Origin of the sequence: [Actinomadura] parvosata subsp. kistnae, assembly GCF_900323885.1 — a bacterium.
Lineage (GTDB): Bacteria > Actinomycetota > Actinomycetes > Streptosporangiales > Streptosporangiaceae > Nonomuraea > Nonomuraea composti.
Genome location: NZ_OOHJ01000022.1, coordinates 1,876,541 through 1,922,293 on the forward strand (window position 1 = coordinate 1,876,541; position 45,753 = coordinate 1,922,293).

The following is a 45,753-nucleotide window of genomic DNA, read 5'->3' on the forward strand; positions in this document are numbered from 1 at the left end:
CTGGGGATCCATGCCGTCGTACTTGCCCATGGGCCGCTCCCGGACGTATCGCCGCTCCGGGCCTCACCGTATTCATGGCCCGGGCGGCATCGCACCCGGCATAAGCAGCGGGTATACGTCAGTCGTCGGTGGCGAGGTAGCCGATGATGCCGCGCAGCTTCTCGACGGGGATGGCGCCGCGCCGCAGGAGGCGGGGCACGGCGGTGGTGAGGTCGAGGATGGTGGAGGGGGTGTTGTCGGTGGTCTTGCCGCCGTCGAGGTAGACCTCGACGGAGTCGCCGAGCTGCTCCTCGGCTTCGGCGGCGGTGGTGGCGGCGGGCGCGCCGGAGCGGTTGGCGCTGGAGACGGCCATGGGGCCGGTCTCCTTGAGCAGGTCGAGGGCGACGGGGTGGAGCGGCATGCGGACGGCCACCGTGCCCTTGGTGTCGCCCAGGTCCCACGAAAGGGCCCTGTTGGCCTTGCAGACGAGCGTGAGCGGCCCCGGCCAGAACGCGTCTATCAGGTCTTGCCCGTAGGGCCCCAGGTCGTCCACGAGCGCTGTGGCGGCTCTGACGGTGCCCACGAGGACGGGCGGCGGCGTGTCGCGGCCGCGGCCCTTGGCGTCGAGCAGCGCCTTGACGGCGTCGGGGGTGAAGGCGTCGGCGCCGATGCCGTAGACCGTGTCGGTCGGCAGCACCACGAGGTCTCCGCGGCGCACGGCCGCGGCGGCCTCCATCAGGGCAACGGTGCGCTGATCGGGATCGGAGCAGTCAAAGCGTCGTGCCACGGCCTCATCCTAGTCCTGGCCCAGCCGGGCCGTGACGAAGCGGTCTCTTCTGGTGAGGTCTTGCCGCAGGCGTACGTCGCGCCAGCCGTTGTCCTCGGGGAAGGTCAGGTAGACGGCCCTGCCCTGCTCATCGGCGTGCTCGACGGCCACCCAGCCGCCGGGCCGCAGCAGGCGGCGGGCCGTGCGCTCGACGGCGCGCACCTCGCCGAGCCCGTCGTCACCGGAGCCGTACAGGGCTCTGGAGGGGTCGTAGTCGCGCACCTCGGGGTCGCGCGGGATCGCGCCCGGCGGGATGTACGGCGGGTTGGAGATGACCAGGTCGACCTTGCCGTTGAGCTCGGGCAGCGCTTCGGCGAGGTCTTCGGGGTGCAGGTGGGTGCGGCCCTGGCCGAGCTCGGAGATGTTGCGCTTGGCCCAGGTGTAGGCCGCCGGGTCGACCTCCACGGCGTGCACCTCGGCCAGCGCCACCTCCTGGGCGATGGACAGCGCGATCGCGCCGGAGCCGGTGCCGAGGTCGACGACGAGCGGCGCGTTGACGTCCATCTCGCGCAGGGTCTCGATGGCCCAGCCGGCCATCACCTCGGTCTCGGGGCGCGGCACGAACACGCCGGGCCCGACCGCCAGCTCAAGGTAGCGGAAGTAGGCGTGGCCGGTGATGTGCTGCAGCGGCTCGCGGGCCTCGCGCCGGGCGACGCCCTCCCAGAACAACGCGTCGAACTCGGAGTCCTTGACGGTGTGGAGCTCGCTCCTGCGCACGCCGTGGACGAACGCCGCTATCTCCTCCGCGTCGGTGCGTGGCGAAGGGACGCCTGCCTCGGCGAGCCGGGCGGTGGCGAGCGCGATCTCGTCCAGCAGAAATGTCATGAGTGTTGTGCGAGCTTCTCCGCCATTTCGGCGTCGATGAGGGCCTGGGTGACGGCGTTCAGCTCGCCGTCGAGAACCTGGTCGAGGTTATACGCCTTGAAGCCGACGCGGTGGTCGGAGATGCGGTTTTCCGGGAAGTTGTAGGTGCGGACGCGTTCGGAGCGGTCGACGGTGCGGACCTGCGACTTGCGTTCGGCCTGGGCGGCGGCCTCGGCCTCCTCCTGCGCGATGGCCAGCAGCCGGGCGCGCAGGATGCGCAGGGCCGACTCCTTGTTCTGGAGCTGGCTCTTCTCGTTCTGGCACGAGACGACGACGCCGGTGGGCAGGTGGGTGATGCGCACCGCGGAGTCGGTGGTGTTGACGCTCTGGCCGCCGGGGCCGCTGGAGCGGTAGACGTCGATGCGCAGGTCGTTGGGGTCGATCTGGACGTCGACCTCCTCCGCCTCCGGGTAGACGAGCACGCCCGCGGCGCTGGTGTGGATGCGGCCCTGCGACTCGGTGACGGGCACCCGCTGCACGCGGTGCACGCCGCCTTCGTACTTCAGCCGCGACCAGACGCCTTCGTCGCCCTTGGCCCGGATGCCGACCGTGACGTCTTTGTATCCGCCCAGGTCGGAGGGCTGGCTGTCGATGATCTCGGTCTTCCAGCCGAGCCGCTCGGCGTAGCGCAGGTACATGCGCAGCAGGTCGCCCGCGAACAGCGCGGACTCCTCGCCGCCCTCGCCCGCCTTGATCTCCATGATGATGTCCTTGTCATCGTTGGGATCGCGCGGGATGAGCAGGTGCCTGAGCTTCTCCTCGAGCTGCGGGATGCGCTCCTCGATCTCGGCGGCCTCGGCGGCGAACGCTTCGTCCTCGCCGGCCAGCTCCTTGGCGGCCGTCAGGTCGTCGCGGGCCGCTTCGAGCTCGCGGTAGGTGCCGACGATCGGGGTGAGCTGGGAGTAGCGCCGGCCGAGCGTGCGGGCCTTGTTCTGGTCGGCGTGCACGGCGGGGTCGGCGAGCTGCAGCTCCAGCTCGGAATACTCCTTGAGCAACTCGTCGAGGTTCACCGTGGGTCCTTTTTCTGAAGAGATGGCCGTTTCACCAACAACGCCGACCCAGGGCGCACCGGGGTGCGTCCGGGCCGGCGTGGGTGGAGCTACTTGCCCGTGGCCTTCTTGCCGAAGCGCTTCTCGAAGCGGGCCACCCGGCCGCCGGTGTCGAGGATCTTCTGCTTGCCCGTGTAGAACGGGTGGCAGGCCGAGCACACGTCGGCGTGGATGACGCCGTTCTTGGCGGTGCTACGGGTGGTGAACGTGTTGCCGCAGGAGCAGGAGACCTGCGTCACGTGGTAGTCGGGGTGGATGTCGCGCTTCATCGCTGTCCTTTCGGGGTGCGGCCGCCGGGTCGCCTTCACGCATGGCGTGAACCGGAACCGCAAAATGGTCAGCTACCAGTGTGCCAGATCGTGTAACCATCCAAGGCCATCGGCCATTCCCGACGGGTCACCGTCCGAGGTAGGTGAGCACCGCGAGCACGCGCCGGTGGTCCTCCGGGGCGGGGCCGAGGGCGAGCTTGGTGAAGATGCCGGAGACGTGCTTCTCCACGGCGCCCTCGGTGACGACCAGGCGGGCGGCGATGGCGGTGTTGGAGCGGCCCTCGGCCATCAGGGCCAGCACCTCGCGCTCGCGGGGCGACAGCGAGTCGAGCGGCGTGCCCCGGCGCTGGCGGCTGAGGAGCTGCACGACCACCTCGGGGTCGATGACGGTGCCGCCGGCGGCGACCTGCCGTACCGCGTCGAGGAACTCGGCGACGTCCGCCACCCGCTCCTTCAGCAGGTAGCCGACAGCGGGGCCGATGAGGTCGCCCGCGTAGCGCTCCTCGACGTACTGCGACAGCACCAGGATCGGGAAGCCGGGCCGGGCCGCGCGGACCCGCAGCGCCGCCCGCAGGCCCTCGTCGGTGTGCGTGGGCGGCATGCGCACGTCGACGATCGCCAGGTCCGGCTCGTGCTCGGCCACGGCGGCCACGAGCGCGGGCCCGTCGCCGACGGCCGCGACGGTCTCGACGCCCCCGTCCGCCAGCAGCCGGGCCAGCCCCGCACGCAGCAGTACGGAGTCCTCGGCGATGACGACGCGCATGCCCTTTCGCTACCACTCGCACGGCAGCTCTGCGCGGACGACCGTGGGCCCGCCCACGGGGCTGTGCACGACCAGCACGCCGTCGATGGTGGCCGCCCGGTCCGCCAGCCCCGCCAGGCCGCCTCCAGGGACGACGACGGCCCCGCCGATGCCGTCGTCCCACACGTCCACGACCACGCCGCGCCCGTCCCTGATCACGGTGACGGACGCCTCGGTGGCGCCGGAGTGCTTGGCCAGGTTCGTCAGCGACTCGGCCACGATGAAGTACGCGATGCTCTCCACGGCGGGCGGCGGCCGCTCGTCCAGCTCGACCGACACGTCCACCCTGATGGGCGCCCGCGCGGCCAGCCCCGACAGGGCCGCGTCGAGCCCGCGGTCGCTGAGTATCGCCGGGTGGATGCCCCTGGCCAGGTCGCGCAGCTCGGCGATGGCCGCCTTGGTGCCCGCGTGGGCCTGCGCGATGAGCTCCCTGACCGTCTCGGGGTCGCTGTCGAACTTCGACTGCGCCCGCCCCAGGTCCACCGCCACCGACAGCAGCCGCTGCTGGGCGCCGTCGTGCAGGTCGCGCTCGATCCTGCGCCGCTCGGCCTCCGCCGCGTCGATGCCGCGGGCCCTGCTGGCCCGCAGCCGCTCCTCCTCACCGCCGCCGAGCAGCACGGTGGCCAGCGTCCCGTGCAGCCACGCCATGCCCCTCGTCTGGTACGCGCTCAGCACCAGCGCCACCGCGCCGCAGCAACCGGCTATCCAGGAGGTCGTCCAGTCCTCGGCGTAGAAACCGCTGCCGCCGGACGCCTCCTGCAGCCCGTACAGGACGGGGGCCAGCAGCAGCCCGGACGTGCCCATCCACATCGCGGCCGAGAACACCGCCTCGATGGCCCCGAGCGGCAGCAGGACGAGCAGATAGCCCAGGTCCCGCCAGGTCGCCGGGTCCTTCAGCAGCCACCGCAGGTGCGCGCCCAGCCCGCGTTCGGGACGCGGCCGGTACGGGTCGGCCAGCCGGATCCCGAACGCCAGCCGCAGCACCCGCCGCTCCAGCCGGGCGCCGCCCCGCCACAGCAGCACGGTCGCGAACGCCAGCGGCACGCCGACCCAGAACAGCGCCAGCACGAGCGAGGCGGAGACCGTGACGGCCAGCACGAAGTACCACGCCAGCCCGACCACCCCGCTGACCAGCAGGTACGGCACCGCCCGCCACGTCATCGGGTCCACCAGCACGCCGAGCGGCCCCATCGGCCCCAACGGCACGCGATCCTTCAACGCCACCGTCCGCATGACGACAGCGTCCCCTGGCGGCGGCGCGGCGGGAATACGGCAGGCAACCGTCCGGGGGGTGGGGCTAGCTCCACCCCCCGGCACGCGAAAGGGGGCGGCAGGAGAACCTGCCACCCCCTTGAGCGCGGACGCTAGTCGCGGTCGTTGCTCACCGTGGTCTTCTGGACCTGGAGGAGGAACTCCGCGTTGGACTTCGTCTCCTTCATCTTCTCCAGAAGCAGCTCCAGCGCCTGCTGCATGTCGAGCGCGTGCAGGACGCGCCGCAGCTTCCAGACGATCTGCAGCTCTTCCTTGGCCATGAGGATCTCTTCCTTACGGGTGCTGGACGCGTCGACGTCCACCGCGGGGAAGATGCGCTTGTCGGCCAGGGAGCGGTTGAGCTTGAGCTCCATGTTGCCGGTGCCCTTGAACTCCTCGAAGATGACCTCGTCCATCTTCGACCCGGTCTCGACCAGAGCCGTGGCGAGGATCGTCAGCGAGCCGCCGTTCTCGATGTTGCGGGCGGCGCCGAAGAAGCGCTTGGGCGGGTAGAGCGCCGTGGAGTCGACACCACCCGACAGGATGCGCCCGGACGCCGGCGCGGCCAGGTTGTAGGCGCGGCCGAGACGGGTGATCGAGTCGAGCAGCACGACCACGTCGTGGCCCAGCTCCACCAGGCGCTTGGCGCGCTCGATGGCGAGCTCGGCGACCGTGGTGTGGTCTTCGGCGGGACGGTCGAAGGTCGAGTGGATGACCTCGCCCTTGACCGACCGCTGCATGTCGGTGACCTCTTCGGGCCGCTCGTCCACGAGCACGACCATGAGGTGGCACTCGGGGTTGTTGCGGGTGAGCGCGTTGGCGATGGCCTGCAGCACCATCGTCTTGCCGGCCTTGGGCGGGGAGACGATGAGGCCGCGCTGGCCCTTGCCGATCGGCGAGACGAGGTCGATGATCCGCGTGGTGAGGATGTTCGGCTCGGTCTCGAGGCGCAGGCGCTCCTGCGGGTAGAGCGGCGTCAGCTTGTTGAAGTCGGGCCGGTTGCGGGCCTGCTCCGGGTCCATGCCGTTGACGGTGTCGAGGCGGACCAGGGCGTTGAACTTCTCGCGGCGCTCGCCCTCGCGCGGCTGCCGGACGGCGCCGGTGATGACGTCGCCCTTGCGCAGGCCGTTGCGGCGGATCTGGGCGAGCGAGACGTAGACGTCGTTGCTGCCCGGCAGGTAGCCGCTGGTCCTGACGAAGGCGTAGTTGTCGAGGATGTCGAGGATGCCGGCGATCGGGATGAGCACGTCGTCGTCGCCGATGACCGGCTCGCCCGCCTCGAAACGCTCGCGGCCGCGGCCGCGGTTGCGCTCCCTGAAGCGGCCCCTGCGGCTGCGCCCGCCGCGGTCGTCGTCGTCGCCGCCCCGCTGGTCGCCGCGCTGGTCGGCGCGGCTGCCGGAGTCGGCGGCGATGCGGTCGCGCTCGCCGCGGCCGCCATCGCGAGAACCGTCACGACCGTCACGGCCGTCGCGGGAACCGTCGCGGACGCCGTCACGACCCCCGTCGCGGCTGCTCTCGGCGCGGCCGCCCTCACCGCGGTCGCCGCCACGGTCACTCGTGCGGTCGCCGCCACGGTCGCTGCCACGGTCACTCGTGCGGTCGCCGCGCTCGCGGCGCTCGCCGCGGCTGCGGCGCTCGCGCCGGCTCTCGCCGCGCTCGGAGCGCGACTCGCCCTGCTGCGTCTCCGACGGCGGGCCCTGCTGCTCCACGACGGTCTCCGCCGGAGCGGCGGCGACCGGCTCGGGCGCGGCGGCCACGGGCGGCGCGGAGGCCACGTCGGCCGGCTGCGGAGCGGTCTCCTCAGCGGGCTTGTCGGCGGTCTTGGTGCGGGAACGTTCCCTGCGCGTACGGGTGGGCCGCTCGGCCGCGGGCGCCGCCTCCGCCGTCGGGGCGGGCGACTCGGTCACGGCCGTGGCCGTCGGTGCGCCGTCTCCGGAACCGCCACCCTGCTTCTCCTGGATGGCCGCGATGAGCTGGCTCTTCCGCATGCGCCCGGTCCCGCTGATGCCCAGCTCAGCTGCCATCTTCTGCAGCTCGGGCAGCACCTTGGCGGACAGGCCGGTGCCGGAGCGACGCGCACGCGGCTTGGCCGCTGCGCGGGTGGGGGTGTCGCCGGACGCCGGCTCAGCGCCTGATGCGTCGGAGAGGAGTTCGGTGGTGTCGCTCAACTAAAAGGTCCTTCCCAGGGGTCGGGCGCCGGATTTGTTCTTCCGGGCGTCCCGGAGGTGCTTGCGATCCGGCGGGACAGACCGGGTCGGGGTGCACTTTGCGATCTTCGGCTGTCGATGGAGACGGCCGCCACTCTTGGGGAGGGGTTCTTCCACGCCGCCGATGGCCCTTGGCGCGTGGCTGACACCCCCCAGATTGCTGTCGCCAACCAGATGTCGATGTGATTCGAACGCGCAGATCCCCGTCGTCGCCACCTCACGTCGAGCCAACCGGGTGTGGGCCAACCGGAGGCAACGGATTCCGGGGAGACAGCCGCGCTGCTTCCGCCTCGCGACGTGAAGCATGATGCAGCGATGTGTGGCTGACAAGCACGCACCCACCAAGGGGGCATCTGGTGCGGCTATCAGCCTAACATCACCAGCGCACACGGCTATTCCCTGAAGGTCTAAAGAGGCATCAGCGTGTCTCGGGGAACTGAACGTTCGCACCAACCGGGTCGACGTCCATTAGCTGGATGTGCCAGTCATTACCCACTTCTGGCGCGATCAAATCCTGCGTATCCGAGGTCGAAAACGCAAGAACCGTGGGACCCGCTCCCGAAACGACCGCGGGCACGCCCACTGCACGGAGACGTTCTACCAGATCCGCGCTGGCCCGCATCGCAGGCGCGCGGTAGTGCTGGTGGAGGCGGTCTTCGGTGGCGGCGAGCAGGAGCCCTCGCTCCGGCCGCTGGGTCAGCGCGGCGATCAGCAACGCGGCCCTGCCGGCGTTGAAGGAGGCGTCCTTGTGGGGCACGTCCTTCGGCAGCAGCCCCCGGGCGGCCTCCGTGGACAGCCGGGTCGAAGGGACCAGGGCGACCGGACGGATGCGCTGGTCGGGAGCCAGTTTCACCATATGCGGCAGCCCGTCGTGGTCGGACCACGAAACGGTCAGCCCGCCCGCCAGGCAGGGGGCGACGTTGTCGGGATGCCCTTCCATCTCGGTGGCCAGCGCGTAGACGTCGTCGTCCGAAAGTCCTTCGGAAAGCTCGCCGGCCAGTTCGCTCTCGGCCAAAGCGCGCGCGGCGAGAATGCCCGCGCACACGGCCGCCGACGACGATCCCAGCCCCCGTGCGTGCGGGATGCGGTTGAGGCAGTGCAGGCGTATGCCTTCCGGCTGGGGAACTTTCATGCGGTCGAACGCCATGCGCATGGCCTTGACGACCAGGTGCCCCTCGCCGGTGTCCACCTCCCCCGCGCCCTCGCCCTCCACGGTGACGTGGACGCCGCGCTCCCCGGTGAGCGTGGCGCGCACCTCGTCGTGGAGGCTCAGCGCGAGCCCGAGCGCGTCGAAACCCGGCCCCAGGTTCGCCGACGTCGCGGGCACGCGAATGTCAACCGTCGTCATTCGTTCACTTTTCCCTCGTCACTCCCCGTCAGGCGAGGTTGAGCGCCGCCGCGGCGGCGTGGACGTCGATGGGGATGACCACCGGCGCCGGTGCCCCCGAAATGGCCCAGTCAGGGTCCTTCAGACCGTTGCCCGTGACCGTGCAGACGATGCGCTGCCCCGCCTCCACCATGCCCTGCGCGTGCGCCTGCAGCAAGCCCGCGACGCTGGCGGCCGACGCCAGCTCCACGAACACGCCCTCTTCCTGCGCGAGCAGCTTGTACGCGGCCGCGATCTGCCGGTCGGTCACCGCCTGGATCACGCCGCCGGAGTCGTCGCGGGCCGCGGTGGCCAGCGACCAGGAGGCGGGGTTGCCGATGCGGATGGCGGTGGCGATCGTGTGCGGGTGGGCGACCGGCGCTCCCCCGACGATCGGCGCCGCGCCGCTGGCCTGGAAGCCGAACATGCGCGGCCGCTTCGTCGACACGCCGTCCTCGGCGTACTCCTGGTAACCCATCCAGTACGCCGAGATGTTGCCGGCGTTGCCCACCGGGATGCAGTGGATGTCGGGCGCGTCGCCGAGCGCGTCGACGATCTCGAACGCCGCCGTCTTCTGCCCCTGCAGCCGGAACGGGTTGACGGAGTTGACCAGCGCGATCGGATAGCTGGACGACAGCTTGCGCGTCATCTCCAGGCAGTCGTCGAACGACCCCTCGACCTGCAGCAGCGTGGCACCGTGAACGAGCGCCTGGGCCAGCTTGCCCATGGCGATCTTCCCCCGCGGCACCAGCACGGCGCAGGTCAGCCCCGCGCGGACGGCGTAGGCGGCGGCCGACGCCGACGTGTTGCCGGTGGAGGCGCAGATGACCGCCTTGGCCCCCTCTTCGACCGCCTTGCTGATGGCCATCGTCATCCCGCGGTCCTTGAAGCTGCCCGTCGGGTTGGCCCCCTCGACCTTCAGGTAGACGTCACACCCCGTGAGGGCCGAGACGCGGTGCGCGGGCACCAGCGGCGTGCCGCCCTCGAGCAGCGTGATGACCGGCGTCTTCGCGGTGACCGGAAGACGCTCGCGGTACTCCTCGATGAGGCCACGCCACGACCTGCTCATTGATGACTCCCTACCTGCGCTGTTGGGCACCGAGTGTACGGGGTGCGCGGACCAGGCGCGGAGCCGCGTCCACGGGTCGGACTCGTCCATTGGACAGGGGCACTATTCAGGAAATGCTCAGCATCTCCCGATAAGGTCTCGGCAGGGGGTCATGACCATGAACGCGCGTCCTGCTCTGAGGCAGAACGACTATTCACCAGTGGCGGCACCGCGGCTCGGCGCCTGGTCACCCGCCCTTTCCGTGAGCGTGGTGATACCCGCGCACGGCGGGCAGGACAAGCTCGACCTGACGCTCGCCGCGCTGGCCGCGCAGACGTACCCGGCGCACCTCATGGAGGTCCTGGTCGTCGACGACGGCAGCCGGCCGCCGATCCGGCTGCCGGAGATCCGCCCGGCCGGCACCCGCCTCATCCGGGTCGAGGACGGCTGGGGCATCTCCAACGCCGTCAACACCGGCGCGAAGGCCGCCGACGGCGAGATCATCCAGCGGCTCGACTCCGACATGGTGGCCTGCCGCGAGCACATCGAGGCGCTGGCCCGCTGGCACCACGTGACCGACTACCTGGTCACGATCGGGATGAAGAAGTTCGTCGAGCCGCCGCACGTCACCCCCGAGCAGGTCTTCCGGGCGGGACACCTGGGAGAGCTGTTCGACCTCGACACCGCCGTGCCGAGCTCGACCGAGGCGACGATCGCCAAGACGGACGGGCTGCGCAAGAGCCGCAACCCGTACCACGTGTGCACGGGCCCGACCTTCGCCCTTCCCAGGGAGGTCTTCCACGCCGTGGGCGGGCTCGACCCGTCCGTGATCCGCGGCGAGGACACCGAGTTCTCCTACCGGCTGGCCATGCACGGGGTCGTCTTCGTGCCCGACATGGAGGCCCAGGCCGTGCACCTGGGGCTGCCGTCTCAGCACCGCGACCGGGAGCGGGCGGTGCGGGCCGTCGAGCCGTACCTGGCGCACCGGATCCCGCTGCGCCGGGACCTGCGCAAGGACCGGGGGCGACGGTGGCTGGTCCCGTACGTGGAGATCGTGCTCGACGTGACCGACACCAGCGAGTCGGTGGTGCGGCAGGCGGTGGCGGCGGCGCTGGATGGCAAGCTGCAGGACGTCGTGGTCACGCTCGTCGGGCCGTGGTCGCGGCTCTCACCCGAGCGGTTCGGCCTGTCCGACCCGTGCTTCGAGCTGCGGCTCATGCGCGACCTGTTCGGCAACGACGAGCGCATCCGCCTGATCGACGAGGCCGCCCCGACGCCCGCGCCGACCCCGTTCCGCTACCGGGGGCCGGTGGACGTGCCGCTGCACCGGGCCACGCTGGAGCGCATGATCGAGTCCGTCCAGAAGGACCTGACCGGCGTCCTGATCGTGGATCTGCCGGACGGGCGCACGGCGCGGCTCGAACGCACCTCGGCCCTGGGGCGGGCCTGCCTGCTCACCTCGCCCGGCGACGACCTCGACGAGGTCGTCGCGGCCACGCACGGCATCCGGCACGAGCCGCCGGACCGGTTCTGGCCCGCGCCCACGCAGCCCGAGCCGGTCACCATCCCCGCTCCACCACCCGCCGCGCCGGTGCCCCTGGCGGTAGAGCCCGCGGAGACATCGCTCCTGCGCCGCCTGAAGTCGGCCCTCCGCCCCAACTGACACCCCTGCCCCCCGGCTCACGGCCCTGCACCACCTGAAGCCGCCCCCGCCGCTCGCACCCACAGGGAGTGCGGGGCGGGGAGTTGTGTGCGCGGGGGCGTGCTCTCGCTCGGCGTGCACGCTCGCGGGCGGCGCGCCTGTCCCCCACCGCCGCGGGCCGACGGCGGACCAGCCGCCCAGACGCGCTCGCGGGTCGGCCGCGCAGGCGCGCAGGCGCGCTCGCGGGTCGCCTGCGCGGGCGGGCGCGGGTCAGCCGCGCAGGCGTTTGCGCAGGGCGCGTTTCATGGTGGTCGAGACCAGGGTGCGCAGGCCCTGCTGGGCTCGGTTGGCGGCGGCGAGCTGGCGGCGGAGGGCGCCGACCTCGCGGCGCAGCTCCACGGTGGACTTGCGCCACCGCGCGGCCTCCTCGCGCCACTTGGTGACCTGCGCCCGCAACCGTTCGGCCTCCTTGGCCAGCCGGGCGGCCTCCTCCTGCGCCTCCATCCGTGCCCGGTACGCACCCCGCCGCCCCTGCGGGACCCCGGGCTCGGTGGTGAAGCCGTAGGTCTCGCCCTCGACCCACGTGACGCCGGACACCTCGTCCACCACGTCGTCCAGGTCCTCGCCGGGGTCGGCGACGATGCGGGCCCTGGCGAAGGCGGAGGCGCGTTCGAGCCGGGCCGACACCACGCCCTCGGCGTCGGATTCGTGGAGGAGGACGTTGACGAGGCCGAGCCCGTCGTCGCGGGCCAGGTCGAGCAGCCGGGCGAGGGTGTCCTCGCCGGGGGCCCAGCCGGCGGGCAGGTGGAGCACGAAGGGGACGGCGGGGTCCACGTCGGCGGTCTCGGCCAGGCGGACCCGGCCCTCGTGCCGGTAGTGGCCGTGGACGAGCACCAGCTCCAGGTTCGGGTCGCGGAGCGGGGCGCGGGGGTCGCGGTCGAGCGTGGCCCAGGGGCCGGTGAGCAGCACCGACACGTCGGGCACGGTGCCGGCGAGCACGGCGTCCACGGTCGTGCGCACGGCGTCGTAGCCGCGCGTGCCGTCCACGACGACGGTGACGTACGGGACCTTCCACTGCCGCCCGGGATGCCCCCTGAGCCAGCGGTAGGCCGGGATGCGGTCGGCGACGAACGCGTGGCTGACCCGGTCGATGGGCTGCTTGTCGCGCATGCGCATCGTCGGCCCGAGGTGGTAGGCGCGGGCGGCGGGCTCGGGGACGAAGACGGCGCCCGCCTGCGCGAGCCGGTAGCCCATCTCGGTGTCCTGGCCGAGGATCAGCTCCTCGTCCATGGGCCCGGCGGCCTCGACGAGCCGGGCGCTGACCGAGGTGGCGCCGCCGACGTGCAGGCTGAAGGGCCGCTGCGGGTTGTCGGTGAGGCCGCCGGTGCGCTCGACCAGGTCGACGATCCAGGTGTGCGGCTCGGCCGGCTCGAAGTGTTTCTCCAGGTCGTCGGGCAGCTCGTCGGGCAGCTCGGCGGTGGTGAAGCGCAGGTAGCCGGTGACGACGAGGTACGGGGCGGCGTGGTGCCAGCGCATGTGGGCCTCGATCGCGCCGGGGGTGAGCACCACGTCGGAGTCGAGCCAGTGGATGACGTCGCCGGTGGCCCGCGCCAGGCCGGCGTTGCGGGCGGCGGCGCGGCCCGGCCGCTCGCAGCGAACAAGCTTGGCGGAGGTGCCGCCGGGCAGCCGCAGCGGCGGGGTGCTGCCGTTGTCGACGACGATGATCTCGGTCAGCTCCGCCGGGTACGTCTGCCTGGCCAGCGCCGCGAGCACCAGGTCGAGCTTGTCCTGCCCGCCGTAGGCGGGGATGACGACGCTGACCGTGAGCCGGGGCGTGAGGTGGTCGTCGGGGGCGAGCACCCGGTAGTCGTTCCCGCGCACCCTGCCGCGTACGGTCATGCGGCTTCCATCAGCAGGCTCGGGCGGAAGCCGCGCCACTGGTTCACGGCCACCTTGAGGAAGTGGGCCAGCGGGAGCTGCCAGGTGTGGTCGGCGCTGAGCCCGCGGCGCAGGACGTATCCGAGCCCGTGCGTCCGGTAGACGCGCGCGCCCGCCTTTTGCGCCGCCTTCAAGAATTCGAGATCTACCGCTCGCGGCAATCCAGGAAATCCGCCTATTTCCTGAAATTTGGCTCTCGATACCATGATCGTGCCACCGGCTACATGATCGGCCCAGACCTCGCTCGGATAACTCGCCCCGCTCGCGAACGTCGTCCGCCGCACCGTCGCCTTCAACGGCTCCAGGTAGAAGAACTCGGCCGTGGTGCCCACCACGTCGGCCGCGCTGTACGACATCGCCATGAACAGGTCGGCCAGATGGCGGGGGCCGTACCAGTCGTCGTCATCCCATTTCGCCAGATAGTCGCCGCTCGCCAGGGCCGCGGCCCGGTTCAGCACCTCGCCGAACGGCACGGCCGCGTCGGCCTCGGCCCATCGCACGGGCAGCGAGCAGGAGGCGACCGCCTCGCGTACCTGCTCGTGCCACACCCCGTGCAGGCCGAGCAGCACCTCCGCGCGGACGTCCCGCTGGCGCTCCATCTGGGCGAGGGCCTGGCCGACGAGGGCGGGCCGCTTGGTCGCCATGATGATGCTCACGTGCGGGGCGGTGACGGGGTGGGCGAGGCGGCGCAGCCGTACGCTGTGCTCCTCCCGGCGCAGGTCGGCCAGCGAGCGCGTGGTGCCGTCGGCGGCGTGGCCGAGCCAGTCGCGGTCGGTGAGCAGGGCGGCGAGGTCGTCCGGCACCCACGGCGGCGCGTGATCGGCCGTCAGCGGCACCCCGGCGGCGGCGGGCGCCATCAGCCCGTCGAGCGGCACCGGCCGGTCCGGCCACTCGATCTCCAGGCCCCGCAGCGGGCGCAGCGCGGCCACGTCGAGCGGCTGGCCGTCCACGGCCCAGCCGGTGTCGGCCCAATGCAGGCGGGCCAGCCCCTTCTCCGGCGTACGCGTGAAGCCGCAAGGGGTGACGGACATGGGTGATCCTGCTCCTTGACCGTTTCGAGAGGTGATCGGCGCCTACCTTACGCCCGTTTTACTGGCGAGTAGACGCGCATGCCAGATTCGGCAGGAGAGGTGATGCAGGTCCTGAGGCTGATGATTGGCTGGGAACCTTTGAGAACTTATGGCACGGTGGTGTCCCATGTTGATTAAGGTGTCAATACTCCCCTGATGTCCGTGAAGCCTCCGATGTCCTGCATGTTGTGACCCACGAAAGGTAAGCGCGGATGCTCTCGCCCCGCCGACTGGCGACGACCGCCGCACCCCTCGCAGCGCTGGCCCTCGGCGTGCTGGCGCTTCTCGTACTCGCCGACCTGATCACGCTCGGCGCCGCCGCGGCCGCCACGGCGTTCATGATCTCGCTGGCCGCGCTCGCCCTGCTCCTCCTCACCGTGCGCCGCATCGACGGCAAGGCGCACCGCATCGACCTGCGGATCAAGAAGCACGAGGCCGAGCTGGCCAGGACCACCGCCGCGCTGAAGACCATCGAGACCAGGCTCGACGTGCTCGTGCAGGCCGTCGAGGACTCCGCCGCGCGGCGCGCCGACGACCTCGGCGCCATCCTGGCCTCGCTCGGCGAGGACCGCGTCAACGCCATGGCCCGCGCCCGCGAGGTGGAGGAGCTGCGCGAGGAGGTCAGAGCACTGGCGAAGGGCCGCGTATGACCCGGATCAGGCACAACGACTACGGCGTGCTGCGCCCGCCCGAGCCCGGCACGTGGCGGCCCACGCTGAAGGTGTCGGTCGTCATCCCCGCCTACGCCTGCCAGGAAGCGCTCGACCGCACGGTGCCGGCGCTCGCCCGGCAGACGTACCCGGCCGAACTGGTCGAGGTGATCGTCGCCGACGACGGCAGCGAGCCGCCGCTGCACGTGCCCGGGGCGCGGGTCGTCCGGGTGGGCGACGGGTGGGGGCGCGGCGCGGCCCGGCAGGCCGGGCAGCTCGCGGCCGGCGGCGACGTGATCCACTGGCTGGACTCCGACATGATCCTCGCCGACGACCACATCGAGGCGCACATGCGCTGGCACCACCTCATCGACTACGCGGTGGTGATCGGCGAGACGAGGTTCGTGGACGCGCCGGGCGAGGAGGGCGTCCAGAGCGCGTACACCAAGAAGATCCTCGACTCCACCGACCGGCTCAGGAACGCGGGCAGCAGCCCCTACCTGCTGCACACCGGCGCCTCCACCTCCGTCCGCACGGACCTGCTGCGCGCGGCGGGCGGCGTGAACGCCGCCCTGAACATGGCCGAGGACACCGAGCTCGGCTACCGGCTGGCCCAGGCGGGCGCCGTCTTCATCCCCGACGCCGACGCCAGGGCCTGGCACCTCGGGCCCTCCACCGTGATGCTGCGCGAGAAGGAGGTGCACCGGCACAACTGGTCCTACCTGGGCGACCACCTGCCCGATCTGCGCTGGCTGCGCTCGCATCCGCGCCGCCACTGGCTGGTGCCGTACGTGCGGGTCGCGGTGAACGCCACCACGTACGAGGAGACGCGCGCCAGCGTGGACTCGGCGCTGGCCGGCACGCTCTCCGACGCGGCGGTCACCCTCGTCGGGCCCTGGGGCAAGCTGACCGGCGAGCGGCGCTCGAACCTCGACGACCCCCTCCTCGACCTGCGGCTCCTGCACAACCTGTACGCGCACGAGCCGCGCGTCGAGTTCACGGAGAGCGCACCCGGCTCGGCCGCGCCCGCGCCCTTCCTGCTCACGCTGCCCGCCGGATGGGTGCTGGGCGCCGGCACGCTCGCCGGGCTCGTCCGGCACGCCGAGCGCGACCTGCTCGGCCTGGTCAGCGTGGCGCTCGCGGAGGGCCCCGACGGGGTCGTGGCCGCCCGGCTGGAGCGCACGGCCGCGTTCGCGCGCGCCGCGCTCTTCCCCGGCGCGGCCGACGACCTGGTGGACGAGATGTTCGGGTCCGAGTGGGTCAGCGGCGCCGAGCACGGCATCGTGCCCGCCTCGGAGGCCGAGCCGCTGGGCGGGGATCCCGCCAAGTGGCGGGCGCTGGCCGGGGAGCGGCTGGCCGAGATCAGGAAGCTGAAGGCCGAGGTGGAGCGGCTGACCGCCGAGGTCGAACGGCTCAGTGAGGCACCCCGTGAGCCCGTCGAGCAGGAGCCGCGCGGGCCGCTGAACTCGATCATGCGGCATCTCAGGAGCGCCGGATGATCGAGCGGTTGCTGGCCGAGCTGCCCGATGCCCGGGTGTTCCTCGCCGGGATCGACGCCGGAGACCACGTGAGCGGCCGTGACGGCGCCGCGGACCGTCTCTTGGGCCGTGACGGCGCCGTGGACCGTCTCTCCGGCCGGGACGGGGTCGTGGACCTGGACCGGCACCTGCTGGAGCCGCCCGCCGAGCCCGAGCGCGTCCAGGACGTGCTCGTGCTCGCCAGGACGCCGGCCGACGTGCGCAGGGTCGCCACCCTGCACAAGCTGCTGCCGCAGGCCGAGCGGGTGGTCGTCGCCGTGCTCGACACGCCGCCCGCGCACCCCGCGCCCGTCCCCACGCCCACCCCCGCGCACCGGTGGCGGGCGCTCGCGGACCTGCGGGTGTACCAGCCGAAGAGCAGGGTCTGGGTGGTGGACGCGCGGTTCTCCGCCGCCACGCCCGCCGGACGTACGGTGACGGCCGTGGCCAGGGCGTTCGCCGGGCACCGCCTCGACGTGATCGCGGCCCCGGCGGCGGCGATCGCGGGCGTCGGCGCGGCCGACTGGCGGCCGGGCGATCCGAACGCGACGCCCGCCGAGGTGAGCGGGCCCGTCCCGGAGCGGGTGGGCGCCCCCGGCGGCGACGTGGTGCTGCGCACGATCACGGCGGACGCACTGACCCCCTCAGGTGACGCCGCCACGACCCCAAGGACCGGGGAGCGCGGCTGGGCCGGCGACGAGACGCCCGTCGAGCGGCCCGCGCTGGAGGCCGTGAGCTGGGAACGGCTCGGCCGGCCCGGCATGGCGGACTCCCCCCTCGCCGACCCCGACGTGCTCGCCGAGCCCTCCATGATCCCGCCCGTGGACGAACGGCTGGTCAACCCCCAGGGCTTCGTCACCACGCCGTCGCGCGGCACAGCGTCTCTGGAGGAGCGTGACGGTCGCTGGTCGGTGGTGCTGGACGGCAAGGTCGTCACCTCGTTCGCCGAGTCCGGCGGCGTCACCGACGCCGACGTGGCCAGGCTGCGCCAGATCAGGAGCGTCGAGGTGGACTGGCGGCACGCCCACAGCGGCCCGCTGGCCGCCGTGCGGGTGCTGGCCGGGCTGAGCGCCGCCGGGGTGCCGCTGGTGGCGCGGGCGGTGCCGCGCTGGGCGGGCGCGCTCGGCGACGAGCTCGTGAACCTGCTCACCCGCGCCCCCGACCTGTCGGACGACCTGCGGCGCGAGGAGCACAGCATCCGCCTGCGCCGCGCCGCGCTGCGTACCCACGGCGTGGCCGCCCGGTGGGAGCAGCTCGGCGCGCCCGCCCCCGCTCCCCCGCTCACGTCGGTGCTGCTGGCCACCCGCCGTACGGACATGGTGGCGTTCGCGCTCTGCCAGATCGCCCGCCAGCGCGGCGCCCCGCTGGAGGTGATCCTCGCCCTGCACGGCGTGCCCCAGGGGCATCCGGACGTGGCCGCCGCGATCGCCGCCTTCGACGGGCCGCTGACCGTCTTCGAGGCCGACCGGCGTGCCGTGTTCGGCGAGGTGCTGAACCTGGCCGCCGCCAGGGCCTCCGGGTCGTTCCTGCTCAAGATGGACGACGACGACTGGTACGGGCCGGACTTCCTCGCCGACCTGCTGCTCGCGCACTCCTACTCGGGGGCGCAGGTCGTCGGCACGGTGCCCGAGTTCGTCTACCTGTCCTCCATCGACGTCACCGTGCACCGGCAGCAGGTCACCGAGCAGATCACCAGCTTCGTGGCCGGCGGGACGATCCTCGTCGAGCGGTCGGCGTTCCAGGCGGTGGGCGGGTTCAGGCCGCTGCCGCGCTCGGTGGACACGCAGTTCCAGGAGGCGCTCCAGGCCGCCGGCGGGCAGATCTACCGCACGCACGGGCTCGGGTACATCCTGCGCAGAGGCCCCGCGGCCCACCACACCTGGCAGGAGCCCATCGGGACGTTCCTGCAGCGCAACCGGCGCCAGTGGCGCGGCTTCCGCCCCAACGCCCTGATGGCCCTCGACGGAAGCCCCCTCCCATGACCCCGCCGATTCCGCGCATCCCGCACAACGACTACGGCGTGCTGACCCCGCCCGCGCTCGGCGACTGGGAGCCCACCCTCACCGTCACCGTCGTCATCCCCGCCCACGACCGCCAGGAGACGCTGAACCTCACGCTCGCCGCCTTGTCGGCGCAGAGCTACCCCGAGCACCTGCTGGACGTCATCGTCGTGGACGACGGCAGCGCCACGCCGCTCCACCTGCCCGGCCTCGCCCCCGCCAGGACCAAGCTCATCTCCAGCCCGCCCGGCGGCTGGGGGCGGGCCTGGGCGGTGCAGGCGGGCATCGACACCGCGACGGGCGAGGTCGTGCTCGTGCTGGACGCCGACATGGTGCCGCACCGCCGCCACGTGGAGGCCCAGCTGCGCTGGCACCACCTCGCCCCGTACGTGGTGGCGCTGGGCTGGATCGACTTCACCGACGGCCCGCTCCCCACGCCCGAGCAGGTCGCCGACGCCCTCGCGGCGGGCACGGAGGAGCGGCTCTTCCCCCTGTCGCCGCACCGCCACGACTGGGCCGAGCAGATCATCCGCGACCACGACGGCCTGCGCACCGCACCCAGCTCCCTCGCGACCAGGATCCACGTGGGCGCCACGGTGTCGTACCCGGCGGCGCTGCTGCGCTCCGCCGGCGGCATGGACACGTCCCTGGTGCTGGCCGAGGACACCGAGCTGGGCTACCGGCTCACGCAGGCGGGCGCCGTGTACGTCCCCGACCCCGAATCGAGGGCCTGGCACGTCGGCCTGCCCACGGCCATGCGCGACCATCGCGCGCTGAAGCGGTACAACGACCCTTACGTCGCCGACCGCGTCCCGTACCGGCGCTACCTCCGTACGGACGCGGGCCGGCAGTGGCTGGTGCCCTACGTGGAGGTGACGGTCGAGGCGGCAGGTCCCTATGAGGACGTACGGGCCACGGTGGACACCCTTCTGGCCGGCTCGCTCCCCGACGTCCGGGTCACCGTCACCGGCCCCTGGGACCTGCTCACCCCCGGCCGCCGCTCCCCTCTCGCCGACCCGCATCTCGACCTGCGCCTCGTCCACGCCACCTTCGCCCACGACCCCCGCGTGCACTTCCACCAGCCCGCCACCGGCACCGCCCCGTTCCGCCTGCGGGTCCCGCCCGGCTGGGTCGTGGCGAAGGACACGGTGGAGCGCCTGGTGGCCCGCATGGAGGAGCACGACCTGGGCTCGCTCTGCGTCGCCCTGGAGGAGACGGAGGCAGGCGTCACGACCGCCCGCCTCGACCGCACCGCCGCCCTCTCCCGCGCCGCCCTGGTCGCCGCACCGGACGAGCACCTGGACGACCTCGTGGACGCCCTGTTCGGCCTGGAATGGGTGGACGGCGAAACGTGGGGCTTCAGCCGCCGCCCCGCCGTCTACCCGCCCCGCAGACGCCCGCCGTCGGAGCTGGCGGCGGCCACGGCCCGGCACGAGAAGGAGCTCGCCCTCTACCGCAAACGCGTGGCCGCCTTGAGAGCCGAGCTGGCCCAGACCCGCAGGGAGGCGGCCAAGAACGGCCGCGACGCGGCCCGCTGGCGCGAGAAGGCGGAGGCATGGCGTCGCGAGGCGGTACGGCTGACCAGGGAACGCAACCGCACGGTGCTCAGACGCGCCGTCCGCCGCGTCCGCAACCTCGCCTTCCCCACCGACTAGCCCTGCTCGTCGCCCTCCACCCGCATCACGCTGGCCACCGCACGGACGATGTCGAGCTCGCGCAGCCCCGCCATCGTCGCCGACAGGGCCGCGTCGGTGGCGCGGTGGGTGACGATGACGAGCTGGGCGTCGTCGCCGCGGCCCTCCTGGCGAACCGTCTGGATCGACACGTCGTGCTTGGCGAACAGCTCCGCCACCTGGGCCAGCACGCCGGGCTTGTCGGCGACGTCGAGGGCCACGTGGCAGCGGGTGACGGTCTCGCCCATCGGGTGCACGGCCAGGTCGGCGTACGTGGACTCCTCCGGGCCGCGGGTGCCCGCGAGGCGGTTGCGGCCGACGGCCACCAGGTCGCCGAGGACGGCCGAGGCGGTGGGGGCGCCGCCGGCGCCCTTGCCGTAGAACATGAGCTGGCCGGCCGACTCCGCCTCGACGAAGACCGCGTTGTACGCCTCGCGCACCCCCGCCAGCGGGTGGGAGCGCGGGATCATGGCCGGGTGCACGCGCACGCCGAAGGAGCGGCCGTCGTCGGAGCGGGCGCAGATGGCCAGCAGCTTGATGACGTAGCCCATGGCCTTGGCGGAGGCGACGTCGGTGGCGGTGATCTCGGTGATGCCCTCGCGGTGCACCTCGTCGGCGCGTACGCGGCTGTGGAAGGCGAGCCCGGCCAGGATGGCGGCCTTGGCGGCGGCGTCGAAGCCCTCGACGTCGGCGGTGGGGTCGGCCTCGGCGTAGCCGAGCGTCTGGGCCTCTTCGAGGGCGTCGGTGAAGGAGGCGCCCGTGGAGTCCATCTTGTCGAGGATGTAGTTGGTGGTGCCGTTGACGATGCCGAGCACGCGCTTGACGCGGTCGCCGGCCAGCGACTCGCGCAGGGGGCGCAGCAGCGGGATGGCGCCGGCCACGCTGGCCTCGAAGTAGAGGTCGCCGTTGCCGGTGCGGGCGGCCTCGTGCAGGGTGGAGCCGTCTTCGGCCAGCAGCGCCTTGTTGGCGGTGACCACCGACTTGCCCCTGGACAGGGCGGCGAGGATCAGCGAGCGGGCCGGCTCGATGCCGCCGATGACCTCGATGACGATGTCGATGTCGTCGCGGGTGACGAGCGCCTCGGCGTCGGTGGTGAGCAGGGCGGGGTCGACGTCGATGTCGCGCTTGCGGCCGAGGCGGCGCACGGCGACGCCCGCCAGCTCCAGCGGCGCGCCGACACGGGCGGCCAGGTCGTCGGCCTGCTCGTGCAGGAGCCTGATGACCTGGGAGCCGACGACCCCGCAGCCCAGCAGAGCCACTTTCAGCGGTTTCACAGCTGCCCCCTCAACAGGTCGTCTTCGGTCTCGCCCCGCACGATCACCCGCGAGGAGCCGCCGGAGACGGCGACGACGGCGGGCTTGGGCAGGTAGTTGTAGTTGCTGGCCAGCGAGCGGCAGTAGGCGCCGGTCGCGGACACGGCGATCAGGTCACCGGGGGCGAGGTCGGCGGGCAGGTGGAGGTCGCGCACGATGATGTCGCCGCTCTCGCAGTGCTTGCCGACCAGGCGGCTGAGCATGGGCTCGGCGTCGCTGGCGCGGCTGGCGAGCACGGCGGTGTACTCGGCGCCGTAGAGCGCGGTGCGCACGTTGTCGCTCATGCCGCCGTTGACGCTCACGTACGTGCGCAGCCCCTCGACGTCCTTGATCGTGCCGACCTCGTAGAGGGTGATGCCGCCGGGGCCGACGATGGTGCGGCCGGGCTCGACGGTCAGGCGGGGCACGGGCAGGCCGGCGTCGACGCACACCTTGGTGACGATCTCGCGCAGGCTGTCGGCCAGCTCCTTGATGTCGGGGGCCTCGTCGCCCTCGACGTAGGCGATGCCGTAGCCCCCGCCGAGGTCGAGCTCGGGCAGCACGACGCCGTGCTCGTCCTTGATCTGCACGAGCAGCGAGGTCAGGCGCCGCGCGGCGACCTCGAACCCGGCGGTGTCGACGATCTGGGAGCCGATGTGCGAGTGCAGCCCGACGAGCTCGAGCTGCGGCAGGGCGAGGATGCGGCGGACGGCCTCGGCCGCGGCCCCGGTGTTGAGCGACAGGCCGAACTTCTGGTCGTCGTGCGCGGTCGCGATGAACTCGTGGGTGTGGGCCTCGACGCCGGTGGTGACCCTGATCATCACCTTGGGCCGCTTGCCGTGCTGCTCGGCGAGGTAGCCGAGCCGGGCGATCTCGTCGAAGGAGTCGACCACGATGTGCCCGACGCCGGCCTCGAGCGCCTTGGTGAGCTCGGCGACGGACTTGTTGTTGCCGTGCATGGTGATGCGCTCGGCGGGGAAGCCGACGCTGAGCGCGACGGCGAGCTCGCCGCTGCTGGCGACGTCGAGGCCGAGGCCCTCGGCCTGGAGCCAGCGCACGATCTCCTTGCACAGGAACGCCTTGCCGGCGTAGTGGACTTCGGAGCCGGCGAACGCGGTGGCGTAGTCGCGCATGCGCGAGCGCACGTCGTCCTCGTCGATGACGTAGAGGGGCGTGCCGTGCTCGCGCGCGAGGTCGCGCACGTCCACGCCGCCGACCGTGAGCGTGCCATCGGTCCGGGTCGACGTTCGGGGCCAGATCGCGGGGTTGATCCGGTTGAGGTCGGCGGGCGGGAGCGGCGGGCGCTCCTGGGGCAGCATCTCAGCGTGCCGGTCCCCGGCAGGATGGGCGAATCGACTCACCCGATCGAGGCTATCGGAAGCGCAAGTACGCCATGACCCTGTGACCACGTATCGAGACGCGATCAAGCCCCAGAAGGGATATTTTTACGATTTTTCGCCGTTTAGCCGGATATTTTGTGCGACATCTCAGATCCGATCCGGCCCCGGCAGCACCTTCCGCACCGCGTCCGCCACCCGCACCCGCGCCGCGTGCACCGGCCCCGGCTCCTCGTCCCCCACCGGCACGGCGGGCGCCCGCTCGTGCGCGTCGTGATAGGCGAGCGCGAGCCGTAGCAGATAACCCTCCCACCCCGGCTCCCTGCTGACCAGCCGCCCGGGCAGCTCGGCCAGCACCCGCAGCACCCGCCGGTGCGGCGGGTCCGGCGGCGCCCCGCCGCCCGCCGGCACGCCCAGCCGCGCCGCCCACCGCAGCACGGCGCAGGCCCGCGCGTGCCCGTACCGCACGACGAAGCCGGGGTTGTCCCAGGTACGCGGGAAGTCCGGCCAGCCCGGCTCGAACGGCACCGGCGCGGGCTCCATGTCCAGGTACGGCTCGCTCAGCACGATCCGCAGGAACCCCTTCCCCCGGACCTCCACGGCCGCCACCCCGCCGAGCCCGCGCACCCGGGCGGCGAGCTCGTCAGGAGGCAGGCGGCGGCGCAGGGCGGCGGCCGAGACGTACACGACCTCGCGCTCCCACGTGCCCTCGGGCACGGGCGGCTCCCCCAGCACCCCGGCCAGCTCCCCCGGCGTCATGGGGACGACCCTAGAGCAGCGCGTGCGGCCCCGCCGAACCGTGCCCACAGACCTCAGATGAGCGCGTGCGGCTCCGCCGAACCGTACTCGACCAGGTGCGCCGCCCCCAGGAGCCAGCGGTCCTCGTCGCGCACCCGCACGTAGCCGAACCGGTCGGCCGAGAAGACCTTGATCCCGTCCGTGCGGCACTGCCGCATCAGGACCTCGTCCCAGCCCTCGGTGAGGTCGGCGAAGCCCAGCTCGCGCAGCGCGTTGCGGCGGGCCAGCAGGGTGCCGCCGGTGATCTCCGGCAGGTACGTGTACTCGGCCTCCGGCTGCTTGAGCAGCGTCGCCTGGGGCTTGCGCAGGTGGGCGTAGAAGGCGGCCTTGCCGACGATGTCGGCCGTGCTGAACAGGAACGCCCGCCGCAGGTCCGACAGGTAGTGGGGGCCGTAGACGTCACGCGGGTCCATGACCGCGACGAGGTCGGCCTCGCACAGGTCGATGCCCGCGTTCAGCATGGCGCCCTCGGTCATCGCCGCGTGCGGGCGGCGGTGGATGACCTCCACGTCCGGCAGCACGTCGCGGGCCCGCAGCTCGGCCTCGGGCGGGCCGATGACGATGAGCTGGTCGACCCCCGACTGCTTGGCGACCTGGGCCAGGGCGTGCTCCATCAGGTACGGGTCGAGCACGGGCAGCAGGACGGAGGTGTTCAGGGTCGGCCGGGCACTGGGCAGGCCGATGGCGTCGAGCAGCTCGTCGATGCGCTCGCTCATCGTGCCCATCGCGTACGCCCGCCGCAGCGCCACGTGCGCCCGCCGGTCGTCGGCCTCGGTGCCGATGGGCGTGCCGCAGGCGGCGATCTCGGCCAGCCGCCACTGCGGGGTGCCGGGCGGGCAGTCGGCGGCGGCGGGCCAGCGGTAGGAGGTCAGGACGTCGGGGTACGACAGGTGCTCCGGCAGGAGCTGGTCGAGCGTGAGCACCCGGTCGATGCGGCCCCCCGCCAGCGGCAGCGGGTTGTGCACGCGGGGCTGCACGCCGAACTGGAGCCGGGGCCAGGCCACGGTCAGGTCGGCGGTGAAGCGGTGCTCGAACAGCTCGGCCGCCGCCGCGTACGCCGACACGTCGCCCTTGGTGTGCCAGAACACGGTGCGGATGCCGCGCTCGGCGCACCAGGCCAGCAGCGCCTTGAGGCCCTCGCCCGGCTCGCCGGTGATCTCCTCGGCCCACGGGCCCTGCGTGACGGACTCGACGACCAGCAGGTGCGGCACCTCCAGCGGCAGCACCCGGGCGAAGTCGCGGGGCGTGAAGCCGGTCGTCTGCCGCCACTCGTAGCGCAGCAGCGCCTCGGCGTGCGGGTCGGCGATCACGGCGGCCGTCAGGTGCGGGCGGGTGTTGGGGCCGGTCGGCACGCGGAACGGCTTGAGCTTGAACGAGGCGCCGTTGAGCGTCCTGGTGTTGCTGGTGGCCTGGAAGGCGGCTCCCGGGCGCTCGTCCTTGGGCTTGGCGGTGCCGGCGATCAGCTTGCGCTTGGGGGCGGTGGGGCGCTTGACGGGCTTGGCGGCGCCCTTGAGGCCCCTGGCGAGGCGGACCGGGTTGCTCTTGCCGCTCTTGATGGCGTCGCCGAGGCGGCTCCAGCGCGCGACCTTCATCGACGAGAGCTTCCACTGCGCCACCTCGGCCTGGAAGCGCTGCTCGGCCAGCTCCCTGCGCAGCTTGTCGGAGGTGGCCTGCTCGGCGGCGAGCAGCCGCTCGGTCTCGCTGAGCTGCTCGGCCAGCGCCTTGGCCGCCTCGGCGCTCTCCTGCGCCGCGGCCAGCTCGGCCTGGGCGGCGTCCAGCAGCCTGGCCAGCTCGGCGGCCCGCTCGGCCTGCGCGATCGCATCACGCAACGCCCGACGCGTGCTCTCCAGCTCGATAGACACCAGCCCTCCTTCGTCGGTCCGGCGTCGAGACACTGCGTCTCATGGTTTCCTCGCTACGCGAGCAAACCGGACCTCCGCTCTCGTAGCCCGCCAAAGGATACTCTTTGGCGAGAAGCGTCTCGAAGGGATTGAGATCCGGTGCAGTTCAACGTGCGGCCCTATGTCTGCGGCGCTCTAGGCCGGATCGACACCGCCGTCCTCGGCAAGCTGATGGCGGCGGGCCCCAAGGTGCGGCCCGCCCTCCAGTCGGGCGACGCGGCCCTGTTCAGCTCCACGCCGCTGCCGCCCTACCACCGCGCGGGCGACACGTACGCCTTCGCCTGGGGCGAGCGCGGCCCCAAGGCGGCCGAGGACGAGTGGATCACGGTCGCGGAGACGTACGAGACTCCGGGGCTGATCGGCGACGGGCGGAAGGTGACGTTGCACACGGGCGCGCTGGGCCTGGTGGACGTCTATTACGTGCGGCTGGGCGAGGCGGTCTACTTCTCGTCCCTGATCCAGCCGCTGCTCAGCCTCGTGCCCGTGCGGATCGACTGGTCGGCGTGGGCGTCGATACTCCAGGTGACGTTCCCGCTGGGCGAGGCGACGCCGTACACGGAGGTCAAGAGGCTGCCGGGGGCGAGCGCGCTGACGTTCGAGCACGGCCGGCTGGCGACCGAGCGGCGGCTGCCGCGCTGGCTGCGGACGGAGCCGTACGAGAAGTGGATCAGCCCTCAGGAGATCGTGGAGCTGCTGCACGGCGCCTACGAGGGGTACGCGGGGCGCGACCTGCTGGTGCCGGTCAGCGGCGGCTACGACTCGCGGCTGCTGGCGAGCGTGGCCGTGGCGGCCGGGTTCGACGTGGAGTCGTGGACGACGAGCCCCGACGACGGCACCGACACCGACATCGCCTTCGCCCGCGCGATCACGCGGGAGCTGGGCATCCCGCACCGGGTGATCACGCAGGATGCCGCCGACTATCCGGCCGACGCGATGGAGGTGGCGCGCCGGCTGGAGTACCTGACGCCGCACCACGCCTGGTACGCGCCCTTCGCCAAGGAGGTGCACGGCGCGGGCCGGATCCTGGTCGACGGGCTGGCGGGCGGGCCGCTGCTGAAGAACTTCATGGTCAGCGGGGCCGCGCTGGAGGCCACGACGCAGGCGGAGCGGTCGGCGGCCGTGCTGGCCTCGCTGTCGCTGGGGCAGCCGACGCAGCCATTCCTGTCGAAGAAGGCGGCGCAGTGGATGGAGGAGACGGTGCGCGAGCAGTTCGAGGCGGCGACCTCGATGCTGCACGGGCACCGGGCGGAGCTGCCGCTGTCGGTGCTGCACACGAGGACGGTGCGGGGCATCGCGCGCTCGGCGGTGAACCTGGTGGGCCCGGAGGCGTCGTTCGCGGCGCCGTTCATCCACCCGGACTTCTTCGACGCGGCGCTGTCGGTCGGCGTGGCGCGCAAGGACAAGGGCCGCTTCTACCGCGAGGTGCTGTACGCGGCCAATCCGCGGGTGGCCGCTCTGCCCTCGACGAACGTGATCAAGCAGCCGCTCCGGCGGGTGCCGCTGCGCTCGACGGCCGCTCCGGCGCGCGGCTATGCGCACCGGATGCTGGAGGTTTTGGTCAACCGGGTGCCGACCCTGCTGTCGGATGAGCTGCACGAGGTGGTGGCGGGCGGGCCCGACGCGCTGACCAGGTTCAACGGCTGGAACGATCGATTCTGGGTGCGCGGTCTGGTGCTGTTCGGCCTGTGGCTGAGCGACTTCGAGAACGACCTCTCCGACCTGGCCACACCTTTTTAGTGAACTCTGGGTAACAGGGCGATTACATCCCGATCTCGCGGGTATTACACGTCGCACAGCAGAAGCGGGTTCCGGAAAGCCAACGGGCTGGTAGTGTTCGGCCCGTAAGCGCCGCACAAACGGGCACCAGATCACAAATCCGGTCCCGTTCGAGGGCAGTGGAGTTCGCAGGGATGACGACTCCACGCGGCGCGGTCACCAGATAACAACGCCGGGGCAACCGGTGACTTCGTCCTGCCCACATCTCTTCCTGTGAGCGACATCATGATCAACGCATCCCCATTGCCGGAGCCGATCTCCGAGGCCTTCGTCTCGGAGGACCCAGCCTGGTACAAGCGGGCGGTGTTCTACGAGGTTCTCGTCCGGGGGTTCAAGGACTCCAACGGCGACGGCACCGGCGACCTGCGCGGCCTCATCGAGAAGCTGGGCTATCTCGAGTGGCTGGGCGTGGACTGCCTGTGGCTGCTGCCCTTGTACGAGTCGCCGCTGCGCGACGGCGGATACGACATCTCGGACTACATGAAGATCCTCCCTGACTTCGGGGACCTGGGGGACTTCGTGGCGCTGATCGAGAAGGCCCATGAGAAGGGCCTGCGGATCATCACCGACCTCGTGATGAACCACACCAGTGACCGGCACCCCTGGTTCCAGGCGTCCCGTCACGACCCCGAGGGGCCGTACGGCGACTTCTACGTGTGGTCCGACCATCCCGGCGGCTACCCCGACGCGCCGATCATCTTCATCGGCGCCGAGGAGTCCAACTGGACCTACGACCCGGTGCGCAAGCAGTACTACTGGCACCGCTTCTTCCACCACCAGCCGGACCTGAACTATGACAACCCGGCGGTGCAGGAGGCCATGCTGGAGGTGCTGCGCTTCTGGCTGGACCTCGGCATCGACGGCTTCCGCCTCGACGCGGTGCCGTACCTGTTCGAGCGCGAGGGCACCGCGTGCGCCGGGCTCCCCGAGACGCACGCGTACCTGAAGAAGATCCGCGCGGAGGTCGACCGCCTCTACCCCGACCGGGTGCTGCTGGCCGAGGCCAACGGCTGGCCCGAGGACGTGGTGGAGTACTTCGGCGACCCCACCACGGGCGGCGACGAATGCCACATGGCCTTCCACTTCCCGCTCATGCCGCGCATCTACATGGCGGTCAAGAAGGAGACCAGGGAGCCGATCTCCGAGATCATGTCCCGCACGCCCAAGCTGCCGGAGAACGCGCAGTGGGGCATCTTCCTGCGTAACCACGACGAGCTCACGCTCGAGACGGTGACCGAGGAAGAGCGCGACTACATGCACAAGGAGTACGCCAAGGACCCGCGCATGCGGGCCTACCTGGGCATCCGCCGCCGCCTGGCCCCGCTGCTCGACAACGACCGCGACCGGATCGAGCTGTTCACCGCGCTGCTGCTGTCGCTGCCGGGCTCGCCGATCATCTACTACGGCGACGAGATCGGCATGGGCGACAACATCTGGCTGGAGGACCGCGACTCGGTCCGCACGCCGATGCAGTGGAGCCCCGACCGCAACGCCGGGTTCTCCTCGGCCGACCCCGGCCGGCTCTACCTGCCCGCGGTCATGGACCCGATCTACGGCTACCAGGCGGTCAACGTGGAGGCCCAGCAGCGGCACGAGGGGTCGCTGCTGCACTTCACCCGCAAGATGCTGGAGATCCGCCGCCGGCACCCGGTGTTCGGCGTGGGCGCCTACACGGAGATGTGGTCGTCGAACCCGTCCGTGCTCACGTACGTGCGCGAGGACGGCGACGACATCATGCTGTGCGTCAACAACCTGTCGAAGTTCCCGCAGCCGGTGGAGCTGGACCTGCGGCGCTTCGAGGGCATGACGCCGGTCGAGGCCAGGGGCGGCGTGCCGTTCCCGCCGATCGGGGAGCTGCCCTACCTGCTCACCCTGCCGGGGCACGGCTTCTACTGGTTCGCGCTGAAGAAGCCCGAGGCCGACTTCAGCGAGAGGTGACCGGCACCTGGGCACGGGCCGCGCGGCGCGCCGGGATGAGCGCGACCGCGAGGGCCGTGCCCACGGCGACCAGCACCGCCACCACCAGCGTCAGGGGCGACGGCGCGCGGCCGATGCCCGCGCCGACGCCGCTGGTGTGGCCCTGCCAGTCGATGAGCCCGGTGACGACCGAGACCCCCGCCGCGGCGCCCACGCCGACGCCCAGCACGACGAGCAGCCCCGTGCCGGTCACGAGCGTGGCCATGACCTGGCGCGGGGTCAGCCCCATGGCCTTGAGCACGGCCAGGTCGAAGGCGTGGTCGCGCAGGCCCAGGGCGCTGGCGGTGAGCAGGTTGGCCAGGCCGATCAGGGCCAGCACGGCGATCAGCGCCACGATCACCACCCGGATGACCGACAGCCGGTCGGCCGGGTTGACCGCGGCCTGCACGTCGAGGCCCTCCTGGGAGCTGGCCAGCAGCCGGCCGCGCACCTCCTGCGGGTCCGCACCCGGCTTGAGCGCCAGCGCGTAGTACTCCGGCGGCACCGCGTCCTTGGCGGCCAGGCTGTCGAGCCCCACCGAGAGCACTTCGCCGTCCTGCTCGGGCTCGACGGTCCGGCCGACGATCCTGACGATCAGCGGGGTGCCGCCCACCGTGAGCCGCACCCGGTCGCCGATCTTGAGGCCGAGCAGGTCGAGCAACCCCTGCCCGGCGACCGCCTCGCCCTGGCGGGCGTACATGCGGCCCTCGGCCACGGGGAACGGGTAGGGGCTCGTGGAGCTGCCGATGGCGCGCACCCGCACCGAGCGGGCCTCGCCCGGCGCCAGCGCGTTCACGTCGGTGCCCGGGTAGACCTCGGCGACGTCCTTGTCCTGAGAGGCCAGGCGCTCGGCGACGGCCGGCTCCTCCTTGCCCGGCTTGACGTACAGGGCGGCGTGCTGGCCCACCTGCTCGGGGTGGGCCAGGAAGTTGTCGAGGGTGGCCCACACGCCGAGCCCGATCGTGATCATCATCATCGGCACGGCCAGCCCGAACGCCGTCAGGAACGCCGGGACCCGCCGCGTGAAGGCGTCGCGGGTGCCGAGGACGAGGGCGGGCGGCAGGCGGACGAGCAGGGCCAGGCGGGCCAGCCGGGACAGGTGGCCCCGGGGCGGCGCGGCGGGCGCGGCCGGGATCGGCGGCGTGCGGCCACCCCGCCAGGCGGGCACGCCGACGGCGGCCAGCACCGCCAGCGCCGTGCCCCCGACGATGGCCAGCACGGGCACGGGCGCCACGGAGGCGGCGCCGAGCATCGCCGCCATCACGCCCCAGCCGGCGAGCGTGCCGATGGCCACGCCGAGCAGGCCGAGCGCGCCGTGCTCGGCCAGGAGCAGCAGCGCGAGCTGGCCCCTGGTGAAGCCCATGGACTTGAGCGTGGCCAGGTCGCGGAGCTGGCCGAGCACCCGGCCGCCGGCGGCGTTGGCCAGCGCGAGCGCGGCGGCCACCAACCCGACCACGCCGAACAGCGCGAGCAGCGTGCCCAGCAGCCGGTTGTCCAGCTCCATGGCGGCCCTGACCTCGCGCCAGGTGTAGACGCGCTGCAGGCGGTCTTCGAGCAGCACGACCGCGCGTTGCGAGACGACCTGCGAGGCCTCGGGGTCGGCCAGGCGCAGCCCGGTGACCCACTCGCTGCGGCCCAGCATGGGCTCGACGCGGTCGAGCATGAGGGGCAGCACGTAGGCCAGGCCCGGCGTCCACTCGGGGTAGAAGCCCTGGTCGGCGGAGTCGGCGATGCCGCGCACGTACAGCGTGTGGCGCTCGCCGTTGATCGTGATGATGGTGAACGGCGCGCCGATGCGCAGCCCCAGCGAGCGGGCGAACGAGCGCTCGACCACCACCCCGTCGGGCTGCGACGGGTCGAGCCACCGGCCCTCGGCCACCACCGGGTGCGCCACCGCCGGCGGGGTGGCGGGCATGGCGCGCAGCGAGGCCGGCTCCTTCTTGCCGTTCTGGGCCACGGTGACGGGCGCGGAGCGGTAGGGGCCGGCGGTCTGCGTCACGCCGTCGATGCCGCCCAGCGGCACCTGGGGGCTGTCCTTGGTGTAGATCCAGACGTGGGCGCCGTCGGTCTGGGCCGACAGGCTGCGCCACGGGTTGGTGCTGTCTTCGAGGAGGGTGGCGGCGGTGATCAGCGCGGCCACGATGCCGGCCACGGCCAGCACGGTCAGCACCGCCTGCCCCGTCCTGGCCCGCAGGTCGGCCCTGATCCACCGGCCACCGGCCAGGAGCGTGCTCATCGGAGGTCGATCACCTCGCCGGCCGTCCGCGTGCGGCGGCGGGCGATGCGGCCGTCGTCCACGATCTCCCCGTCGAACAGCGACACCAGCCGGTCGGCCAGGCTCGCCACGCGGGCGTCGTGGGTGACCATGACGATGGTCTGGCCCTGCTTGTGCACCTCGCTCAGCAGGCGCAGCACGTCGCGCGTGTTGCGGCTGTCGAGGTTGCCGGTGGGCTCGTCGGCCAGCAGCAGGCTGGGCTCGTTGGCCAGCGCCCTGGCCAGCGCGACCCGCTGCTGCTCGCCGCCGGAGAGCTGGGCGGGCGCGGCGTCGGCCCGGTCGGTCAGGTTGAGTGCGGCCAGCAGGCTCTCGCGGCGCTCGCGGGCCACCTTGGGCGAGGCGCCGGCCAGCAGGGCGGGCAGCTCGACGTTGTCGCCCACCGTCATGTTGGCGACCAGGTTGAAGAACTGGAAGACGAAGCCGATCTTCTTGCGCCGCAGCAGCGCCCACGCGCTCTCGGAGAGCGTGTCGACGCGCTTGCCGTCGAGCCAGATCTCGCCGCTGGTGCGCGCGTCGAGGCCGCCCAGCATGTGGACGAGCGTGGACTTGCCCGAGCCCGACGGGCCCATGATCGCGACGAACTCCCCCGGCTCGACCTGGAGATCCACCCCGCGCACGGCGGGAACGGGCACCGCGCCATCCTGGTAGATTTTGACCAGATTGACCGTTTTCACAACCGGGCTCATGCCAGATCCTCCTGGCAGCGTTCGAGCCAGTCAAGATCTGCCTGCAGATGCAACATGGCCCCTTCGATGAGCAGCATCGCCACCCGATCGGTCGGCGCGGTGCTGCTGAGCAGGTCGTTCAGGTCGCTCATGAGCGAAAGATAGTGGCGGCGCTGCCGGCTGATCAGCGCCATCCGGTCGGCGATGCCGGTGAGCGGGGCGAGCACGAGCTTCATGAAGAACTCGTCGCGCACCCTCGGGCCCTCGGTCGGCTCGTCGACCCAGGCTTCGAGCGACTCGCGGCCCTTCGCGGTCAGATAGTAGACCTTCTTGTTGGGCCGGTTGGACTGCTCGACGTCGACCGCCCGCACCAGGCCGTCCTTCTCCAGCCGCCCCAGCGTCACGTAGATCTGCCCGATGTTGGGCGAGGGATAAGCGCTGCCGAAGGTCTGCTCGAGCGCCTGTTTCAGCTCGTAGCCGTGGGCAGGCTCTTTCGCCAGGAGCGCCAGCAGGTGAGGCCGCACCGCTCTCCCTCCTCGCTCTGTTACGTACGCGTTACAGAGCAATCCGTTGACCTACAGATTACCGCTGTGCATAACATGAATGCATCTACCTAACACGTATGTAAAAAGACCTGAACACGGAGGAAACAGGGTGTTTCGCCTGCTGCCGATGCTTCTGGCCGTGACCCTGGCGGCCGGCTGCTCGGCGGCGGGCGACGAGGGCGGCGGCGAGACGGGGACGGGCGGAACAGGCCCGATCACCTTCGCCACCGGACGCGACACCACGGCGTACCTGCAACCCCTGCTGGATCGCTGGAACCAGGCCCACCCGGCCGAGAAGGTGACGCTGCTGGAGCTGCCCGAGGCCGCCGACGAGCAACGCGCGCAGATCGCGGCCAACCTGCAGGCCCAGAGCAGCCGGTACGACGTGCTGGGGCTCGACGTCGTGTGGACTGCCGAATTCGCGGAGAACGGCTGGATCATCCCCCTGGAGCGCGGGTTGTTCCCGCTCGACAGGTTCCTGCCGCCCGTCGTGGAGACGGCCGTCTACAAGGACAAGCTCTGGGCCGTTCCGTACACGAGCAACGCCGGGCTGCTCTACTACCGGAAAGACCTGGTCAAGAAGCCGCCCAGGACGTGGGCCGAGCTTCGCGACCAATCACGCGAAATCACGAAAAAGCATGACATAGGAGGGTATGCGGGGCAGTTCCTGGCCTACGAGGGGCTCACGGTCAACTTCTCCGAGGCCGTGCAGTCGGCCGGCGGAGAGATCCTCAGCCGCGACGGCACCGAGGTGACCCTCGACCCGGCCAAGGGCGGGGTCGCACTCGACTTCCTGCTCCAGGGGCTGCGCGAGGGCTGGATCCCGCAGGAGTCGCTGAGCTACAAGGAGGAGGAGACGCGCCTGGCCTTCCAGGAGGGCAGGCTGGCCTTCGCCCGCAACTGGCCGCACGCGTACGGACCGGCCAGGGCCGAGCTGGGCGGCAAGCTGGGCGTGACCCGGCTGCCCGGGCTCGACGGCCCCGGCTCCAGCACGCTGGGCGGCGCCAACCTGGCCATCAGCGCCTTCTCCAAGCACCAGCACACCGCGCAGGAGTTCATCCGCTACTTCACGAGCCTGGAGAACGAGCGCCGGGTCCTCACCGAGGGCTCGTTCCCGCCCGTGTGGACCGAGCTCTACGACGACCCCGAGCTCATCAAGCGCTTCCCCTACCTGCCCGTGCTCAAGGAGAGCATCCTCGCCGCCCGCCCGCGGCCGGTGAGCGCGAACTACAACCAGCTGAGCCTGGTGATCGCCAGCTCGGTCGCCAAGGCGCTCGGCAACCCTTCCCCCGAGACCGCTGACGACGTCGCGGCCTCCATGAAGTCCGAACTCGAAGAGATCATCAGAACCCAGTGAGGCAGCCATGCGAAAAGGCAGAGCAGCAGCGATCCTGGCCGGGCTCGCGGTAGCCGTCGCCGCCTGCGGCAACGCGCCGACGACGACCGAGCCCACGGCGTCGGGCTCGGCGTCGGCGAGCGGCGGCGGCGCCAAGCCGCTCCAGGGCGTCAAGCTCGAGGTGGCCGCGAAGTGGACCGGCGCCGAGCAGAAGAACTTCGAGCAGGTGCTCAAGGCCTTCACCGAGAAGACCGGCGCCGAGGTCACCTACGCCTCCACCGGCGAGGACACCGGCGCCTACCTCGGCCCGCGCATCCAGGGCAAGAACCCGCCGGACGTCGCGATCCTGCCGCAGCCGGGCCTGGTGCAGCAGTACGTCGAGCAGAACGCGCTCAAGCCGCTGACCCCCGAGGTGGTCAAGGAGGTCGACACCAACTACACGCCGTACTGGAAGGAGCTCGGCTCCGTCGACGGCAAGGTGTACGGCGTGCTGGTCAAGGCCGCGCACAAGTCGCTGGTCTGGTACCGGTCGCAGGCGTTCGAGGACGCGGGCGTGCAGCCGCCCACCAACTGGGACGAGCTGGTCAAGGCCGCGCAGACCGTCGCCGACTCCGGCACCCCGCCGTTCTCGTTCTGCGGCGCCTCCGGCTGGACGCTGACCGACCTGTTCGAGAACGTCTACCTGTCCACCGCGGGCCCGGAGAACTACGACAAGCTCTCCAAGCACGAGATCCCGTGGACCGACCCGACCGTGGGCGCGGCCCTGGAGAAGATCGCGCAGATCGCCGGCAAGGCCGACTACCTGGTCGACGGCACCTCCGGCACCATGCAGACCGACTTCCCCACCTGCGTGACCAAGGTCTACGGCACCGACAAGGCCGCCATGGTGATCGAGGCCGACTTCGTGGCCGTCGAGGCCGTGAACGCCGGCGCCAAGGTCGGCGAGGAGGCCAAGTACTTCCCGTTCCCGAAGGCCGGTGACACCACCCCGGTCGTGCTGGGCGGCGACGTGGCCGTGGCCATGAAGGACTCCCCCGGCGCGATGGCGCTGGTGCAGTTCCTGGCCTCAAAGGAGGGCGGCGAGGTCTGGGCCAAGCTGCCCGGCTACCTGTCGCCGAACAAGAACGTCTCGCCCGACAACTACCCGGACGAGCTGACCAAGCAGCTCGGCCAGACGATCGTCTCCGCCGGCGACGCCGTCCGCTACGACATGTCGGACCTGGCCCCGAGCGCGTTCGGCGCGACCGACGGCAAGGGCGAGTGGAAGGTGCTGCAGGACTTCCTGCGCAACCCGAGCGACGTCAAGGGCACCCAGGAGGCGCTCGAAGCAGAGGCCAAGAAGGCCTGGAAGTAAAGAGGTAAGGCCGTGACCGAACGGTTGAACGGCCGGCAGGACCCGCCCGCGGCCAGCTCCGCGGGCGGCACCTCCACCGGACCGGCTGAAACCCCCCGCACCAGAAAACGCCTCGGCCCCTCGCCGGCGGTCGCCATCGCCTTCCTCCTCCCCGCGGCCCTGCTGCTGGGGATCTGGGTGGTCTATCCGATCGTCTACTCCTTCGTCCGCAGCCTCTTCGGAGCACAGAACTTCTCCGAGTTCGTGGGGCTCGGCAACTACATCTCGATCTTCACCGACCCGGGCACGCTGACCACGATCCGCAACAACCTGATCTGGGTCATCGTCGCGCCGATCATCGTCACCACGCTCGGCCTGATCTTCGCGGTGCTGACCGAGCGCATCAAGTGGGCGACGGCGTTCAAGCTGATCGTGTTCATGCCGATGGCGGTCTCGCTCATGGCGGCCGGCGTCATCTTCCGCCTCGTCTACGAGCAGAGCCCGGACAAGGGCCTGGCCAACGCGGTGCTCACCACCGTGGCCGACACGTTCTCCTCCTCCCAGGGCTACCCGGCGGCCCGGCCGCGCGAGGGCGACCAGTCGCCGGTCGCGGCCCAGGACGGCGGGGTCGTCACCAAGCAGCCGGTCCAGGCCGGGCAGCCGGTGCTGATCCCGATCGTCGGCGTCAAGCCGGAGGTCATGCCGTCCAACGCGCAGACCGCCAAGACGCCCGCCGGCGAGGGCCTGTCGGGAGTCGTCTGGTTCGACTTCACGCAGGGCGGCGGCGGCCGCAACGGCGCCGTGGACGGCGCCGAGAAGGGCCTGCCGGGCATGACCGTCGAGGCGGTGCAGAACGGGCAGGTGGCGGCCACCGCGACGACGGCCGAGGACGGCTCGTTCCGCTTCGAGGGCCTGGCGCCGGGCTCCTACACCGTACGGCTGCCGAAGTCGAACTTCGAGGCGTCGTACGGCGGCCTGCAGTGGCTGGGCCCGACGCTCATCACCCCCGCCATCATCGGCGCGTTCGTCTGGGTGTGGGCCGGGTTCGCCATGGTGCTGCTGGCGGCCGGGCTCGCGGCGATCCCGCGTGACGCCCTGGAGGCGGCCCGCATCGACGGCGCCACGGAGTGGCAGGTGTTCCGCAGGATCACCGTGCCGCTGCTGTCGCCGGTCCTGCTCGTCGTCTTCGTGACGATGATCATCAATACGCTGAAGGTGTTCGACCTGGTGTTCATCATCGCGCCGGCCTCGGTGCAGCCGCAGGCGAACGTGGTCGCGCTGGAGATGTGGCGCGTGTCGTTCGGCGGCGGGAACAACCAGGGACTGGGCAGCGCGCTGGCGATCTTCCTGCTCGTTCTGGTCCTTCCCTTCATGATCATGAACATCCGGCGGTTCAGGAGGGGAGAGTCATGACGACCGCGACAGCGGCGGCGCCGTCCGCGAAGCCGTCCGGGCTGGAGTCGGGAGCGCCGCGCAGAGGTCTGGTCAGCAGGATCGTCGACCGGATCGGCAGTGGCGCCGTCCAGGTGATCATGATCCTGCTGGGCCTGTTCTGGCTGGTGCCCACGCTGGGCCTGCTGGTCGTCTCGCTGCGGACGAACCAGGTCAACAGCGCCGAGGGCTGGTGGACGATCTTCACCAAGCCGGCCGAGCTGACCATCCAGAACTACGCGAACCTGCTCGGCAGCGGGTTCACCGCGTCCTTCTGGAACACGGTCCTGATCACGGTGCCGACCACGGTGCTGGTGATCGGCATCGCGGCCATGGCGGCGTACGCGTTCGCGTGGATGGACTTCCCCGGCCGCGACACCGCGTTCCTCGTGGTCGTCGGCCTGCTGATCGTGCCCATCCAGATCGCGCTGATCCCCATCGCCTCGTTCTACGGCGCCACGGGGATCTTCGGCAGCATCCCGGGCGTGGTGCTGTTCCACGTGGCGTTCGGCCTGCCGTTCGCGATCTTCCTGCTGCGCAACTTCTTCGTCGGCATCCCGGCCTCGCTGCTGGAGGCCGCGCGCATGGACGGGGCGCCGGAGTGGAAGATCTTCGTGTCGGTGGTGTTCCCGCTGGGCAAGCCCGCCATCGCCTCGCTGGGCATCTTCCAGTTCCTGTGGGTGTGGAACGACATGCTCATCGCGCTGGTCTTCGCCGACACCGGCAACCAGCCGATGACCAAGTATCTGCAGTCTCAGATGCGGCAGTTCGGGTCGAACACCGACATCCTCTCGTCGGGCGCCTTCATGTCGCTGATCATCCCGCTGATCCTGTTCTTCGCCTTCCAGCGGTACTTCGTGCAGGGCATGATGGCCGGCTCCGTGAAGTGAGGTAGGCGGCCTCGCGTGCGCGTTACGGCGGGCGCCCCCTCTCGGGGGTGGGCACCCGCCGTAACGCCCATTCGGGCATTTTCGATGCTTTTTCATGAAGCGTCTTCTCGCTCTCACCGCAGCAGCCTTCCTCGCGCTTCCGCTCACCCCCGCCACCGCCTCCCCGGCGGGCACGCCCGGCGCACCCAGCGCGGGCGACCCGTACTTCCCCGGCCAGGGCAACGGCGGCTACGACACCCGGCACTACGACCTCACCCTCGACTACGACCCGGCCTCCGGCCGCCTGTCCGGCCGCGCCGCCATCTCCGCGCAGGCCACGCAGGCGCTCAGCCGCTTCAACCTCGACCTCGCCGACACGCTGACCGTGCGCTCCGTGACCGTGGACGGCAGGCCCGCCTCCTTCACGCAGAGCGGCTCCGAACTGGTGGTCACGCCCGCCAGGACCCTGCACGACCGGCGCGGCTTCTCCGTCGTCGTCCGGTACGACGGCACCCCCGCCCACGTCCTCGACCCCGACGGCTCCATGGACGGCTGGATCAAGACCGGCGACGGCGTCTACAACGCCAACGAGCCCCAGGGCGCCCTCACCTGGTACCCCGGCAACCACCACATGACGGACAAGGCGACGTACCGCTTCACCGTGACCGTGCCCGCCGACCGCGTGGCCGTGGCCAACGGCGACCTGGTGCGCAGGACGTCGAAGGGCGGGCGCGCGACGTACGAGTGGAACGCCCGCGAGCCCATGGCCAGCTACCTGGCCACAGTGTCGATCGGCACGTTCGACCTCACCGACCGCCGCGTCGGCCGCTACCGGGTCACCACCGCCGTGGACCCGCAGGCCAGGGGCGACGCGACCGGGTTCGCCGAGCGGCACCCGCCGGTGCTCGACTACTTCGGCGAGCTGTTCGGGCGCTACCCGTACTCCTCGACCGGCGGCATCGTCGACAACGCGCCCGAGGTCGGCTACGCGCTGGAGACGCAGACCCGGCCGCTCTACCCGCGCGTGCCCAGCGAGTCGCTGCTCGCGCACGAGCTGGCCCACCAGTGGTTCGGCGACTCGGTGACGCCCACGCTGTGGCGCGACATCTGGCTCAACGAGGGCTTCGCCACCTACGCCGAATGGCTGTGGGCCGACAAGCTCGGGACGCGCACCGTGCAGGCCGCCTTCGACGAGGCGTACGCGCGGCCGGCCGACGACGAGTTCTGGCAGACGCCGACCGCCGACCCCGGCGGCCCCGAGAACCTCTTCCACGACCCCGTCTACGACCGCGGCGCGATGACGCTGCACGCGCTGCGGGGCGCCACCGGCGACGCCGCGTTCTTCGCGATCCTGCGGGCGTGGGCCCGCGAGCACCGCTACGGCAACGCCGACACCGCCGCCTTCATCTCCCTGGCCGAGCGGGTCTCGGGCAAGGACCTCGGGGCGCTGTTCGACGCGTGGCTGTTCAAGCCCGGCAAACCGGCGTTGTGATCATTCTGGTACGGCTTGTCCCCGGGTTCGGGCCGCAAGCCGTACCAGACCTGACTAAGCTCAACGGCCATGGCCGGTCGTCCGTTGAACGAAATCGTCGAAGCGGGATGGGCGCGCGCGCTCGAGCCCGTGTCCGAGCAGATCTCCCAGATGGGAGAGTTCCTGCGCAAGGAGATCGCCGAAGGCAGGCAGTACCTGCCGGCAGGCGCCCACGTGCTGCGTGCCTTCACCCAGCCCTTCGACGAGGTCAAGGTGCTGATCGTGGGCCAGGACCCGTACCCGACGCCCGGCCACCCCGTCGGGCTGTCGTTCTCGGTGGCGCCCGACGTGCGGCCGCTGCCCGGCAGCCTGCTCAACATCTTCAAGGAGATGGAGACCGACCTGGGTCTCCCCCGTCCCGCCAACGGCGACCTGACGCCGTGGGCCGAGCAGGGCGTGCTGCTGCTCAACAGGGTGCTCACCGTCATGCCCGGCAAGCCCGCCTCGCACCGGGGCAAGGGCTGGGAGCAGGTCACCGAGCAGGCCATCCGCGCTCTGGTGGCGCGCGACAAGCCGATGGTGGCGATCCTGTGGGGCCGCGACGCGCGCAACCTGGCGCCCATGCTCGGCGAGGTGCCGCGCATCGAGTCGGCGCACCCGTCCCCGCTGTCGGCGCGCAGCGGCTTCTTCGGCTCGCGGCCCTTCAGCCGGGCAAATGAGCTGCTCGTCAAGCAAGGCGCGGCACCTGTCGAGTGGAAGCTGCCCTAGCATCGTCGCCATGAGTGATGAACCGAAATTCCTGCGCCTGACGGTCGAGCTGACCGTGGAGGTGCTCGACATGGACGCGCTGCAGGCCGCGGCGCTGGCCGAGATCAGGCACCCCGACGCCGACCTGACGGAGGAGGAGCGCACCGAGCAGGCCGAGCTGGTCGGCTCCGACGACTCCGGCGCCTCGGCGCTGCAGTGGCTGATCGAGCCCGACCACGTGCTGGGCCTCGTCGAGCACATCAGCGAGATCGAGCCCCGCGAGGCCGTGCTCGGCGTCGAGCCGTCCGAGGGGCCGAGCGAGGAAGAGGACGACGAAGAGCACGACCACGCGTGACGTACGGCGGTGGCCACGACGTTCCAGGGGCGTCGTGGCTTTTCGCTTTCCTGGGTAAGGAGTTCTCATGATCGTCGCTTTCTCCATCACCCCGCTGGGCGTCGGCGAAGGGGTCGCCGAGCCCGTCGCCCGCGCCGTCAAGGTCGTGCGCGACAGCGGGCTGCCCAACCGCACCGACGCCATGTTCACCACGATCGAGGGCGAGTGGGACGAGGTCATGGACGTCGTCAAACGCGCCGTGGACGCCGTGGCCGAGGTCGCCCCCCGGGTCAGCCTCGTGCTGAAGGGCGATCTGCGCGAGGGGGTCACGGACGGCATGACGTCCAAGATCGAGTCGCTGGAGCGCCACCTCTCCTGACATTTCGCGATATATCTTGACCCCTCCTTGGACGCGTCATATCGTGTTGCTCGTCGCAAACGCGATACTACGCGTGCTCGGAGGTGGTTTCCATGGAACGAGTGCCCGTCCTTGTGGTCGGCGGCGGCTACGCCGGCCTGAGCGCCGCGGCGCTGCTGGCCTGGCGGGAGGTGCCCGTGACGCTCGTCGAGCGGCGTCCGAGCACCTCCGTGCAGCCCAAGGCGTTCGGCATCGGGCCGCGGGCGATCGAGCTGCTGCGCCCCCTTCCGGGCATCGAGGACGAGCTCGCCGGCATCTGGGCGGGCATCGGCGACGGCATGCGCATCGCGATCGCCCGCGACCTCGCCGACCCCGAGCCGCACCTGATCAGCGACGGCGGGCAGGCCGAGTACGCCGCCCTCGCCGAGCTCACCCCCGCCGCGCCGGTCGGCGCGCCGCAGGCCGACGTCGAGCGCGTGCTGCGCGTCAAGGCCGAGGAGCTGGGCGCCGACCTGCGCTTCTCCACCGAGCTGGTCTCCCTGGAGCAGGACGACGACGGCGTCACCGCCCTCGTCCGCGGCAAGGACGGCGACCGCGTCATCCGGGCCGACTACGTGGTGGCCGCCGACGGGCACCACAGCGAGCTGCGTACCGCGCTGGGCGTGCCCACCTCCGGCCACGGCACGCTGAGCCGGATGTGCTCCATCATGTTCGACGCCGACCTGTCGGAGCTGGTGCGCGAGCGCGAGGTCACCCTGTGGTACGTCCGCAACGACACCCTCACCGGCGCCCTCGTGACCGGCGCCGGGGCCGGGGCGCACGTGCTCGGCGTCCACCAGGCCGCCGACGAGGGCCCCTTCACCGCCGAACGCTGCGTCGAGCTGGTCCGCGCGGCGACCGGCCGGCCCGGCCTGGACGTGCGGATCCTCGACCGGGCCACGTTCGGCATCGCGCACGTGCTGGCCGGCAGCTACCGGGCCGGGCGCGTGTTCCTCGCCGGCGACGCCGCCCACACCATGCCGCCCACCGGCGGGCAGGGCGGCAGCACGGCCCTCCAGGACGGCGCCGACCTGGCCTGGCGGCTGTGGCTCGTGCTCACCGGGCAGGCCGGGCCCGCGTTCCTGGACACGTACGACGCCGAACGCCGCCCCGTCGGAACGCTCACGGCCGACGCGCAGCTCGCCGAGCTCGGCGCCCGCATGCCGCCCGCCGCCCGGATCGGCTATCCCGAACGGCTCCCCGACCCCCTGCACGCCCTGCTCGGGCACCGCTACCACTCCACCGCCATCCTCGACGAGCCCGGCGACGACGGCTCCATCCTGGAGGACCCGCGCCTGGCCGGCGGCAAGCCCGGCAGCCGGGCGCCGCACATCGTCCTCGACTGGGACGGGCAGCGCCTGTCCACCATCGACCTGTTCGGATCCGGGTTCGTGCTCATGGCGGCCAAGCGGGGGTCGCAGGCGTGGATGGAGGCGGGGCGGCAGGTCAAGGAACGGCTCGGGGTGCGGCTGACCCGGCTGCCCATGGACGACGAGCTGCTGGACGTGGAGGGGCGGTTCGAGGAGCGGTACGGCGTCAGCGGGGGCGGCGCCGTGCTCGTGCGGCCGGACGGGTACGTGGCCTGGCGCTCACCGGGGCCGGTCACGGACCCGGCGGCCACGCTGGAGCACGTGCTCCGCCAGATCCTCAGCCGGCCCGCTTAGCTTTTGGGGCGGATCCGCAGAGGGCCCGCTTAGAACAGTTTCAGCTGCCCTGTCCGCTGCGCCCGCGCCTCCCCCACCCGCAGCGCCACGACGGCGGCCAGCAGCAGCGTCGCCGACAGCCCCGTCAGCGTCACCAGCTCCCCCGCCAGGTCGCCGACCCCCTGCCCGTCGAGCAGCGCGCCCCGCACGATCGCCAGGCTCCCGGTCAGCGGCAGCACGGAGCCGGCCGCCCGCACCAGCTCCGGCAGCGCGGACGTCGGCAACCGCACCCCGCTCACGAACCACATCGGGTCGTCCAGCAGCGTGTAGACGAACGCCGAGTCCCTGGAGAAGATCAGCAGGCTGTTCAGGAACGCGCCCCACGCCACGGCCGGCACCAGCAACGCCAGGAAGACCACGGCGTACATGCCGGGATGCGCCACGTTCACCACCCCGAGCCACCAGAACATGGCCACCGAGAAGCTCACGAACAACCAGACGTTCTGCACCAGCGCCCCGAACCCGTTCGCGATCACCACCACGAGCCGGTTGGCCGGCGACAGGAACAGCAGCTCCAGCGTCCCCGACTGCCGCTCCATCGAGAAGTGCCAGGACGACTGCACGAGCGAGAAGAAGAACGTGAACCCCAGCGTGCCGGTCGCGAGGAAGGCGAGCAGCCGCGGCCCGCCCGAGTCGCCGCCCTGGAGGGGGTGGAGCATGTAGTACGCCTCGGCGAGCTGCAGCAGCGGCCAGACCAGCATCGAGAACAGCACGAGCTTGCTGCCGAAGATCTGCCGGTGCTGCTTGAGCGCCTCGGCCCTGAGCACCCGCAACGCATGCCTCACCTGGCCACCTGCGCCATCGCCACCGCGCTGCGGTCGTTCAGTGCCAGGATGGCGTCCTCCAGGGAGGGCTCGGCGATCTCCAGGCCGGTCAGTGTGCCGCCCGCCGCGACGATCGCCATGGTGAGCGCGCCGGCCACGTCCCCTGGGCGGGACAACTCGACCACCCCAGCGGCACTGTCGACGCGCACGGCGGGATCGAACGCGAGCGCGGCGGCCTCGACCTCCGGCGTCAGGCCGGACACCTCCACCCGTACCGTGCGATGGCACCCGGTCTGGGTGATCAGCTCGGCGGGAGTGCCCTCGGCGAGGTGGCGGCCGTCGCCGATCACGTACACGTGCTCGCAGAGCTGCTCCACCTCCGCCAGGTAGTGGCTGGTCAGCAGCACGGCCTTGCCGCCGCGGGCCAGCTCGGCCACCACCTTGCGCAGGTCGCGGGCGATCGGCGCGTCGAGGCCGAGCGTGGGCTCGTCGAGCAGCAGGTAGTCGGGGTCGTTCACGAGGCCGCGGGCGATCGACAGGCGCTGCGTCATGCCGCGCGAGTACCGCTCGACCCGGGTGCCGGCCGCGTCGGTGAGGCCGACGAGGTCGAGCAGCTCGTCGATGCGCGGCTTGAGCACGCGGCTCGGGATGTCGTAGAGCTGGCCGAAGTACCAGAGGTTCTCGCGGCCGGTCATGCGGGCGTACACCATGCGCTCGCCGCCGGCGATCAGGTTGATCCGCTTGCGTACGGCGTGCGGCTGCCTGACCGGGTCGAGCCCGCCGATCCGCACCGTCCCCTCGGTCTGCCTGAGGAGCGTGGCCAGGATCTTGATGGTGGTGGTCTTGCCGGCGCCGTTCAGCCCGAGCAGGCCCGTGACGCGGCCCTGGGGGACGACCAGGTTCAGGCCGTCCACGGCGGTCTTGGCGGCGAAGCGTTTGCGCAGGTCGTGCGTCTCGATCATCAGTAACTCCGTTCCATGGCCCTGCGCTCAGCCCACGGCATGGCGAGGAACCCGGCGGTCGTGTAGAGCAGGCCGATCAGGAGGGTGGCGGCCAGGCGTCCCGGGTCGACGCCGGTGCCGGCGTTGAAGACGCCGCGTACGACGTCCATGGCGGCCGTCACCGGCACCACCTCGCCGAGCCACTGCAGCGCCTCGGGCAGGTACGGCCTCGGGAACGTGAACCCGGACAGCACGGCGATGGCGTAGAAGACGCTGTTCTGGGTGATGTGCGCCTCACCTGCGACGATCATCACGTTGCTCAGCACCACCGACATCCCGAACACGGCCAGCGCCAGCCCCGCCACCGCCAGCAGCCCGTCTCCCCAGCCGGTCGGGGCCAGCCGCACCCCGAGCAGCGTGGCGCAGCCGAACAGCACCGCGACCTCCAGCGCCACGGCCGTGAACGAGAACATCGAGAAGCCGGCCAGGTACGGCAGGCGCCGGGCGGGCGCCACGATCAGCGCCCCCATGGTGCCCTCGCGCTGCTCCTGGATCATGGCCTTGCCGGTCCACAGGATGCAGTGCTTGACGAACATGAGCGCCGCCGCACCGACGGCGATGTACGCCAGGTAATCCCCCGTCCCCGACTTCTCCCGAAATTCCGCCCCCACCTCCCCTCCGCCCAGCACCCGCAGCCCGAGATAGGCCAGGCCCATCGTGAGTACGCCGAGCAGGAGGTTGCCCACGAAGTACGTCCACGGGTAGGCCCGTCTCGTCACCAGCCACGACCGCCGCAGGGTCGCCCATGCCACCACCATAAGTCTCCTTTGGGAACTGACTCAGTTTCTATCAGAGACTCACGATCGGGTAAAGTCACGTCATGGTCAGAGAGCTACGCGAGCAGGACGCCCAGTGCTCCATCGCCCAGGCCGCCTCCGTCATCGGCGACTGGTGGAGCCTGCTGATCGTCCGCGAGGTGACCCGCGGCCACCGCCGCTTCGACGACCTCCTGCGCGAGCTCGGCATTTCACGGAAAGTCCTGACCGAACGGCTGAAACACCTGGTCGAGCACGGGGTGCTGGCGCGGCGGCCGTATCAGGCGGGGCCGGTGCGGCACGAGTACGTCCTGACGGAGACCGGCTGGGCGCTGGCGCCGACGCTGGTCAGCATGCAGGACTGGGCCGACCGCTGGCTCCTGGGGGACGGGTCGTCAACGGGCGCGCCCCGGGAGGGCGGAACGGAGCAGGCCCGCGTACGCGCCCTCCTCGGCACCCCCGTCCCCACCCCTCTCCTCCTCCCCGCCACCCTCGAGCCCACCACTTCCAGCACCCTCCCAAGCGCCGATCCGACCACCTCCGCCGATGTGACCCATCCACCCCAGCTCGACGTGGTCGCCGACACCGCCACCGCCACCATCCTGTTCACCTATCCGTCAACAGGCGTGGCCACCTCCCTCCCCCCGAACTGGGACCAGGTGCCGGGAGCAGTCGGCTGCACCCTGGAAAACCGCCTGTTCCGCGACCGCTTCCCCGCTCTCACCGCCGCCGGCGTCACCGTCCACGGCGTCAGCACCCAACGCCCCGACGAACAGGCCGCCTTCGCCACCGCAGAATCGATCCCCTTCCCCCTGCTCTCCGACATGGACCTCCACCTGACAGCGGCCCTCCGGCTGCCCACGTTCCGAGCAGGTCAGGACCTGAAGCTCAAACGCCTCATCCTGGTGATCGACCG

Annotated in this window: 38 protein-coding genes; 17 read left to right on the forward strand and 21 right to left on the reverse strand. The window is 71.6% G+C overall.

Features of this window, described 5'->3' with window-relative positions; translation table 11 throughout:
* Positions 1-118 precede the first annotated feature (118 nt).
* The 9 genes from KIS93_RS51280 to thrC all read right to left on the reverse strand — a co-directional run bounded on the left by KIS93_RS51280 (position 119) and on the right by thrC (position 9,682).
* Positions 119-766, reverse strand: coding sequence for an L-threonylcarbamoyladenylate synthase (locus KIS93_RS51280; RefSeq protein ID WP_080042513.1), 648 nt, complete (start codon positions 764-766; stop codon positions 119-121).
* A 9-nt stretch (positions 767-775) separates the two neighbouring features.
* Positions 776-1,630 carry a peptide chain release factor N(5)-glutamine methyltransferase gene (prmC, locus tag KIS93_RS51285; RefSeq protein WP_080042514.1) on the reverse strand — a complete coding sequence of 285 codons (855 nt, stop codon included), beginning with the start codon at positions 1,628-1,630 and terminating at the stop codon, positions 776-778.
* Positions 1,627-2,679 carry a peptide chain release factor 1 gene (gene prfA, locus KIS93_RS51290; RefSeq protein WP_080042515.1) on the reverse strand — a complete coding sequence of 351 codons (1,053 nt, stop codon included), beginning with the start codon at positions 2,677-2,679 and terminating at the stop codon, positions 1,627-1,629. Before prfA ends, prmC begins: the two co-directional genes overlap by 4 nt.
* An 89-nt stretch (positions 2,680-2,768) precedes the next feature.
* Positions 2,769-2,987: a 50S ribosomal protein L31 gene (gene rpmE, locus KIS93_RS51295; protein WP_043616312.1), complete on the reverse strand. Its 219-nt coding sequence runs from the start codon at positions 2,985-2,987 to the stop codon at positions 2,769-2,771.
* Between the two features lie 127 nt (positions 2,988-3,114).
* The gene (locus KIS93_RS51300; protein ID WP_080042516.1) at positions 3,115-3,750 is read right to left on the reverse strand and encodes a response regulator; all 636 of its coding nucleotides are present in this window, start codon (positions 3,748-3,750) and stop codon (positions 3,115-3,117) included.
* A 9-nt stretch (positions 3,751-3,759) separates the two neighbouring features.
* Positions 3,760-4,995 (reverse strand): sensor histidine kinase, encoded by a 1,236-nt coding sequence (locus tag KIS93_RS51305; protein ID WP_246005488.1) that lies wholly within the window; start codon positions 4,993-4,995, stop codon positions 3,760-3,762.
* Between the two features lie 158 nt (positions 4,996-5,153).
* The gene (rho, locus tag KIS93_RS51310; RefSeq protein WP_080042517.1) at positions 5,154-7,208 is read right to left on the reverse strand and encodes a transcription termination factor Rho; all 2,055 of its coding nucleotides are present in this window, start codon (positions 7,206-7,208) and stop codon (positions 5,154-5,156) included.
* A 457-nt stretch (positions 7,209-7,665) separates the two neighbouring features.
* Positions 7,666-8,595 carry a homoserine kinase gene (thrB, locus tag KIS93_RS51315; RefSeq protein WP_080042518.1) on the reverse strand — a complete coding sequence of 310 codons (930 nt, stop codon included), beginning with the start codon at positions 8,593-8,595 and terminating at the stop codon, positions 7,666-7,668.
* A gap of 28 nt (positions 8,596-8,623) precedes the next feature.
* Positions 8,624-9,682 carry a threonine synthase gene (gene thrC, locus KIS93_RS51320; RefSeq protein ID WP_080042519.1) on the reverse strand — a complete coding sequence of 353 codons (1,059 nt, stop codon included), beginning with the start codon at positions 9,680-9,682 and terminating at the stop codon, positions 8,624-8,626.
* A gap of 241 nt (positions 9,683-9,923) precedes the next feature.
* On the opposite strand from thrC, the gene KIS93_RS51325 reads away from it, so the two are divergent.
* A complete protein-coding gene (locus tag KIS93_RS51325) occupies positions 9,924-11,324 on the forward strand; it encodes a glycosyltransferase family 2 protein (RefSeq protein ID WP_230465546.1) in 1,401 nt (466 codons plus the stop codon).
* Positions 11,325-11,573: 249 nt separating this feature from the next.
* Here the strand turns inward: KIS93_RS51325 and KIS93_RS51330 are convergent, their stop codons facing one another.
* Both KIS93_RS51330 and KIS93_RS51335 read right to left on the reverse strand, forming a co-directional pair.
* Positions 11,574-13,202: a glycosyltransferase family 2 protein gene (locus KIS93_RS51330; protein WP_080042520.1), complete on the reverse strand. Its 1,629-nt coding sequence runs from the start codon at positions 13,200-13,202 to the stop codon at positions 11,574-11,576.
* Complete coding sequence (locus tag KIS93_RS51335; RefSeq protein ID WP_080042521.1) at positions 13,199-14,272, reverse strand: glycosyltransferase family 2 protein; 1,074 nt, start codon at positions 14,270-14,272, stop codon at positions 13,199-13,201. The genes KIS93_RS51330 and KIS93_RS51335 overlap by 4 nt, the downstream gene beginning before the upstream one ends.
* A 251-nt stretch (positions 14,273-14,523) precedes the next feature.
* Between KIS93_RS51335 and KIS93_RS51340 the strand changes: the two genes are divergently transcribed.
* Genes KIS93_RS51340 through KIS93_RS51355 form a run of 4 tightly spaced genes read left to right on the forward strand, consistent with a single transcriptional unit; the run spans position 14,524 to position 20,133 of the window.
* On the forward strand, positions 14,524-14,961 hold the full coding sequence (locus KIS93_RS51340; RefSeq protein WP_080042522.1) for a hypothetical protein: 438 nt from the start codon (positions 14,524-14,526) through the stop codon (positions 14,959-14,961).
* Complete coding sequence (locus KIS93_RS51345; RefSeq protein ID WP_080042523.1) at positions 14,958-16,460, forward strand: glycosyltransferase; 1,503 nt, start codon at positions 14,958-14,960, stop codon at positions 16,458-16,460. Before KIS93_RS51340 ends, KIS93_RS51345 begins: the two co-directional genes overlap by 4 nt.
* Entirely contained in the window at positions 16,457-18,460 is a 2,004-nt protein-coding gene (locus KIS93_RS51350; protein WP_080042524.1) for a glycosyltransferase, read from the forward strand. Before KIS93_RS51345 ends, KIS93_RS51350 begins: the two co-directional genes overlap by 4 nt.
* Positions 18,457-20,133, forward strand: coding sequence for a glycosyltransferase family 2 protein (locus tag KIS93_RS51355; RefSeq protein WP_080042525.1), 1,677 nt, complete (start codon positions 18,457-18,459; stop codon positions 20,131-20,133). The genes KIS93_RS51350 and KIS93_RS51355 overlap by 4 nt, the downstream gene beginning before the upstream one ends.
* Here the strand turns inward: KIS93_RS51355 and KIS93_RS51360 are convergent.
* From KIS93_RS51360 to KIS93_RS51375, 4 genes are all read right to left on the reverse strand, one after another.
* On the reverse strand, positions 20,130-21,425 hold the full coding sequence (locus KIS93_RS51360) for a homoserine dehydrogenase (protein WP_080042526.1): 1,296 nt from the start codon (positions 21,423-21,425) through the stop codon (positions 20,130-20,132). The genes KIS93_RS51355 and KIS93_RS51360 overlap by 4 nt on opposite strands.
* The gene (gene lysA / locus KIS93_RS51365) at positions 21,422-22,804 is read right to left on the reverse strand and encodes a diaminopimelate decarboxylase (protein ID WP_080042527.1); all 1,383 of its coding nucleotides are present in this window, start codon (positions 22,802-22,804) and stop codon (positions 21,422-21,424) included. Before lysA ends, KIS93_RS51360 begins: the two co-directional genes overlap by 4 nt.
* Positions 22,805-22,930: 126 nt before the next feature.
* Positions 22,931-23,539: a DALR anticodon-binding domain-containing protein gene (locus KIS93_RS51370; protein ID WP_155128464.1), complete on the reverse strand. Its 609-nt coding sequence runs from the start codon at positions 23,537-23,539 to the stop codon at positions 22,931-22,933.
* A gap of 53 nt (positions 23,540-23,592) precedes the next feature.
* Positions 23,593-25,440: a hypothetical protein gene (locus KIS93_RS51375; RefSeq protein ID WP_230465547.1), complete on the reverse strand. Its 1,848-nt coding sequence runs from the start codon at positions 25,438-25,440 to the stop codon at positions 23,593-23,595.
* Between the two features lie 138 nt (positions 25,441-25,578).
* Between KIS93_RS51375 and KIS93_RS51380 the strand changes: the two genes are divergently transcribed.
* Positions 25,579-27,216 (forward strand): asparagine synthase, encoded by a 1,638-nt coding sequence (locus tag KIS93_RS51380; protein ID WP_080042529.1) that lies wholly within the window; start codon positions 25,579-25,581, stop codon positions 27,214-27,216.
* A gap of 264 nt (positions 27,217-27,480) precedes the next feature.
* The gene (gene treS, locus KIS93_RS51385; RefSeq protein WP_080047201.1) at positions 27,481-29,193 is read left to right on the forward strand and encodes a maltose alpha-D-glucosyltransferase; all 1,713 of its coding nucleotides are present in this window, start codon (positions 27,481-27,483) and stop codon (positions 29,191-29,193) included.
* Here treS and KIS93_RS68000 read toward each other — a convergent pair.
* From KIS93_RS68000 to KIS93_RS51400, 3 genes are read right to left on the reverse strand one after another with little or no spacing between them, the layout of a single operon-like run.
* On the reverse strand, positions 29,180-31,447 hold the full coding sequence (locus KIS93_RS68000) for an ABC transporter permease (protein WP_080042530.1): 2,268 nt from the start codon (positions 31,445-31,447) through the stop codon (positions 29,180-29,182). The two genes, treS and KIS93_RS68000, sit on opposite strands and share 14 nt — an antisense overlap.
* Positions 31,444-32,172, reverse strand: coding sequence for an ABC transporter ATP-binding protein (locus tag KIS93_RS51395; protein WP_080042531.1), 729 nt, complete (start codon positions 32,170-32,172; stop codon positions 31,444-31,446). The genes KIS93_RS68000 and KIS93_RS51395 overlap by 4 nt, the downstream gene beginning before the upstream one ends.
* On the reverse strand, positions 32,169-32,675 hold the full coding sequence (locus tag KIS93_RS51400) for a PadR family transcriptional regulator (protein ID WP_080042532.1): 507 nt from the start codon (positions 32,673-32,675) through the stop codon (positions 32,169-32,171). Before KIS93_RS51400 ends, KIS93_RS51395 begins: the two co-directional genes overlap by 4 nt.
* Positions 32,676-32,823: 148 nt before the next feature.
* Between KIS93_RS51400 and KIS93_RS51405 the strand changes: the two genes are divergently transcribed.
* The 9 genes from KIS93_RS51405 (at position 32,824) to KIS93_RS51445 (ending at position 42,278) form a co-directional block, all read left to right on the forward strand.
* Entirely contained in the window at positions 32,824-34,053 is a 1,230-nt protein-coding gene (locus tag KIS93_RS51405) for an ABC transporter substrate-binding protein (RefSeq protein ID WP_080047202.1), read from the forward strand.
* Between the two features lie 7 nt (positions 34,054-34,060).
* Positions 34,061-35,386, forward strand: coding sequence for an ABC transporter substrate-binding protein (locus KIS93_RS51410; RefSeq protein WP_080042533.1), 1,326 nt, complete (start codon positions 34,061-34,063; stop codon positions 35,384-35,386).
* 12 nt (positions 35,387-35,398) lie between these two features.
* On the forward strand, positions 35,399-36,778 hold the full coding sequence (locus KIS93_RS51415) for an ABC transporter permease (RefSeq protein WP_080042534.1): 1,380 nt from the start codon (positions 35,399-35,401) through the stop codon (positions 36,776-36,778).
* Positions 36,775-37,686, forward strand: a complete 912-nt coding sequence (locus KIS93_RS51420; RefSeq protein ID WP_080042535.1) for a carbohydrate ABC transporter permease — start codon at positions 36,775-36,777, stop codon at positions 37,684-37,686. The genes KIS93_RS51415 and KIS93_RS51420 overlap by 4 nt, the downstream gene beginning before the upstream one ends.
* Before the next feature lie 94 nt (positions 37,687-37,780).
* Entirely contained in the window at positions 37,781-39,157 is a 1,377-nt protein-coding gene (locus KIS93_RS51425; RefSeq protein ID WP_080042536.1) for a M1 family metallopeptidase, read from the forward strand.
* Positions 39,158-39,226: 69 nt separating this feature from the next.
* Positions 39,227-39,904 (forward strand): uracil-DNA glycosylase, encoded by a 678-nt coding sequence (locus KIS93_RS51430; RefSeq protein ID WP_080042537.1) that lies wholly within the window; start codon positions 39,227-39,229, stop codon positions 39,902-39,904.
* 10 nt (positions 39,905-39,914) lie between these two features.
* The gene (locus tag KIS93_RS51435; protein ID WP_080042538.1) at positions 39,915-40,238 is read left to right on the forward strand and encodes a hypothetical protein; all 324 of its coding nucleotides are present in this window, start codon (positions 39,915-39,917) and stop codon (positions 40,236-40,238) included.
* Positions 40,239-40,305: 67 nt separating this feature from the next.
* Positions 40,306-40,596 carry an MTH1187 family thiamine-binding protein gene (locus KIS93_RS51440; RefSeq protein ID WP_080042539.1) on the forward strand — a complete coding sequence of 97 codons (291 nt, stop codon included), beginning with the start codon at positions 40,306-40,308 and terminating at the stop codon, positions 40,594-40,596.
* Between the two features lie 92 nt (positions 40,597-40,688).
* A complete protein-coding gene (locus KIS93_RS51445; protein WP_080042540.1) occupies positions 40,689-42,278 on the forward strand; it encodes an FAD-dependent monooxygenase in 1,590 nt (529 codons plus the stop codon).
* A 29-nt stretch (positions 42,279-42,307) separates the two neighbouring features.
* Here KIS93_RS51445 and KIS93_RS51450 read toward each other — a convergent pair whose 3' ends face one another.
* Genes KIS93_RS51450 through KIS93_RS51460 form a run of 3 tightly spaced genes read right to left on the reverse strand, consistent with a single transcriptional unit; the run spans position 42,308 to position 44,840 of the window.
* Positions 42,308-43,102 carry an ABC transporter permease gene (locus KIS93_RS51450; protein WP_155128466.1) on the reverse strand — a complete coding sequence of 265 codons (795 nt, stop codon included), beginning with the start codon at positions 43,100-43,102 and terminating at the stop codon, positions 42,308-42,310.
* A complete protein-coding gene (locus KIS93_RS51455; RefSeq protein ID WP_080042541.1) occupies positions 43,099-44,043 on the reverse strand; it encodes an ABC transporter ATP-binding protein in 945 nt (314 codons plus the stop codon). Before KIS93_RS51455 ends, KIS93_RS51450 begins: the two co-directional genes overlap by 4 nt.
* Entirely contained in the window at positions 44,043-44,840 is a 798-nt protein-coding gene (locus tag KIS93_RS51460) for an ABC transporter permease (RefSeq protein ID WP_080042542.1), read from the reverse strand. The genes KIS93_RS51455 and KIS93_RS51460 overlap by 1 nt, the downstream gene beginning before the upstream one ends.
* A 62-nt stretch (positions 44,841-44,902) precedes the next feature.
* Here KIS93_RS51460 and KIS93_RS51465 point away from each other — a divergent pair.
* Positions 44,903-45,753, forward strand: an 851-nt coding sequence (locus KIS93_RS51465; protein WP_186404901.1) for a winged helix-turn-helix transcriptional regulator, incomplete at its 3' end; no start/stop codon positions are given.

Bases quoted from the DNA above. Each gene is read 5' to 3' on its own strand.
- rpmE (WP_043616312.1), bottom strand. From the start codon at position 2,987: ATGAAGCGCGACATCCACCCCGACTACCACGTGACGCAGGTCTCCTGC.
- thrC (WP_080042519.1), bottom strand. From the start codon at position 9,682: ATGAGCAGGTCGTGGCGTGGCCTCATCGAGGAGTACCGCGAGCGTCTT.
- KIS93_RS51425 (WP_080042536.1), top strand. From the start codon at position 37,781: ATGAAGCGTCTTCTCGCTCTCACCGCAGCAGCCTTCCTCGCGCTTCCG.
- KIS93_RS51460 (WP_080042542.1), bottom strand. From the start codon at position 44,840: ATGGTGGTGGCATGGGCGACCCTGCGGCGGTCGTGGCTGGTGACGAGA.
- KIS93_RS51430 (WP_080042537.1), top strand. From the start codon at position 39,227: ATGGCCGGTCGTCCGTTGAACGAAATCGTCGAAGCGGGATGGGCGCGC.
- KIS93_RS51340 (WP_080042522.1), top strand. From the start codon at position 14,524: ATGCTCTCGCCCCGCCGACTGGCGACGACCGCCGCACCCCTCGCAGCG.
- KIS93_RS51405 (WP_080047202.1), top strand. From the start codon at position 32,824: ATGCTTCTGGCCGTGACCCTGGCGGCCGGCTGCTCGGCGGCGGGCGAC.
- KIS93_RS51350 (WP_080042524.1), top strand. From the start codon at position 16,457: ATGATCGAGCGGTTGCTGGCCGAGCTGCCCGATGCCCGGGTGTTCCTC.
- KIS93_RS51345 (WP_080042523.1), top strand. From the start codon at position 14,958: ATGACCCGGATCAGGCACAACGACTACGGCGTGCTGCGCCCGCCCGAG.
- KIS93_RS51330 (WP_080042520.1), bottom strand. From the start codon at position 13,202: ATGACCGTACGCGGCAGGGTGCGCGGGAACGACTACCGGGTGCTCGCC.
- KIS93_RS51410 (WP_080042533.1), top strand. From the start codon at position 34,061: ATGCGAAAAGGCAGAGCAGCAGCGATCCTGGCCGGGCTCGCGGTAGCC.
- KIS93_RS51300 (WP_080042516.1), bottom strand. From the start codon at position 3,750: ATGCGCGTCGTCATCGCCGAGGACTCCGTACTGCTGCGTGCGGGGCTG.
- prmC (WP_080042514.1), bottom strand. From the start codon at position 1,630: ATGACATTTCTGCTGGACGAGATCGCGCTCGCCACCGCCCGGCTCGCC.
- thrB (WP_080042518.1), bottom strand. From the start codon at position 8,595: ATGACGACGGTTGACATTCGCGTGCCCGCGACGTCGGCGAACCTGGGG.
- KIS93_RS51445 (WP_080042540.1), top strand. From the start codon at position 40,689: ATGGAACGAGTGCCCGTCCTTGTGGTCGGCGGCGGCTACGCCGGCCTG.
- KIS93_RS51455 (WP_080042541.1), bottom strand. From the start codon at position 44,043: ATGATCGAGACGCACGACCTGCGCAAACGCTTCGCCGCCAAGACCGCC.
- KIS93_RS51370 (WP_155128464.1), bottom strand. From the start codon at position 23,539: ATGACGCCGGGGGAGCTGGCCGGGGTGCTGGGGGAGCCGCCCGTGCCC.
- KIS93_RS51395 (WP_080042531.1), bottom strand. From the start codon at position 32,172: ATGAGCCCGGTTGTGAAAACGGTCAATCTGGTCAAAATCTACCAGGAT.
- treS (WP_080047201.1), top strand. From the start codon at position 27,481: ATGATCAACGCATCCCCATTGCCGGAGCCGATCTCCGAGGCCTTCGTC.
- KIS93_RS51355 (WP_080042525.1), top strand. From the start codon at position 18,457: ATGACCCCGCCGATTCCGCGCATCCCGCACAACGACTACGGCGTGCTG.
- KIS93_RS51440 (WP_080042539.1), top strand. From the start codon at position 40,306: ATGATCGTCGCTTTCTCCATCACCCCGCTGGGCGTCGGCGAAGGGGTC.
- KIS93_RS51420 (WP_080042535.1), top strand. From the start codon at position 36,775: ATGACGACCGCGACAGCGGCGGCGCCGTCCGCGAAGCCGTCCGGGCTG.
- KIS93_RS51335 (WP_080042521.1), bottom strand. From the start codon at position 14,272: ATGTCCGTCACCCCTTGCGGCTTCACGCGTACGCCGGAGAAGGGGCTG.
- KIS93_RS68000 (WP_080042530.1), bottom strand. From the start codon at position 31,447: ATGAGCACGCTCCTGGCCGGTGGCCGGTGGATCAGGGCCGACCTGCGG.
- KIS93_RS51435 (WP_080042538.1), top strand. From the start codon at position 39,915: ATGAGTGATGAACCGAAATTCCTGCGCCTGACGGTCGAGCTGACCGTG.